Below are 57,671 nucleotides of genomic sequence, written 5' to 3' on the forward strand. Positions count from 1 at the left end.
CTCGGCCGGGTTCGTGGCCCAGTCCGAGCCGGCCGCCGAGTGGCGGGAGACGCTGGCGAAGATGGGGGCCGCCCACTGGGCGCTCACCGGTGAGGAGCTGCTGCCGTGAAGGTGCTGTTGATCGACGCGTACGACAGTTTCGTCCACATCATCGACAGCTACCTCCGCGCCCTCGGCGCCGAGACGACGGTGGTCCGCTCGGGGACCCGGTCCGCGGACGAACTGGCGGCCCTGGGAGCGGACGCGGTGGTCCTGGGACCCGGGCCGGGCCACCCGGCCGACTCCGGCCACGTCGAGCTCGTCCACCGCTTCGCGGGCGCCGTGCCGCTGCTCGGGGTCTGTCTGGGACACCAGGCGATCGCCCTGGCCTACGGGGGCCGGATCGAGGTGGCGGAGCAGGTGATGCACGGCCGCACCAGCATCGTGCGGCACGACGGCGCCGGCCTCTTCGAAGGGCTGGGCAACACGCTGGAGGCGACGCGCTACCACTCCCTGATCGTGACCGACCCCCTGCCGGAGCCGCTGACGACCACCGCCGTCAGCGTCGACCACGGCTATGTGATGGCCCTCGCGCACCGCGAACTCCCCGTCTTCGGAGTGCAGTTCCATCCCGAGAGCATCATGACGACGGGCGGCCCACGGCTTCTGGAGAACTTCCTTGCGTCGGCGGCCCCCACCCGCGCCCTCACCGCCCGTTCGTGACCTCGCCGATCAGGCGGACGGCCTCGGTGACGCCCGAGAGGGGCAGGTGGGCGTGCCCCACCACCAGTGCCGGAGCCGTCGGCCGGGGCGCCGCGGAGAAGGCCGCGCCGCCCCGGAGCAGAACCCCGCGCCGCCGCGCCCCGGCCACCAGCGCGGCCTCGTCCGTGCGCGGCGGCAGGCGCACCCAGGTGTGCAGGCCGGCGGCGGGACCCGTGACGGCCGCGCCCGGCAGCCGGGCCCCCACGGCCTCCCGCAGCGCCTCGGCGCGGTCGGCGCAGCGTCGCGCCAGCCGGCGGACGTGCCGGTCGTAGAGACCACTGCGCAGCAGTTCGGCGAAGGCTCGCTGAGTGAGGGCGTCACCGCCCAGGTCGTGGCGCGCGCGGACCTTCAGCAGGTCGTGCAGCAGCTCCTCGGGGGCGGTGAGCCAGCCGAGCCGGAGCCCGGGGTCGAGAAGCTTGCCCGCCGTGCCCGCGTGGATGACGCGGTCGGGGGCGAGACGCTGGAGCGCGAGCGGGCGGGGTGTCCGCTCGTCGTACCAGAGCCCGCCGTCGTAGTCGTCCTCGATGATCCAGCCGTCGACCGCGCGGGCCCAGCGGACCAGGGCCTCGCGGCGCGCGGCGGAGAGCACGACGCCGGTCGGGAACTGGTGGTTCGGGGTGAGGAGGACGGCCCGGGCACCGGTCGCGCCGAGCGCGTCGACGTCGATGCCCTCCTCGTCCACCGGGACCGGTACCGGCCGGAGGGCGCCGCTGTTCCGGACGAACCGCCGCTGACCGGGATGGGAGGGGTCCTCCACGGCCAGCTGGGTGACCCCCCGGGCCGGCAGGGCGACACACAGCAGTGCCAGCGCCTGGGCGAAGCCGGAGACCACCAGGACCGTGTCCGGAGTGGCGCGCACCCCCCGCAACCGGCCCAGGTGACGGGCGAGTTCGAAGCGCAGCTCCGGCTCTCCGGCAAGCGGCGGATAGGCGGGCGCGGGCGAGCGGGGCGAGGTCAAGGCCCGCTCGTAGGCGGTGAGCCACTCCCGGTGCGGCACCCCGGGGGCGTTGTGGCCGCCCGGGCGCAGGTCCCACCGCACCCGCCCGGTCGGGGCCTCGTCGAGCAGTACGGGGACGACGGTGTCCCGGCAGACGTGACCGGTCACCCGGGTCCCGGCGCCGCGCGCGGCCTCCAGATAGCCCTCGGCGGCGAGTTGGGCGTACGCCTCGACGACGACGCTCCGCGAGACGCCGAGGTCGGCGGCGAGCAGGCGGGAGGCGGGGAGACGGGTGCCGGGATGGAGACCGCCCTGCCGGATCTCCTCCCTGATGAATTCCTGTATCTGGGCCGTCAGTGATTCGCCGGAATCACGGGAGATGTCGATGGAGAGATGCAGTCCCATACTTTCCCAGACCTTTCTACAGGTGCTCTCCCACGGACGTGGAGCACGACTTCCGTTCTCTTCGCGGATTGGACCGCAAGGGTGCCCGGGAATTGGTCTGTCGGCTCCGGATCGCACCCCCGCAAACTGGTCGACGGAACTCATCCGGCGCCCGGGAGGGGAATTCACGTGACCGTACGGCCGACGAACCGAACATGGCCCGCGCTATTGGAGACGCTTCTGGAGGGCGTCGGACTGACGGCCGACGACACCGACTGGGCGATGGAGCGGATCATGGCGGGCGAGGTGGGGCCGGCCGCGCTGTCCGGTCTGCTCGTCGCGCTGCGGGCCAAGGGCGAGAGCGTCGACGAGGTCGAGGGGTTCACCCGGGCCATGCTCCGCGGCGCCCTCCCGCTCGTCGTGGACGGCCCCACCCTGGACATCGTCGGGACCGGTGGGGACGGCTCGCACAGCGTCAACATCTCCACCATGGCCGCACTCGTCGCCGCCGGCGCGGGTGCCAAGGTGGTCAAGCACGGCAACCGCTCGGCGTCGTCCCGGTGCGGCTCCGCCGACGTCCTGGAGGAACTGGGCGTGACGCTCGACCTGCCGCCCGGGACGGTGGCGGAGATCGCCGAGGAGGCGGGTATCACCTTCTGCTTCGCGCCCGTCTTCCACCCGGCGCTGCGGCACGCCGCCGCACCGCGCAAGGAACTGGGCGTGCGCACGGTCCTCAACCTGCTGGGACCGCTGTGCAATCCGGCCGCGCCTGCCGCACAGGCGGTCGGCGTGGCGGCGGCGGAGGCCCTGCCGCTGGTCGCCGGAGTGCTGGCGAGGCGCGGCACCTCGGCGCTGGTGTTCCGCGGCGACGACGGCATGGACGAACTGACGGTGACCACCACCTCCCGGGTGTGGACGGTCCACGAGGGCCGGACGAGGGAGGAGGTCCTCGACCCGCGCGACCTCGGGCTGCGCCGGTACGGACCCGAGGAACTGCGCGGCAGCGACCCGGCGGAGAACGCCCGGGCCGCCCGCCGGCTCCTCGACGGAGCCGAGGGGGCCGTACGGGACGCCGTGCTGTTGTCCGCCGCGGCCGGCCTCGCCGCGGCGAGCCCTTCCCCGGCCCCCCTCCTCGACCGGCTCGCGGACGGCCTGCGGCGCGCGGCCGAGTCGATCGACTCCGGTGCGGCGGCAGGCGTCCTGGAACGCTGGAGCGCCCTGACCGCCAAGCGCGCGGAGCGAGCCTGACCGGACCCGCGGCCCCGGCACCGTCCGCAAGGGGCCGGACGGTGCCGACGGTGGCACGGCCGGGAGGCCGGGGCCCGGCAGGCGGGGGGTCATGCCGCCGGGAGCGGCGGGGTGCGGCGGCCTGCCCCGGTGAGGGCCGCGACCGCGGCGGACGGGTCGCCGTGAGTGACGAGGGTGGTGCCGACCAGGACGGCGTCGGCGCCGAGAGCGGCGCAGCGCGCCGCGTCCCCGGGACCCCGGATGCCCGATTCCGCGACCCTCACCACGTCCGCGGGCAACCCGGGGACGACGCGTGCGAAGGTGTCCCGATCGACCCGCAGGGTGCGCAGGTCGCGGGCGTTGACGCCGACCACCCGGGCACCGGCGGCGACGGCGCGCTCCGCCTCCGCCTCGTCGTGCACCTCGACCAGCGCGGTCAGCCCGGCCTCCGCCGCGACCGCCAGCAGCTCCGCGAGGCGCGGGCCGCCGAGGGCGGCGACGATGAGCAGGACCAGGTCTGCGCCGTGCGCCCGGGCCTCCCACACCTGATACGGGTCGACGACGAAGTCCTTGCGCAGGACGGGCACGCGGACGGCGCTGCGGACGGCGTCGAGGTCGGCGAGGGAGCCGCCGAACCGGCGCCCTTCGGTGAGCACGCTGATCGCCCCGGCCCCGCCGGCCACATAGGCGGCGGCGAGGGCCGCGGGGTCGTCGATCGTCGACAGTGGGCCGAGCGCCGGGCTGATCCGTTTGATCTCGGCGATCACCCGCAGCCCCGCCGGGTCGCGGAGCCACGCGGCGGCGTCCTTCGCCGTGCCGTGGGCCCGCGCCCGGTCCCGTACCGCGTCGAGCGGAAGGGCCCGGCGGCGGTCGGCGGCGTCCTCGGCGGCGCCCCGCACCAGGTCGTCGAGGACGCTCATCGTCCGCTCCGGGGGCCGGAGGGCTCGACGGAGAGGGCGTGTCGGAAGACGTGGTGAGGGTCCCAGCGTCGCTTGACCTCGCTCAGCCGGGGGAGGTTGGAGCCGAAGTAGAGCTCCTGCCAGGGGATGCCCGAGCGGTTGCGGGCGGGGTCCTTGAGGTCGGTGTCGGCGTAGTTGACGTAAGCGCCCCCGGTCGACGCTCCGGGGGCCGGGGCGCCGCCGGTCGCCGCGTAGACGTCCTCGTACAGCTCGCGCAGGAAGCCGGTGTGGCGGGCGTCCTCCGCGGCGGCGGTCCACTCGCTGACGTACATGAGCATCAGCGCGCTGTCCCGGTGGACGAGGGCCGTGTCACCAGGGGCGACCGCGTTGACCTGTCCGCCGTACGGGGCGATCAGCAGACCGCTGCCGGGGTGGTCGTAGTCGGTGCGGCTCAGGTGCCGGTGGAGGGCCGTGACGTGCCGCTCGTCGAAGGCGCGGCGGTGGTAGGCGGACTTCCCCTTGATGCGCTTGCCGGTGGGCCTGTCGGCGAAGCCGGCCCATCGGGTGGACATCAGCCAGGGGAGCCGTGTGCGCTCCACCGTGCGGCCCTGGACGCCGACCCCGCGCCCGAGGGCGGCGAGGAAGGCGTCGAGGCGGCGCTCGGGGTCGCCGTTCCCGGTGGACAGCTGGACGTTGAGGGCGACGGCTCCGCCGGAACGGTGGAAGACGGCGAGGTGGCTGTAGAGGTCGGCCTCGGGGTCGCCGGGTGAGTTGTGTCCGGCGTGCCAGGCGCTGTAGTTGGTGAGCAGCCGGGCGAAGGAGTCCTGGCCCAGGGCGGCCCAGGGCCAGATCACCGTGGAAACGAGGAGTTCCGGCGGCGGGGCGGGCAGGGCGTGCCCGGGGCCGGCCGGCCGGTCCCCGGGGGTGCGGAAGAAGTAGCGGGTGACGATGCCGAAGGTGCCGCCACCGCCGCCGGTGTGGGCCCACCACAGGTCGCGGAGGACACCGCGGTCGTCGCGGGAGGCGACGACCGCGCGGGCGGTGCCGGAGGCGTCGACGACGACCACCTCGACCGCGTACAGGTGGTCGACGGTGAGGCCGAGGGTGCGGTTGAGAGGACCGTAGCCGCCGCCGCTGACGTGGCCGCCCACGCCGACGGTGGGGCAGGAGCCGCCTGGCAGGGCGATGCCCCACCGCTTGAACAGCTGCTCGTTGACCTCGCCGAGCCGGGCGCCCGCCTCGACCGTCACGGCTCTCCGGCGCGTGTCGTACGAGATGGCGTTCATGGCCGAGAGGTCGACGAGCGCGCGCACGGAGGCGTGGTCGACGAAGTCCTCGAAGCAGTGTCCGCCGCCCCGGACGGCGGGGAGGCGGCCCGAGTCGACGGCCCGCTGGACGGCGGCGACGACCTGGGAGGTCGTGCGCGGCAGGGTGATCGTGTCCGGGGTGCCGGTCCAGCGCTGGTTGACGCCCCGGCTGAGGTCGGCGTACGCGGCGTCGCCGGGGCGCACGACGGTGGCGGGATCGGTGGCCGGACCGGCCGGCCCGAGGGCCGGCGCGGCGGTGGCGGTGGCGTGGGCGGCGGTGACGGCCGCGCCCGTCAGGGCGGCGGCTCCGACGAAGCCGCGGCGGGACAGCGTGCTCACTGGTTCCCTTCCCGGGTGTGCGAGGCGGTGGTGGCGGTCCCGGCGGTCAGGCTGCGCAGGAAGACCGCGGGGTCCTCCTGGGGGCCTTCGACGACCGGTCCGTCACCGAAGGCGATGCGGGGCACGGTGGTGATGCCTCGGGCGCGGGCGGCCCGGTCCTCCGCCCGCACCTCGGCGACGCCCTCCCCGGAGGCGAGCAGCCGGGCGGCGTGGGCGCGGGGCAGACCGGCCCGTTCGACGCGGTCGAGCAGGACGCCGTGGTCGGAGATGTCGGCGTTCTCGGTGAAGTAGGCGCCGAAGATCAGCTCCTCGAGCCGGGACTGGAAGGGGCGGCCGTGGCCGTGCCCGGCCCACCGGAGCAGCCGGTGTGCGTCCAGCGTGTTCGCGGCGAAGCCGGTCTCGTTGCGGAAGGCGATCCCGTGGCGGGGCCCGACGGCGGTGACCTCCCGGTTCATCACGGCGGCACGCTCCTCGCCGTACTTGCCGGCGAGCCAGGTGAGCATGGGCATCGGCTCGGCAGGCTGTTCACGGTCGATCAGGAAGGGGTGCAGCACCACTTCCGTGTCGGTCCGCCCGGAGGCGGAGAGGGCGAGGTCGAAGGTCCGCTTGGTGATGTAGCACCAGGGGCAGGACACGTCGGACCAGATGTCGATCCTCATCGGGCACCTCCGGTGACGGTGGGGGCGGCGAGCGACGGACGGGTGTTGACCGTCTCCGGGTCGAATCCGCCGAGCCGGGCGAAGTCCCGTGAGATGTTCTCCAGTTCGCCGTCGGGGAAGATCTCCGCGGGGTCGCCGAAGCCCTCCGGGGCGCGCTCGTGGGCGAGGTCGATGACCACCTCGGGGCCGCGCCGCCGGGCGCTGGCCTGGATCCGGGTGAGCACCGGGAGCCGGTCGGCCTCGTAGGCGGCGAGGGCGTCGGCGGGGGAGTCGTGCCGGGCCAGTTCGCGGGCGAGGACACGGGCGTCGACGATCGCCTGGGTGGCGCCGTTGGAGCCCATCGGGTACATGGCGTGGGCGGCGTCCCCCAGGAGGGTGACCGCGCCGTGGGTCCAGCGCTCCAGCGGGTCCCGGTCGACCATGGGGTAGACGTACGACTCGTGGGCGGCGCGGATCAGCGCGGGCACGTCGAGCCAGTCGAACGTCAGGTCGGCGAAGTGGTGAAGAAACGTTTCAGGCGCGACGGCCCGGTTCCAGTCCGCGTCCTCGAAGACCGCCTCGGGGTCCGCCGCGCGGGCGACGGCCCAGTTCACCAGGACCTCGCCGGAGGGCTCCGCGGGGGCTGACATCGGGTAGACCACGGCCCGCCGTCGGTCGTCCCCCGCGATGATCATCGATCGTCCGTCGAGGAACGGCGGGACGGTGGACGTGCCCCGCCACACCACGAGCCCGTTCCACGGCGGAGGACCCTCCTGCGGTTCGAGGCAGGACCGGACCCGGGAGTGGATGCCGTCCGCGCCGATCAGCGCGTCCGCGGTCGTCACGCTCGCCCGGTCGGCCGCGGGGTGGTGCACCCGGACGTCGACCCGCCCGTCGGGGCGCGACGCGAAGCCCTCCACGCGCGCGTCCGTGACGATCGCGCCGGGACCGAGCCGCCGGCGCACGGCCTCGGCGAGGACGGACTGGAGACGACCGCGATGGATCGACAGCTGTGGCCAGCGATAGCCGGCCGCCAGACCGCGTTCCTCGCGCCAGATGAGCTGCCCGTGCCGGTTGTGGTAGCCGAGGGTGCCGGTGGGCACGGAGACGGCCAGGAGTTCGTCGAGCAGGCCGAGTTCGGCCAGCTCGCGCACGGCGTTGGGCAGGATGTTCAGGCCCACGCCGAGGGGCTTGATCTCCGGCACGGCCTCCAGAAGGCGCACATCGGTGCGGCCGGCGGCGTGCAGGCTCAGCGCGGTGGTCAGCCCGCCGATCCCCGCGCCCGCGATCAGGACGCTCACGCGGTCCTCCGCTCGGCCCGCTCCGTACCCTCCGACGCGTGGGAAGGGCCGGAGGCGCCCGCTGAGGCGTGGGCGGCGTCGGACGCCTGGGCACCGGAATCCCCCGCGGACGTTCCGCGCGCGGCCTCCGGCCGCCGTCCGGTCAGCCGGGCGGTCGCCCGGGTGAGGTCGGTGATCCGGCGCAGCAGGTCGACGCTGGCGCCGCCGCTGCCGACCGGATAGAGCCTGAGGTCGGCGTCGTACGCCTTGCGGGCGATCCCCAGGTGCCGGCCGCGGAAGACGACGATGACGCGCAGCAGCCGGGCGAGGGCCTCGCCGGAGGCCCGCAGGGACGGGGCCCGGCGCTCGGCCTCCTCCGGGTCGTCGCCGAAGGCGGTGACGAGCCGGCTCACCACGGAGGGCACGCCGGTCCAGTGCCCGTACAGCTCCCGCCAGCGAGGCAGGCTGTAGGGCACCGAGTCGCGGAGGAACTCCTCGTAGCCGGGCTCGCTGCGGTCCGAGGCCCAGACGGCCTGGTCGATCAGCCAGAGCGGGACCTGGGCGGCGGCGGGGCCGAGCAGCACACGCCCGTCGACGGTGATCTCCTCGAAGTAGGCGCGCAGCTCCCGGGCGAAGAACACCGGGCTGACGTTGGCCACCACCATGTCGATCGACGAGACCATGGTCTCCACGTGAGCGGTCAGCTCGTCGGTGAGGACACCGAACTTGGGGTCGTCGACGCCGAGATCGCTGAGGATGCCGGCCAGTTCGAGGCCTTCGCGCAGGTGCGGGAAGACCATGCGGACGGACTCCTGGAGGTACGCCTCCTGGACGTCGCCGCAGTACATGCGCTGACGGCCGCCGGTGGGGTTCCACGTCGTGTAGTGGTGCACGGTGTCCCGGGGCACCATGTCGGTGCGGCGGCCGAGTTCGAGCAGGACCGGGGTCACCTCGGGGACGAGCGGCACGGGCTCGGGACCGTGCTTCTTGATCGAGCCGAGCAGCATGCCGAGGTCCCGCATGGCGGCGACGCACTCCTCGGGGGAGTAGCCGGCGACATCGTCGAGGGCGGGCACGAGGGAGCGCAGGGAGGAGACGAGCGCCGGGACGTCGGCGTCCTCGTTCTGCCGGCGCATGTCGAAGCAGGGCTTGTCGGCGGCGAGCGGGTCCAGTTCCCGGATCGCCGCCGAACGTATGGAACTGCCGAGATCGATGCCGAGTGTGCTGGTCAAGGTGACTCTCCGTAAGGACGTGGTCGAGCGCGGACATGGTGGAACGCGCCCGGACGGTGTGAAGGAGGAAGCAGGGCGTCAGCGGCCGGGCCGGAATGCCGGCGCGGCCGGGAAGGCGTGACGGCGCAGCTGCCAGGTCCGGGCGGGGGGCCCCGCGGGGCGGCCTGCGGACGGCCTGGACGCCCGGGGTGCCGGGCCGAGGACGAGGTGCACGTTGGTGCCGGACATCCCCTGGCCGTTGACGGCCGCGAGCGCGGGCAGCCCCGGCGGGGCGGGCAGTGGGCGGAGCGAGGTGGGTACCACCAGCGGCAGCCGCTCCCAGTCGACCCGCGGGTTCGGGTTCTCGAAGTGGAGACTGGGCGGGACCTCGCCGTGTTCCAGACAGAGGACGGTCTTGATGAGGCCGGCGACTCCTGCGGCGGCCTCGCAGTGCCCGATGTTGCTCTTGACCGAGCCGACCAGACAGGACCGGCCGGCGGGACGTCCCTCGGCCAGCACCTCGGTGAGCGCGGCGAGTTCCACGGCGTCGATCCGCGTGCCGGTGCCGTGCGCCTCGACGTACCCGACGTCGCCCGGGCGGGTGCCGGCGTCCTCGTGGGCCCAGCGCACGGCCCTCGCCTGACCGGCCGGCGAGGGGTCGGTGATCCGTTTCTCGTCCGCCCCGTCGTGGCTCATGGCGCTGCCGAGGATCACCGCCCGGACGGGATCGCCGTCCGCCAGGGCCCGGTCGAGTCGCTTGAGCACGACGACACCGACGCCGTCGGAGCGGACGAAGCCGTCAGCGGCGGCGTCCCCGAAGCGGCAGCGGCCTTCCCCGGACAGGACGCCCGCGCCGTCGAACACCTCGGTGACGGCAGTGTCGAGCACCAGGTTGGCCCCGCAGGCCAGGGCGGTCCGGGACTCGCCGGAACGCAGGCTCAGACAGGCCAGGTGCACCGCGGCGAGAGACGAAGCCTGGGCACAGTCGAGGGTGACGCTGGGACCGTGCAGGCCCAGGTGATGGGAGAGGCGTCCGGAGAGCATCGACCGCTGCTGGCCGCCGACCAGGCAGTCCAGGTCGAGCGATCCGGCACGGGCGGCGCGGAGCCGGTCCCAGTGATCGGCGTGCGACTGTCCGGCGAAGACCGCGGTACGGCTGCCGGCCACCGCGCGCGGATCGGCGCCGGAGTCCTGGAGCGCCTCCCAGGCGGTGAGGAGCAGCAGGCGCTGCTGCGGGTCCATGGCGTCGGCCTCCTCGTCCGTGATGCCGAAGAACCCGGCGTCGAAGAGGTCCCAGCCGTCGACGAAGCCGCCGCGCAGGCCGCCGGAGGGCGGTCGGGCGTCCGCCGGGAACCGGTCCTCGGGAGCCGGACCGACGGCGTCCCGGCCGGCCCGGAGCAGCTCCCACAACTGTTCGGGCCCGTGGGCCCCCGGCAGCCGGCAGCCGATCCCGATGACCGCGACTGCGGTGGTGGCGTCTTCTCTTCCGCGCCCACGCGCGTGTTCCGAGGCGAGCTCCTGGTCGAGCTCGCCGGTGTCGTCATGCATCCTTACTCCCCCGTGAACGTGTCGGTGGGCCGAGCCGCCCTGCGGGCCGGCCCACGCCCGCGTCAGCCCTCCGTGCGGGCCCAGATCTCCCAGGGCTGCGCCTCGACCCACTCGGTGACGGGGGTGAGGCGCACGCCGAAGGCGGTCTCGACGCCGGCCGGGGAGGCGGCGAGCAGGTCGGCCGCCCGACCCGTGCCGGCGTAGTGGTAGATGCCTGCGACGCCGGCGGCGGCCTCGGGGCCGATCGCCTGGCCGAGGCCCTTCTCGAAGTCGGCGACGTCCAGGGGCAGATAGGCGACCTCGCGGCCGAGCGCGCGACCGAAGGCGGCGGCCAGCTCGGGGCCGGTGAGGATCTCGGCACCCCCGACGTTCCACACGCGCCCCGCGGGCACGTCCTCGTCGAGGGCGCGGGCCGCGACGCGGGCGAGGTCCGCGTGCGACATCCACGCGACCTTCTGATCGGCGGGCAGCGGGTAGGCGAGGACGCCGTCGTTGACGATGGCCGGGCCGTTCCACGGGCTGAAGAGGTTCTCCAGGTAGACCGGGGGGCGGACGACGACGACCGGCACCGGGCCGTCGAGCAGGATCCGCTCGGCGAGGCGGCGGGTCTCGAAGCCGGCGTACGGGGTGGTCTCGTCCGGGACCGGCGTGTTGACGTTGTAGACCAGGCGGCGCACCCCGGCCGCGTGGGCGGCCCCGGCGATGTTGCGGGCATACCCGGCCACGGTCTCGGAGTCGTACTCCAGCGGCATCACGACCACGGCGTGGGTGACGCCGTCGAAGGCGGCGCGCAGTGCCTCGGGGTCGCCCAGGTCGCCGTAGACCGGGGTGACGCCGGCGGGCAGGCTCGCGGCCTTGGCCCCGTCCCGGACGAGCCCGCGCACGTCGTACCCGTCGGCGGCGAGCAGCCGGGCCACGGCCCCGCCCTGGAAGCCGTTGGCCCCGGTCACCAGGACGTGCTTGCGGTGCTCCTGTGTCATGTCGTGCCTTTCATCGGGTGGTTTTCGGTTGGCGCACCCGGCCCGCCGCGGTGCGGTGGGCCGGATCGGTCAGGAGGCGGTCCGCTGCTGCTCAGGTGCGCCCTGCACGGACGGAGCCGGCAGTCGCAGCCTGAGGACGAGCAGCACGCCGAGGACGGCGGGTACGGCTCCGACCAGCAGGGCGGTGGCGAAACCGTCGGTGAGCGCGGGCCCGCGGGCCCCGGTGGAGGCGCCGGTCACGGCGGCGGCGATGCCGGAGAGCACGGCCAGGCCGATCACCGAGCCGAACTGGAGGCTGGTGTTGAGCAGCCCGGAGGCCAGCCCGGACTCCTCCTCGCGGGTGTCGAGGGTGGCGGCGATGTTGGTGGTGATGGACACGAGGGGCAGGGCGACGCCCAGCAGCAGGCTGGGCGGCAGGACATCGACCACGTACGTGCCGTCGGCGGAGATCAGGGACTGCCACGCCATGCCGGCGGCGACGAGCGCGAAACCGGCGCCCATCACGGCGCGCAGGCCGAAGCGGGCGATCAGCCGGTCGGTACGGCTCGCGACGGCGATGACGACGATGCAGAGCGGCAGCAGCGCGAGCCCGCCGAGCACCGGCTCCTGGCCGAGCACGGCCTGGAGGTACAGGCTGACCAGGAAGAACATCGGGAACAGCGACATCTGCCAGAGCGCGGCGAGGACGTTGGCGAGTCGCAGGGACGGCCGGCCGAGCACGGAGAGCGGCACCAGCGGATGCGCGGACCGGCGTTCCACCAGGACGAACAGGATGAGCAGGACGAGGGCGCAGGCGCCGGTGACGAGGGTGGCCGTGGAGCCCCACCCCGCCTCGCCCGCGTTCACCACCGCGTAGGCGAGCAGGGCGAGTCCGGCGGTGACGGTGGTCGCGCCGGGCACGTCGAAGCCCTGCCCGGTACGGGCGGCGCCGCCGGCCGGCAGCAGACGCCGCACCGGCAGCATCAGCGCGATGCCGGCGAGGACGTTCAGGGCGAAGGTGGACTCCCAGCCGAGCCAGCTGGTGAGAACCCCGCCGAGCACGGTGCCGGCCGCTCCGCCCGCGCCGGCCATCGCGGCGAACACGCCGAGCGCCCGGTGCCGCTCCGGCCCGTCAGGGAAGAGGGTCAGGAGGAGCGCGAAGGCGGCGGCGCCGGCCATCGCGGCCCCGACGCCCTGCGCCGCGCGGGCCGCGATCAGCAGCCCGGCGTCCTGGGCGAGGGCACCGAGCAGCGAGGCCGCCGCCAGAACACCGAGGCCGGCGACGAAGACCCGGCGCTGTCCGAGGAGGTCGGCGGCCCGACCGCTGAGCAGCAGGAGCCCGCCGAAGGAGACCAGGTAGGCGTTGGCCACCCAGGACAGCGCGGCCGGGGAGATCTCCAGGCTCTCCCCGATGGAAGGCGCGGCGACATTGATGATCGACGTGTCGAGCAGCAGGACGAACTGGGTGCCGGCGAGCAGCGCGAGGGCTTTCCCGCGGTCAGCTACCGCCATGGTGTTCCCCTCCCGTACCGGGAACGCGGAAGTCCCCGAGGGGGTCGAGCCCGTAGCCGTCGAGGCAGGACTGGGTGAAGGCGGCCAGGTGGTCCGGGTCGCCGTCCCGGACGATGCCGGGCAGGTAGACGTGGGGCGCGCCGTGGTAGAAGCGCTCGTACTGCTCGTGCCGGGAGGCGAACTCGGAGCCGAGGGCGTCCCAGGCGAGCTTCAGCAGTTTGACCCGCTGCTCCGCGGGAGTGCCGGTGGAGCGCACGTACTTGGCGACGAGCGGACCGAGTTCGGGATGGGTGAGGTCGAACCCGGAGGCGGGGAGCTGGATGAGCCCGCCGCCGGCGAGCAGCTTGATCTCGGCGAGCACCTTGGGGTACAGGTCACCGGCCATGGCCCGGTGCGCGGAGGCGATCGCCCGGTTGATGTGGACGGCGCCGTTCTCGCCGGGCACGCGCTCGTACTCGGCCTCGGCCGCGAGGACCATCGACTTGGCGATGCTGAGCCAGCCCATGATCCGGCCGAGCTGCATCTGCACCGGCGGCAGCTGGTAGGTGTTGTTCGAGCGGGTGATGAGGATGGCGAGCCCGGCGAGGAACTCCAGCTTGGTCCAGAAGCGGGTGGCGGCCTGGTGGACGAAGTTGTTGTAGGCGGGGGTCAGCCACCACATGCCGAAGGTCGTGTCGGTGTTCCGGTAGGTCAGCACCCGCTCCCAGGGGACGAAGACGTCGTCGCAGACGAGGAGGGCGTCGTTCTCGTCGAAGCGGGAGGAGAGCGGGTTGTCGAAGACGCTGCGGGCCTGCGCCTCGTAAGAGGTGCGCGAGATGAACTTCAGACCGGGCGTGGAGAGCGGCACGGAGAAGGTCAGGGCGTACTCGATGTCCTGCCGGGGCAGCGGCTCGATGGTGCCGACGATGATCTCGTCGCCGAACACGGCACCGGTGCCGATCATCTTGGCGCCGCGCACGACGATGCCGTCGTCGCGCTCCTTGACCACGCGGACGAAGAGGTCGTCCTGCTCCTGCTCGCTGCCCGCCCGGGTGCGGTCGATCTGCGGGTTCGTGATGGTGAAGGCGGGGTACAGGTCGCCCTCGGACATGCGCCGGTGGTAGGCGGCGAGGTTGTCGCGCCCGTCGAAGCCGTCCCCGGCGAGGACATCGGGGGCCGAGACGAAGCCGGCGATGCCGGCGGCCATGTAGTCGGGCGAGCGGCCGAGGAAGCCGAAGCTCGCCGCGGACCAGGTCTTGAACGCCTTCCGCCGCTCTATCAGTTCCGCCTGGGTGCGGGGCACGTGGTAGGCGCGCAGGATCGGCTGCTGTTGTCCCTCGGGCGTCACCGTGAGGACGTCACGCCACTCGGGGTCGCCCGCGATGTCGTAGAGCCGGGCGAAGGAGCGGGCGGTGTTGCGGAAGGCCGGGTGTTCCGTGACGTCCTTGACCTGCTCACCGTCGATCCATACGGAACGGCCGTCGCGCAGTGATTCGAGGTACTCCTGGCCGCTGCGGGTCATGGTTCTCCTGCCGGGTGTGTGTCGATCGGATGGGTGATCGCGGGGGACGCCGCACGCGGTCAGGCCGCGGCGTGCGGCCGGTGCGGCGGTTCGTAGGGGGAGGGGGCGTTGGCGGCGTCGGTGTCGGAGCCGGCGGCCCGCGCGTAGTCGCCCGTCACCTGGGCGAGCCGGGCGGCGGGGACGACGTCCTCGACCCGGTGGAATCCGCGCGGGGCACGGGCCTGGACCAGGTCGATGACGCGCTCGGGACCCTTGGCACGATTGAGGAGCTGGAGGTGGTTCATCCGGGGCCGACGCTCCCGGTCGTACGCGGCCAGCGCCTCCACCGGGTCGGGGTGGCGGGCCAGCGCGTGGGCGAGGCTGCGGCCGTCGACGACGGCCTGAGTGGTGGCGTTGGAGCCCATGGGCGCCATGGCGTGGGCGGCGTCCCCGAGCAGGGTGACCGGGCCGAAGGACCAGCGGGGGAGCGGGTCGCGGTCGAGGAGCGGGAAGGAGCCGGCCTGCTCCGCCTCCCCGAGCAGGGCGTCCAGCCGCAGATCGCCCCGGGCCCAGCCGGTGACGGCGGCGGGGAATCGGTCGGCGCGCTCCGCCGCGGTGCGTGAGATCGCCCAGTTCACCGGGACGAGACCGTCGGGCCCGGGGGTGGTGGAGAGCGGGTAGACGACGGCCTTCCAGCGTCCGTCGCCGAGGACGGCCATCGCCCGTCCGCCGTGGAAGGGGGCGGCACGGGTGATGCCACGCCAGATGGTGGTGCCGTCGGAGCTCGGTTCGCCCTCACGCGGGTAGAGCGTCCGGCGGACGGCGGAGCGGATGCCGTCCGCGCCGATCAGCACGGCGGCGTCGATCCGGCGGGGCGCGCCGTCGGGGCCGGGGGCCAGCTCGACGGTGACGCCGCCGGCCTGAGGGGCGAAGCCGGTGACGCGGGCGCCGGTGGTCAGCGCGGCGGCGCCGAGCCGTTGGCGCACGGCCGTGAGGAGGGCCTGCTGGAGGGCGCCGCGGTGCACGGCGAGCTGCGGCCAGCGGCAGCCGTCGGCCCGACCGCGGGGCTCGCGCCAGATGGTCTGGCCGAGATGGTTGTAGTAGCCGAGCTCCGTCAGGTCGGCACCGATGCCGGAGAGGGTTTCGGACAGTCCGAGGGCGGCCAGCTCGCGTACGGCGTTGGGCAGCAGGTTGACCCCGGCACCCATCGGACGGATTTCGGGGACGGTCTCCAGGACTTCGATGTGGCGCAGTCCGGCGGAATGGAGGCTCAGCGCGGCGACCAGACCGCCGATGCCGGCACCGGCAATCACGATGTGCATAGAACGCTTACCCCCGTACTGCAACCCCGTTAACCGGCCAAAGCTCCCGGCTTTCACCCCTCATGGTTCTCGGGCCGCTGACTACGATCAATGAGGCAAGCGCCGAAACGGATTAGGGGGAGTCCATGGGTGACGATGCGCTGACCGCGTTGCTGCGCCCGTTGTGGCTGATCGACATCTTCCACAGCGTCTGGGAGGCGGGCGGGGCATGGGGGGTGAAGGGGCACGAGGACAGCTGCGCGATCATGCACCACATGGTCCGGGGCAGCTGTGTGATCACCTTCGAGGACGACTCCGAGCCCGTGGACCTGTACGAGGGAGACCTGGCGATCTTCCCGCACGGCACGGCCCATTCGTTCTCCGCCGGGCGCGGGGCGCACACCACCCCGCTGTCGGCGCTGGTGCCGAACGTGAGCCCGGGCGAGTCCGGACTCGTCAGGGTCGGGACACCGCCGTACGGGACCCGGATGCTCTGCGCGAGCCTGCGTTACAGCCCGCTGACCGAACCGGGGCTCTACGGCGAGCTGCCCCGGATCATCGTGCTGCGGCGGTCCATGCTGGAGGGCGAGCCGTTGCTGATGTCCACGCTGGGCGCCCTGCCCTCCGAGATCGGACGGACGGCCCCGGGAGCGCGGCTGGTGGCCCTGCGGGCCTTCGAGACGGTCTTCGTGCTGTCCCTGCGGGTCGCCCTGGAACAGCTGACGGAGCAGTCCCCGGCCCTGCGGGTGCTGCGCCACCAGGGCATCAGCAAGGCGCTGATGGCGATCCACGGTTCGTACGCCGAGCCGTGGACAGTGGAGACGCTGGCGAGGAAGGCGGGCATGTCGCGGTCGGCCTTCTCCCACCAGTTCAAGGACCTGGTGGGAGAGACACCGATGCGACATCTCACGGCCCGTCGGCTCCAGGAGGCGAAGCGGCTGCTCTCGGACACCCCGATGGCGCAGCATGAAATCGCGCAGCGCGTGGGCTATCGCAGCCAGGTCGGTTTCCACCAGGCGTTCCGCAAGGAATTCGACACGACCCCGGGCACATTCCGATCCGAGCGGGAAGTCGAGCGAGTCGATGAAAGCCCGTAGGCATTACCGAGATGAACTCGTGGTGTCGTAAGGGCGGCGAACTCCTCCGACCCACGGATGCCGCCGCATCCCTCTCCGGCCCGCTTCGCCGCAGGTCGGAGAGGGTTCGGCGGCATTCTTACGTCAGATGTCCCGGAAGATCTCGATCTGCGCGCCGATCGAGTTCAGTCGCTCGGCCAGGTCCTCGTAACCGCGGTTGATGACGTAGACGTTGCGGAGGACGGAGGTGCCCTCGGCGGCCATCATCGCGAGGAGGACGACCACGGCCGGGCGGAGGGCGGGCGGGCACATCATCTCGGCGGCGCGCCAGCGGGTGGGGCCCTCGACCAGGACGCGGTGGGGGTCGAGGAGCTGGAGGCGGCCGCCGAGGCGGTTGAGGTCCGTCAGGTAGATGGCGCGGTTGTCGTAGACCCAGTCGTGGATGAGGGTCTGGCCCTGGGCGGTGGCCGCGATCGCCGCGAAGAAGGGGACGTTGTCGATGTTGAGGCCCGGGAAGGGCATCGGGTGGATCTTGTCGATCGGCGCCTCCAGCTTGGAGGGGCGGACCGTCAGGTCGACCAGGCGGGTGCGGCCGTTGTCGGCGGCGTACTCGGCGGAGCGGTCGTGGTCGAGGCCCATCTCCTCCAGGACCGCCAGCTCGATCTCCAGGAACTCGATCGGGACGCGGCGGATGGTGAGCTCGGACTCGGTGACGACGGCGGCGGCGAGGAGGCTCATCGCCTCGACCGGGTCCTCGGAGGGGGAGTAGTCGACGTCGACGTCGATCTCCGGGACGCCGTGGACGGTGAGGGTGGTGGTGCCGACGCCGTCGACCCGCACGCCGAGGGCCTCCAGGAAGAAGCAGAGGTCCTGGACCATGTAGTTGGAGGAGGCGTTGCGGATGACCGTCACGCCGTCGTGGCGGGCGGCGGCGAGCAGCGCGTTCTCGGTCACGGTGTCGCCGCGCTCGGTCAGCACGATCGGACGGTCCGGGGCCACCGCCTTCTCCACCTGCGCGTGGTACAGGCCCTCGGTGGCGGTGATGTCCAGGCCGAAGCGGCGCAGCGCGATCATGTGCGGCTCGATCGTGCGCGTGCCGAGGTCGCAGCCGCCGGCGTACGGCAGCCGGAAGCGGTCCAGGCGGTGCAGCAGCGGGCCGAGGAACATGATGATGGAGCGGGTGCGGATGGCGGCCTCGGCGTCGATGGCCTCCATGTCCAGCTCGGCCGGCGGCACGATCTCCAGGTCCACGCCGTCGTTGATCCAGCGGGTGCGGACGCCGATGGAGTTCAGCACCTCGAGGAGGCGGAAGACCTCCTCGATCCGCGCGACCCGGCGCAGCACGGTGCGGCCCTTGTTGAGCAGGGTGGCGCAGAGCAGGGCGACGCAGGCGTTCTTGCTGGTCTTGACGTCGATGGAGCCGGAGAGCCGGCGGCGGCCGACGACGCGGAGGTGCATGGGTCCGGCGTAGCCCAGGGACACGATCTCGCTGTCGAGCGCCTCGCCGATGCGGGCGATCATCTCAAGGCTGATGTTCTGGTTGCCGCGCTCGATGCGGTTGACCGCGCTCTGGCTGGTGGCCAGGGCTTCGGCGAGCTGCGTCTGGGTCCAGCCGCGATGCTGCCGCGCGTCACGGATGAGCTTGCCGATGCGTACGAGGTAGTCGTCTGCCATGGCGTCACGTTATCTCAGATATGAGATGAGTCGATCACTGGGGTACGGCAAACGGGTGACGTGTCGTTACGTATGCGACCTTACTCCCGGTTCGGGGCTATTTCGGGAGATCCAGTGCCGTGGGGTGGCGCGGCTCGTACAGCGGCAGCTCCGTACCGCTCGGCAGCCGTACCGCCGCCAGCAGCCCCCAGCCCTGGTCGCTGATGGCGCGTGAGATCGCGGCGCCCTTGTCCTCCAGGGCGGTGAGCGTGGCGGTGAGGTCCTCGCACATGAGGTAGAGCTCGTGCTTCGGCTCGCCCTCCGTCGGGTGGACCGCGACCTCGGCCGGCGGCAGCCGGAACACCAGCCAGCCCCGCCCCGCGTCCACGTGCGGAAAGCCGACGACGTCCCGGAGGAAGGCGCGGTCGGCCTCCGCGTCCCGGGTGTACAGGATGACGTGCGCGCCACTGAACATGCACCGATCCTCGGCCCGCCCCCCGGCCCCGGCAACGTGTGCGCCGCCGGACGGGTGGGTCGCCCGGCGCGGGGTACGCGAGCACGCGCGCGCCCGTGTAGGCGGCGCCACACCAGATCGCGGGGCGCCCAGGCATGACCGATCGGCGGGGATGCACTAGAGTTATCTCGACATCGAGATAACTGCTTACGGCGCACCGTGGCCGCCTGAACGGTAAGGGTTACCTAACTTAGCCTTACCTTAGCGGATCGGCGAGGAGCCGTGGCGGCAGCATGACGGTAGTACGCGCACATTGATGAAGGAGACTGTCGTGTCGGCGAACAGCTTCGACGCCCGCAGCACGCTGCGCGTGGGCGACGAGTCGTACGAGATCTTCAAGCTGGACAAGGTCGAGGGCTCCGCGCGCCTCCCTTACAGCCTGAAGGTCCTCCTGGAGAACCTGCTCCGCACCGAGGACGGCGCGAACATCACCGCCGACCACATCCGGGCGCTCGGCAACTGGGACTCGCAGGCCCAGCCGAGCCAGGAGATCCAGTTCACGCCGGCGCGCGTGATCATGCAGGACTTCACCGGTGTCCCCTGTGTCGTCGACCTCGCCACCATGCGCGAGGCCGTCGCGGCGCTCGGCGGCGACCCGGCGAAGATCAACCCGCTCTCCCCGGCCGAGATGGTCATCGACCACTCCGTCATCGCCGACAAGTTCGGCACCAACGACGCGTTCGCGCAGAACGTGGAGCTGGAGTACGGCCGCAACAAGGAGCGCTACCAGTTCCTGCGCTGGGGCCAGACCGCCTTCGACGACTTCAAGGTCGTCCCCCCGGGCACCGGCATCGTCCACCAGGTGAACATCGAGCACCTGGCCCGCACGGTCATGGTCCGCAACGGCCAGGCCTACCCCGACACCCTCGTCGGCACCGACTCCCACACCACCATGGTCAACGGCCTCGGTGTGCTCGGCTGGGGCGTCGGCGGCATCGAGGCCGAGGCCGCCATGCTCGGCCAGCCGGTCTCCATGCTGATCCCGCGCGTCGTCGGCTTCAAGCTGACCGGCGAGCTGCCCACCGGCACCACCGCCACCGACCTCGTGCTGACCATCACCGAGATGCTGCGCAAGCACGGTGTCGTCGGCAAGTTCGTCGAGTTCTACGGCGAGGGCGTCGCCGCCACCTCGCTGGCGAACCGCGCCACCATCGGCAACATGTCGCCGGAGTTCGGCTCCACCGCCGCGGTCTTCCCGATCGACGACGAGACCCTGAACTACCTCAAGCTCACCGGCCGCTCCGCGCAGCAGGTCGCGCTCGTCGAGGCGTACGCCAAGGAGCAGGGCCTCTGGCTGGACCCGAAGGCCGAGCCCGACTTCTCCGAGAAGCTGGAGCTCGACCTCTCCACGGTCGTCCCGTCCATCGCCGGCCCGAAGCGCCCGCAGGACCGCATCATCCTCGCGAACGCCGCCCAGCAGTTCGCCCAGGACGTGCGCAACTACGTCGCCACCGCCGACGAGGCCGGCGAGGAGTCCTTCCCGGCCTCCGACGCCCCGGCCGTCTCGAACGGCGTCCCGTCGAACCCGGTCGTGGTCACCGCCCCCGACGGCTCGACCTACACCCTCGACCACGGTGCGGTGACGGTCGCGGCCATCACCTCCTGCACCAACACGTCGAACCCGTACGTCATGGTCGCCGCCGCGCTCGTCGCGAAGAAGGCCGTGGAGAAGGGCCTGACCCGCAAGCCGTGGGTCAAGACCACCCTCGCCCCGGGCTCGAAGGTCGTCACCGACTACTTCGACAAGGCGGGCCTCACCCCGTACCTCGACAAGGTCGGCTTCAACCTCGTCGGCTACGGCTGCACCACCTGCATCGGCAACTCCGGCCCGCTGCCGGAGGAGGTCTCCAAGGCGGTCAACGACCACGACCTCGCCGTGACCTCGGTCCTCTCGGGCAACCGCAACTTCGAGGGCCGCATCAACCCCGACGTCAAGATGAACTACCTGGCCTCCCCGCCGCTGGTCGTCGCGTACGCCATCGCGGGCTCCATGAAGGTGGACATCACCAAGGACGCGCTGGGCACCGACACCGAGGGCAACCCGGTCTTCCTCAAGGACATCTGGCCCTCCGAGGCCGAGGTGAACGACGTCGTCGCCAACGCCATCGGCGAGGACATGTTCGCCAAGTCCTACCAGGACGTCTTCGCCGGCGACGCCCAGTGGCAGGCGCTGTCGATCCCGACCGGCAACACCTTCGAGTGGGACACCGAGTCGACCTACGTCCGCAAGCCCCCGTACTTCGAGGGCATGACGATGGAGACCACCCCGGTCACCGACATCACGGGCGCCCGCGTGCTCGCGAAGCTCGGCGACTCGGTCACCACCGACCACATCTCCCCGGCCGGTGCCATCAAGGCCGACACCCCGGCCGGCAAGTACCTCACCGAGCACGGTGTGGAGCGTCGTGACTTCAACTCCTACGGCTCGCGCCGAGGCAACCACGAGGTCATGATCCGCGGCACCTTCGCCAACATCCGCCTGCGCAACCAGATCGCGCCGGGCACCGAGGGCGGCTACACCCGCGACTTCACCCAGGCCGACGGTCCGGTGTCGTTCATCTACGACGCCTCGCAGAACTACCAGGCCGCCGGCACCCCGCTGGTCATCCTGGGCGGCAAGGAGTACGGCTCCGGCTCGTCCCGCGACTGGGCGGCCAAGGGCACCGCGCTCCTCGGCGTCAAGGCCGTCATCACCGAGTCGTACGAGCGCATCCACCGCTCGAACCTCATCGGCATGGGCGTCCTCCCGCTCCAGTTCCCGGCCGGCCAGTCGGCCGACTCGCTCGGCCTGACCGGCGAGGAGACCTTCTCCATCGCGGGCATCACCGAGCTGAACGAGGGCACCACCCCCAGCACGGTGAAGGTCACCACCGACACCGGTGTCGAGTTCGACGCGGTCGTCCGCATCGACACCCCCGGCGAGGCGGACTACTACCGCAACGGCGGCATCATGCAGTACGTGCTCCGCAACCTGATCCGCGGCTGAACACCCCGCTGATCCGGTAGCAAGCGGGAAGGGCCCCGCTCCTCGTCACGAGGAGCGGGGCCCTTCCGTGTCACCGGGGTGATCAGAACATCATGCGGAAGCCGTTCCAGCCCGACGTGCCGATCTTCACGGGGGCGGTGTACGGCGAGGACGCGCTGCCCTTGCCCTTGTACAGGAACAGCGCGCCGGCGCCGTTGCGGGCGACGAGGTCCGCGCGGCCGTCGCCGGTCAGGTCACCGGGGGAGAACAGGAGGTTGTACGTGTTCCACCCGCCGCCGACGCGGATACGGGTCGAGAAGGGCGCGCGGTAGTTGCCGGTGCCCTTGTACAGCCACAGGGTCCCGCTGCCGTCACGGGCCACGATGTCGGCGCGGCCGTCGCCGGTCACGTCGCCCTTGCCCGCGATCTGGTTGTACGCGTTCCAGCCGGAGCCGACGCGGTAGCGCTGCGTCAGGGAGGCGTTGCCGTTGCCCAGGTAGTGCCAGAGCACACCGGCGCTGTCACGGGCCAGGACGTCGTCCGGGGCGCCGCCGCCGGTGTTGCCGGCCGAGACGACCTTGTTGTAGATGTTCCAGCCGCCGCCGAGGTCGCGGACCGGGCCGTTGCTCGCGTAGTGCAGACGGCCGCCGGTGGTGACGGCGTACCAGCCGTCGGCGTGGTACCAGTCGCCCTCCAGGCGGCCGTCCGTGTCCGCCTGGTTCATGTGCTTGTAGTTCACCCAGCCCTTGCCGGACAGGCCGGCGATGCGCTGGATGGCGGGGCCGGGGACGGGCGTGTAACCGATGACGTCACCGTTGCTGTGGACGCCGTACAGGTTGTTGAGCGCCGCCGGAGCGGCCGCGGCGGCCGCGGAGGCGGCCGAGGCGGCACCCGCGGAGGGCGCGAGGCCCGCCTGCTGCGCCGGCTTGAACGTCGGGCCGACCGGCTCCGCCGCGACCGCGGCCGTCGTGGTGCCCACCAGGGCGGCGGTCACCGCGGCGACCGTGACACGGGCGAGGACACCCGTGCGGTTCAGGCCAGAAGTCTTGGCCACGTAAATCTCCAGATCCATATCGAGAGCGGGACAGTACGGACAGCCGCCCAACTCGGTCCGGTTCGGCGGGATTTCCCCCGTTTCCACCCACCCGGCGGCGAGTCCGTACATGACAGGAAGACGGTGCCGCCGCCCGCGCGGTTCCAGCCATCCGGAACTCCTCTCGCAAGGCGTCCCGTTCGCCGGATTTCGAATGGACCATTCACTTTGTGAAGGCAGGCCGGAGGGATGCGCTCCGGCATGGCCGGGCAGGCTTCCGCGGGAAGCTCCCGGGAAATCCCCGAGGTCTCAACTCGGGAAAGATGCCTGACGAATGCTGCTTTCGATCTTGCTCCGGTCGAGGGAAGTGGACTATACCTGTCGGCGTCCAGCCTGTCGGATGCTTCCGGCGACGGCCCGACGCCTGCACGACCCAGCTGCACCTGCTGCAAATGACCGCGGTGGCGGGGCCCTTCGCCGGTGGCGAGACGAAGTACGGGCGACCGGTACACCGCCTGAGTCCTGAATGAAGGCGAGGACTTGAGCATGGGATCCACCTCCGCCCACTCGAACGAGGGCGGCCTCGGCCGTCGTGATCTGATCAAGCGTTCCGCCGCTCTCGGTCTGGTCTCCGTCCCGGCCATGGGCTTTCTCTCGGCCTGCGCCAGCGGTGGCGGCGAGAGCAACGACAAGGTCGAGAAGGGCGTCAAGTCCGACAAGAACCCGCTCGCGGTGAACGAGTCGGCCGAGCTCGATTTCGTACTCTTCGACGGCGGTTTCGGCCAGCAGTACGCGAAGGACGCGATCAAGCTCTACGAGCAGGCCTATCCGAAGGCCAAGGTCAAGTTCACCCCGACCCAGAAGATCACCACCGCGCTCCAGCCCCGCTTCAACGGCGGCACCCCGCCGGACCTGATCGACAACTCCGGCGCCGAGCAGATGGACATGGGCGTCCTCGTCGGACAGAAGCAGCTGACCGACCTGACCCCGCTCCTGGACGCGCCCTCCGTCGACGACCCGAGCAAGAAGGTCCGCGACACCCTGCGCCCCGGCATCGTCGAGATGGGCCAGTTCGACGGTGAGCCCTGCTGGATGATCAACTACGCCTACACGGTCTACGGCGTGTGGTACTCGCAGAAGCTGCTCGACTCGCTCGACGCCGAGTACCCCGAGACCTGGGACCAGATGCTGGCCGTCTGCGAGAAGGCCAAGAAGAAGAACATCGCGCCCTGGACGTACGCGGGCAAGCACCCGTACTACCTCCCCTTCTCGCTCTACCCGATGATCGGCAAGGTCGGCGGCCGCGAGGTCCTCGACGCCATCGACAACCTGGAGCCGAAGGCCTGGGAGCACCCCGCGGTCAAGGCGTGTTTCGAGGCGTACTTCGAGCTCTACAAGAAGGGCTACATCCTCCAGGGCACCACCGGCCTCGACCACATCCAGTCGCAGACCGCCTGGACCGAGGGCAAGGCGCTCTTCCTCCCCAACGGCTCCTGGGTCGAGAACGAGGCCGCGCCGACGATGCCGGACGACTTCGGCCTCGCCGTCTCCGCCCCGACCGGCCTCGACGCCTCCGACAAGATGCCGTTCGGCACCCTCTGGGCGGCCGGCGGCGAGCCCTTCATCGTCCCGGCGAAGGCGAAGAACCCCGAGGGCGCCATGGAGCAGCTGCGCATCATGCTCAGCGAGGCGTCCTCCAAGAACTTCACCCAGTCCGTGAAGTCGCTCAGCGCGCTCAACGGCGGCACCGACGGCATCGAGCTCTCCCCGGGCCTCAAGTCCGGTGTCGCGGCCCTGGAGAAGGCCGGCGCCAACGTGGTCAACCCGCGGCTCCAGGACTGGTACGTGGCCCTCCAGAAGGAGAAGATCGGCGTCGCCGGCATCGGCGAGATGATGGCCGGCCGCGCCACCCCGGCCGAGACGATCAAGAAGATCCAGAAGTTCGCCGACGAGGCGGCCCAGGACCCGAACATCAAGCACTACAAGCACCAGTGAGCAGTGCCGGGGCCCCTTCCCGCCGACCGGGAGCGGGCCCCGGCCCCTCGGCGCGCGGTGCCGCGGCGCGCGTCCTTCGCCGGAGATCGGGGTCGGTTCGGAATGCAGCACGGCAAGTACCGTTTCATCGTGGGGTTCCTGGCCGCACCCCTGGCGCTGTACGCGCTCTTCGTCATCTGGCCGTTCATCCAGTCCATCTATTACTCGCTCACGGACTGGACGGGACTGAGTCCCGAATTCGGGTTCGTCGGCTTCGCCAACTACACCCGGCTGTTCGAGGACGAGATCTTCTGGAAGTCGCTCCAGCACAGCCTGACCTTCGCCGTCGTGCTTCCGCTGGTGACGGTCGGATTCGCCCTCTTCCTGGCGTTCATGCTGAATGTGGGCGGGAAACGGCGGAAGGGAGCGGCGATCGCGGGTGTCCGCGGCTCCTCGTTCTACAAGATCGTCTATTTCTTCCCGCAGGTGCTGTCGATCGTCATCGTCGCGCTTCTCTTCCAGTTCGCGTACAACCCGAACAGCGGCGCGATCAATTCGTTCCTGAAGGCGATCGGACTCGGCAGCATCCAGCCGGACTGGCTCGGTGACCCGAACCTCGCCCTCATCTGCGTGATGGTGGTCCTCGTCTGGTCCACGGTCGGATTCTTCGTGGTGCTCTTCTCGGCCGGCATGGCGTCCATTCCGCGCGATTTCTACGAGGCGGCGCTGCTCGACGGCGCCAGCCGCTTCACCACCTTCTTCAAGATCACCCTGCCGCTGCTCTGGGACACCGTGCAGTCGGGCTGGATCTACATGGGGATCCTCGCGCTCGGCGCGGAGTCCTTCGCGGTCGTGCAGATCATGACCGTCGGCCCCAGCGGCGGCGGGCCCGACTACTCGACCATCGTCATGCCGCTGTACGTGTACCAGAAGGCGTTCCGGGACGGTCAGGCCGCCTACGCCACGACCATCGGCGTCGCGCTCCTCCTCGTCACCCTCGCCTTCGCCGCGGTCGTGATGAAGCTGGGCCGGCGCGAGCGGCTGGAGTTCTGATGAAGACCACCGACACCCCGCCCACCGGGGACGCGCGGATCCCCGCGCCCCGTACCGGCCAGGCCCCCGAGATCCGGAAGACCACGGCCCCCGCGAAGGAGAAGCGCGAGGGCGGGGTCCTCAACGTCTTCTCGCACGGCGTCCTGATCATCTGGGCGATCATGGTGGTGATGCCGCTGCTCTGGGCGGTGATGACCTCCTTCAAGACCGACCGGGCGATCTTCACCTCGCCCTGGTCGCTGCCGGACGCGCTGCACTTCGAGAACTGGTCGCGCGCCTGGACCCAGGCGCACATGAGCGAGTACTTCCTGAACACGCTCGTGGTGGTCGGCGGCTCGCTCGTCGGCACCCTGCTGTTCGGCTCGATGGCGGCGTACGTGCTGGCCCGCTTCGAGTTCCCCGGGAACCGCTTCCTCTACTTCCTCTTCATCGGAGGGATGAGCTTCCCGATCATCCTGGCGCTGGTGCCGCTCTTCTACGTGATGCAGAACATGGCCCTGCTCAACACCCTGCACGGCCTGATCCTCGTCTACATCGCGTACTCCCTGCCCTTCACCGTCTTCTTCCTGACCGCCTTCTTCCGGACGCTGCCGACCTCGGTGGCGGAGGCGGCCTTCATCGACGGCGCCTCGCACACCCGCACCTTCTTCCAGGTGATGCTGCCGATGGCCCGCCCGGGCCTGATCAGCGTCGGCATCTTCAACTTCCTGGGGCAGTGGAACCAGTACCTGCTGCCGACGGTGCTCAACACCGACCCCGACAACAAGGTGCTCTCCCAGGGCCTGGTGCAGCTCGCCGTCAGCCAGGGGTACAAGGGCGACTGGTCCGGGCTCTTCGCCGGCCTCGTGATGGCGATGCTGCCGGTGCTCGCCGCGTACATCGTCTTCCAGCGGCAGGTGGTGGCCGGTCTCACCGCCGGAGCCGTGAAATAGCCTGAAAGCGCTCCCAAGCCCCCGCACGCCCGCGTGCGGGGGCTTTCGCGTGCCCACCGCGCATCCCCCGCCCCCGCTCCGGGTCTTGACGGGAGCGAAGCCGAAAGCGTCCCCTTAGAGTTCACATGTTGGAGAAAACGGTGGGAGTGAAAGAGTCGATGGAGACTCCGGGGTCGCAGACGTCTCTGCACAGGGCCAATCTCGAGCGGGTCGTCCGGGCGGTCCGGATGGCCGGTTCGCTGACCCAGGCCGAGATCGCCCGGTCGACGGGGCTGTCCGCCGCGACGGTCTCCAACATCGTTCGGGAACTGAAGGACGGCGGCACGGTCGAGGTCACCCCCACCTCCGCGGGCGGACGGCGGGCCCGCAGCGTCTCGCTCTCCGGCGACGCCGGGATCGTCATCGGCGTCGACTTCGGCCACACCCACCTGCGGGTCGCGGTCGGCAACCTCGCCCATCAGGTCCTCGCCGAGGAGGCCGAGCCGCTCGACGTGGACGCCTCCGCCGCGGAGGGCTTCGACCGGGCGGAACAGCTGGTCAACCGGCTGATCGAGGCCACCGGCATCGGCCGCGACAAGGTGATCGGCGTCGGCCTCGGCGTCCCCGGCCCCATCGACGTCTCCTCGGGGACGCTCGGCTCGACGTCGATCCTGCCGGGCTGGAGCGGCATCAACCCGGCCGAGGAGCTGTCGGCCCGCCTCGGGGTCCCCGTCCACGTCGACAACGACGCCAACCTCGGCGCGCTCGGCGAGCTGGTGTGGGGGAGCGGCCGGGGCGTGAAGGACCTGGCGTACATCAAGGTGGCGAGCGGTGTGGGCGCCGGACTCGTGATCGACGGGCGGGTCTACCGGGGGCCGGGCGGCACGGCCGGCGAGATCGGCCACATCACCCTCGACGAGTCGGGACCGGTCTGCCGCTGCGGCAACCGCGGCTGCCTGGAGACCTTCACCGCCGCCCGGTACGTGCTGCCGCTGCTCCAGCCGAGCCACGGGGCCGACCTCACCATGGAGCGGGTCGTGCAGCTGGCCCGCGAGGGCGACCCGGGCTGCCGGCGCGTCATCGCCGACGTCGGGCGCCACATCGGCAGCGGTATCGCCAACCTTTGCAATCTCTTGAACCCGAGCCGGGTCGTGCTCGGCGGCGATCTCGCGGAGGCGGGCGAGCTGGTGCTCGCACCCATCCGGGACTCGGTCGGCCGGTACGCCATCCCGAGCGCCGCGCGCCAGCTCTCCCTTGTGCAGGGGGCCCTCGGGGGCCGTGCGGAGGTGCTGGGGGCGCTCGCCCTGGTGCTCAGCGAGATGGGCGACTCCACGCTGTTGAACGGGACAGAGAGCGCATTTCCGGCGGCTGCTCCGGCCTCCGTGCCTGCCTTCACTTAGAGAACGCTAACCACCGTTGTCATCTCGTTAAGTTTTCACTTCTTGACGACGGTGTTGCGGCCGAGTTGACTTCGTGGCACCTCGGCCGCACCGTCGCGGCCTCGTCAGGGAGGCACCTCACATGAACGCAATGACCCGTCGCGTCGTCATAGGCACGGCCGCGGTCTCGATGGCCCTCACCCTCTCCGCCTGCGGTCAGGCCGGCGGCGACGACAGCGGTGACAAGGGCAGCTCGACCAAGATCGGTCTCCTCCTGCCGGAGAACAAGACCGCGCGGTACGAGGCGCTGGACAAGCCGCAGTTCGAGAAGGCCGTCAAGGCCGCCTGCGGCGACTGCGAGGTCGTGTACAACAACGCCGTCGCCGACGTCGTGAAGCAGAAGCAGCAGTTCGACCAGCTCATCGCCGACGGCGTCAAGGTCATCGCGCTCGGCTCGGTCGACGCGGCCAAGTCCGCGGGCTGGGTCAAGGAGGCGCAGGGCAAGGGCGTCAAGGTCATCGCGTACGACCGCGCGATCGAGGGCGCGGACGCCTACGTCAGCCACGACAACAACAAGGTCGGCGAGCTCCAGGGCCAGGCCCTCCTCGCCGCGCTCGGCGGCAAGGCCGCCTCCGCCCAGATCGTCATGATCAACGGCGACGAGAAGGACCCGAACGCCGGTCTCTTCAAGAAGGGCGCCCACGCCGCCCTCGACGGCAAGGTCGGCAAGATCGCCTACGAGGCGTCCGGCGAGTGGGACCCGAAGGTCGCGGGCGAGAAGATGGCCGCCGCCATCTCCTCCGTCGGCAAGGACAAGATCGGCGCCGTCTACTCCGCCAACGACGGCATGGCGGGCGGCATCATCACCTCCCTGGAGAACGCCGGCATCAAGAACATCCCGGTCGGCGGCCAGGACGCCGAGGTCGCGGGCATCCAGCGGATCGTCGCCGGCACCCAGACCTTCACCATCTACAAGTCGCCGCTCCAGCTGGCCCCCGAGGCCGCCAAGTTCGCGGTCAACCTGCTCCAGGGCAAGGACCTCGGCGCCCAGGGCGAGACCGACGGCGTCAAGTCCACCCTCTTCGCCCCGGTGGTCGTCGACAAGGCGAACATCCAGTCCACGGTGATCAAGGACGGCATCTACGCCGCCGCCGACATCTGCTCCGCGGACCTCGCCGCCAAGTGCGCCGAGCTGGGCATCAAGTAAGCCCCCCGGGGCCGACTCCTCGGCCCCGCCCTCCCTGCCGGACCGTCAGCCCCGGCAGGCAGCGGAACGCGCCGCCCCCCGTGCCGCGGCTCCGCCCCCTCGCCGTCCGGCCCCGGCCGACCCAGACCCCGCTGTCGGTCCGGGGCCGGACGAGCACAGCCCCCCTCGAACTCGGCGCCGCACGGCGCGACATGCCGCCGTCCCCCGCACGGGCGGCGAAGGAGTTGGTTCACGTGTCCCAGACGCCTGTCCTGGCGTTGCGCGGGATCTTCAAGCGATTCGGAGCGGTCCAGGTCCTCTCCGGTGTCGACCTCGAAGTCCACGCCGGCGAAGTCGTCGCCCTGGTCGGCGACAACGGCGCCGGAAAGTCCACCCTGGTCAAGACGATCGCCGGCGTCCACCCGATCGACGAGGGCACCATCGAGTGGGAGGGCCGCCCGGTCGGCATCTCCCGCCCGCAGGACTCGCAGGCCCTCGGCGTGGCCACCGTCTACCAGGACCTCGCCCTCTGCGACAACCTCGACGTCGTCGCCAACCTCTTCCTCGGCCGCGAGCTCAAGAAGGGCGGCGTCCTCGACGAGGTCGCCATGGAGAAGCGGGCCAAGGACCTCCTCTCCACGCTCTCCATCCGCATCCCCAGCGTCCGCATCCCCGTCGCCGCCCTCTCCGGCGGCCAGCGGCAGGTCGTCGCGATCGCCCGCGCCCTGGTCGGCGACCCCAAGATCGTGATCCTGGACGAGCCCACCGCCGCCCTCGGCGTCGAGCAGACCGCCCAGGTCCTCGACCTGGTCGAGCGGCTCCGCGAGCAGGGCCTCGGCGTCATCCTCATCAGCCACAACATGGCCGACGTCAAGGCCGTCGCCGACACCGTCGCCGTGCTCCGCCTCGGCCGCAACAACGGCACCTTCCCGGTCGCCACCACCACGCACGAAGAGATCATCGCCGCGATCACCGGTGCCACGGACAACGCCGTGACCCGCCGGCAGGCCCGCACCGCGGAGGTAGCCCAGTGAGCACGACCCCCAAGGCGACCGACGAGGCGCCCGTGCCCGAGCCCCGCACCGCCGAGGACGCCGCCGCCGAGACGCCGGCCGCCGCAGCGGTCCCCGCCGTCGACCCCCGCCTCCTCGTCCGCGAGCAGGGCTTCAAGGGCTACGTCGAGGAGTTCAAGCGCAAGATCCGCTCCGGCGAGATCGGCTCCCTGCCCGTCGTCATCGGCCTGATCGTCATCGGCATCGTCTTCCAGGCGCTGACCGGCAACTTCATCACCTCGTACAACCTCGACCAGATCACCCTGTACGCGGCCGGCCCCGGCATCATGGCCGTCGGCATCGTCTTCGTGCTGCTCCTCGGCGAGATCGACCTCGCCGTCGGCTCCGTCGCCGGCCTCGCGGGCTCCGTCTGGGGCGTCCTCGCCACCGACATGCCGGACTCCCTCGCGATCCTCCTCGGCATCCTCTCCGGCACCCTCCTCGGCGCCTTCCACGGCCTGGTCTTCGCCAAGATCGGCGTCCCCGCCTTCGTCGTCACCCTCGCCGGCTTCCTCGGCTGGGCCGGCCTCCAGACCTGGGTGATGGGCGAGCGGTCCACCATTCCCACCCCCATCGGCAGTTTCGTCGGCGACCTCACCAAGTTCTACTTCTCCGACGTCGCCGCCGCCTACGGCCTCGCCGCCGTCGTGATCGCCGCCTTCTACCTCGCCCAGCTGCGCGACTCCCGCCGCCGCAAGGCCGCCGAGCTGCCGAGCCGCCCGCACAGCGAGATCCTGCTGCGCACCGGCGTCCTCGCGGTCCTCGTGCTGGTCGCCGCGTACGGCTTCAACCAGGAGAAGGGCCTGCCCCTCTCCCTGGTGATCTTCCTGGTGATCCTGCTCGTCACCGACTTCGTGCTGCGCCGCACCACCTACGGCCGCCAGGTCTTCGCGGTCGGCGGCGGCATCGAGGCGGCCCGCCGCGCCGGCATCAACGTGGCCTGGATCCGCACCTCGGTCTTCATGATCTCCGGCACCCTGGGCGCCGTCGGCGGCCTCTTCCTGGCCTCCGCCACCGGCGGTGCCGACCGCTCGCTCGGCGGCGGCAACCAGCTCATGATGTGCATCGCCGCGGCGGTCATCGGCGGCACGAGCCTCTTCGGCGGCCGCGGCAAGGTCTGGTCGGCGCTCCTGGGCATCCTGGTACTCCAGTCCATCGTCCAGGGCCTCAACCAGCTCAACCTGGAGTCCAACGCCATCCAGTACATGATCACCGGCGCGGTGCTCCTCATCGCCGTGATCATCGACTCCGTCTCCCGCAAGACGCAGAAGTCCGCGGGACGGGCGTGACACGCGCGACGCGTGTGACGCCCTTCGGGTAAGACGCGCCACATTCGCCCGGCACCGGAGAACCGGTGCCGGGCACCGTCGCGTCCGGAGCAGTGTCCGGAGCGGTACATCCCCCGTCCGGGTGATGCCACTCCGCCTGGCCCGATGCCCACGATCCAAGACGGAACATTAGACTCGGCAAAATCGGCAAGCTCGACCAGCTCAGAACGCAAGGAGGCACGGGTGGCCCTGCTGACCCGTATCAGGACACCGCGCGACCTGGACCGGCTCTCCCCGGAACAGCTGGAGCAGCTGGCCGCGGAGGTCCGGACCTTCCTCGTCGAAGCCGTCTCCAAGACCGGTGGCCACCTCGGCCCCAACCTCGGCGTGGTCGAACTGACCATCGCCCTGCACCGCGTCTTCGACTCCCCGAAGGACAAGGTCCTCTGGGACACCGGCCACCAGAGCTACGTCCACAAGCTCCTCACCGGCCGCCAGGACTTCTCCAAGCTGAAGATGAAGGGCGGCCTCTCCGGCTACCCCTCGCAGGCGGAGTCCGAGCACGACGTGATCGAGAACTCGCACGCCTCGACCGTCCTCGGCTGGGCCGACGGCCTCGCCAAGGCCAACCAGATCCTGAAGAAGGACGACCACGTCGTCGCCGTCATCGGCGACGGGGCCCTCACCGGCGGCATGGCCTGGGAGGCGCTCAACAACATCGCCACGGCCAAGGACCGCCCGCTCGTCATCGTCGTCAACGACAACGAGCGCTCCTACGCGCCCACCATCGGCGGCCTCGCCAACCACCTGGCGACCCTGCGCACCACCGACGGCTACGAGCGCTTCCTCGCCCGCGGCAAGGACATCCTGGAGCGCACCCCGGTCGTCGGGAAGCCGCTCTACGAGACCCTCCACGGCGCCAAGAAGGGCCTCAAGGACTTCATCGCCCCCCAGGGCATGTTCGAGGACCTCGGCCTCAAGTACGTCGGCCCCATCGACGGGCACGACATCGAGGCCCTGGAGTCCGCCCTCACCCGCGCCAAGCGCTTCGGCGGCCCGGTGATCGTCCACTGCCTCACCGAGAAGGGCCGCGGCTACCAGCCCGCCCTCCAGGACGAGGCCGACCGCTTCCACGCCGTCGGCAAGATCCACCCCGACACCGGACTCCCGATCGCCACCTCCGGCGCCGACTGGACCGGCGTCTTCGCCGACGAGATGGTCGCGCTCGGCAAGGAGCGCGCCGACATCGTCGCGATCACCGCGGCCATGCTCCAGCCGGTCGGCCTGGACAAGTTCGCCAAGGAGTTCCCGGAGCGCGTCTTCGACGTCGGCATCGCCGAGCAGCACGGCGCCGTCTCCGCCGCCGGCCTCGCCACCGGCGGCCTCCACCCGGTCTTCGCCGTCTACGCGACCTTCCTCAACCGCGCCTTCGACCAGGTCCTGATGGACGTGGCCCTGCACAAGTGCGGCGTCACCTTCGTCCTCGACCGGGCCGGCGTCACCGGCACCGACGGCGCCTCCCACAACGGCATGTGGGACATGTCGATCCTCCAGGTCGTGCCCGGCCTGCGGCTCGCCGCCCCGCGCGACGCCGACCAGGTCCGCGCCCAGCTCCGCGAGGCCGTCGAGGTCACCGACGCGCCCACCGTGGTCCGCTTCTCCAAGGGCGCGGTCGGCCCCGCCGTCCCCGCCGTGGGCCGGATCGGCGGCATGGACGTGCTCCGCGAGCCCGGTACGGACCGGCCGGACGTCCTCCTGGTCTCCGTGGGCGCCCTGGCGCCCATGTGCCTGGAGATCGCCGACCTCCTCGACAACCAGGGCATCTCCACCACCGTGGTCGACCCCCGCTGGGTCAAGCCGGTCGACGAGGCCCTCGCACCGCTCGCCGCCGACCACCGGGCCGTCGTCACCGTCGAGGACAACAGCCGCGTCGGCGGCGTCGGCTCGGCCGTCGCCCAGGCGCTGCGCGACGCCGGCGTCGACGTGCCGCTGCGCGACTTCGGCATCCCGCCGGTCTTCCTCGACCACGCCTCCCGCGGCGAGGTCATGGCCGAGATCGGTCTGACCGCCCCCGACATCGCCCGCCAGGTCACCGGCCTGGTCTCGCGCCTGGACGGACGGTTCGAGGCGTCGGCGCGTCCGGCCGTGGAGCCCGTCCGCGACTGACACCCCGAGGACCGGCCCGCCCGCGGGCCGGTCACTCCTCGTCACCATTGGGCCGGTCGGCTCACCCTCCCGGGTGCCGTCCGGCCCTTTCGCGTGCATTCTGGGCTCACTGCGGGCAGCCGTCCCCCGGGGCCTTCCGGCCGGGGGCCCGAGACCCGACGTCACGGACGACGCGGAGGTACCACGGTGAGTACGGATCAGCGCCCCCCACGGGACAACTCCGGGATGTTCCGGACCAAATCGGTCGAGCAGTCGATCCGGGACACCGAGGAACCGGAGCACGCGCTCCGGAAATCCCTCTCCGCCTGGGACCTCACCGTCTTCGGAGTGGGTGTCATCATCGGCACCGGCATCTTCGTCCTGACCGGCAAGGTCGCGAAGGAGAACGCGGGCCCCGCCACCGCCCTCGCCTTCGTCGCGGCCGGCATCGTCTGCGCCCTGGCCGCCCTCTGCTACGCCGAGTTCGCCTCGACGGTGCCGGTGGCCGGGTCGGCGTACACCTTCGCGTACGCCTCCATCGGCGAGCTGCCGGCCTGGATCATCGGCTGGGACCTCGTCCTGGAGTTCGCGCTCGGCACGGCGGTGGTGGCCGTCGGCTGGTCCGGGTACGTGCGCTCGCTGATGGACAACATCGACTGGCATCTGCCCGCGGCGCTCGAAGGACCTGACGCACCGGGCGGCACCTTCGACATCCTGGCCTTCCTGCTGGTCCTGGTGCTCACCGTGATCCTCGTCGTCGGCATGAAGCTGTCCGCCCGGATCACCGCCGTCGTCGTGGCCATCAAGGTCACGGTCGTCATGATCGTGATCGTCGCGGGCCTCTTCTTCATCGTCGGCGACAACTACTCGCCCTTCATCCCGCCGGCGGTGACGCCGGAGGGCGGCGGCTCCAACTGGGACTCGCCGCTCGTCCAGCTCCTCTTCGGGTACGAGCCCACCAACTTCGGCGTCATGGGCATCTTCACCGCCGCCTCCATCGTCTTCTTCGCCTTCATCGGCTTCGACGTGGTCGCCACCGCCGCCGAGGAGACCAAGCTGCCGCAGCGGGACATGCCCCGCGGCATCCTCGGCTCGCTGCTGATCTGCACCGTGCTGTACGTGGCGGTCGCCCTGGTCGTCACCGGCATGCAGCACTACACCGAACTGTCCGTCAGCGCCCCGCTCGCCGACGCCTTCAAGTCCGTCGGCCATCCCTTCTACGCCGGCGTGATCAGCTTCGGCGCGGCCGTCGGCCTCACCACCGTCTGCCTCATCCTGCTGCTCGGCCAGACCCGCGTCTTCTTCGCGATGAGCCGGGACGGCCTGCTGCCCCGCTTCTTCTCGGTCACGCACCCGCGCTTCAAGACCCCGTACCGGCCGACCATCCTGCTCGGCGTGATCATCGCGATCGTGGCCGGCTTCACCAGCATCAACGAGCTGGCGACCCTGGTGAACATCGGCACCCTCTTCGCCTTCGTGATGGTCGCCGCCGGCGTCATCGTCCTCCGCCGCACCCGCCCCGACCTGCACCGCGCCTTCCGCACCCCGTGGGTCCCGGTGCTGCCGATCGTCTCGATCGCCGCCTCCTTCTGGCTGATGCTCAACCTGCCGGGCGAGACCTGGTTCCGCTTCGCGGTCTGGATGGCGCTCGGCGTCATCGTGTACTTCCTGTACGGTCGCGGGCACAGCCGGCTGGGCAAGGAGGGCCGGGACGCCCAGTACTAGACGGGTACGCGCCCCCCGCGCGGCCGACTAGCAGCGGGCGCGGGGAAGGCGGCCGGGCCGGGCGGATACAGTCGGTGGGAACCGACCCCCACTCGACCCGGAGCGCTGGATCCCCCCATGGTGAACCGACCGTCCCAGGCCCCCGCCGCCCCCTCCCACGGCTCCCCGAGCGCCCCCACGATGCACGGCGGCTGGCTGGCCCGGGGAGCCGAAGGACGCTTCAGCGTCTACGTCCCCCGGGACGGCGAGGTGGTCCGCTGGACCGAGGGCCCCGAGGGCCGGTTCACCGGACCCGAACCGCTCGGCGGCGGCGGTCTGCTGCCCTTCCTGGCGGCCGCTCAGGGCCCCGACCGCTACGTCCACCTGGTCGGCCTGCGCCCCACCGCGACCGGCGCCGAGGCGGGCGAGGACCACGTCGAGCTCGTGCACAGCGTCCAGTTCCAGACCGGCCGGCCCAACGTGGAGTGGAAGGCCATCGGCCACGCCAACGGCAAGGGCGAGTGGTGCGGCAACCCGGCCCTCGCCGTCGACGGCAAGGGCCGCGCCCACGTCTTCGTCCGCAACCGCGGCGGCGGAGTCAGCGCCCGCGTCCAGAAGGACGCCGGCGGCTGGCACCCCTGGTGGGACCTGAAGGGCGGCCGCACCGACCAGAACCCGGTGGCCGCGGTCAACGGCGACGGCCTCGTCGAGCTGTACACCGCCACCGACCGCGGACTGCTCCGCTACGTGCAGAAGGAGCCGGGCGCCCGCCCGGTCGTCGAGCCGCTGCTGACCACCCCGGTCGTCCAGGGCACCCTCGCCGCGGTGACCGGCACCTCCGGGCACGTGACCCTCTTCTACGCCGACGGCGAGGGCCGGATCCGGGCCTGGTCCCCGGGCCGGGGCCTGGAGCCCACCCCGTTCGCCGACGCCGTCGGCCCCGGCCCGCTGACCGCCGGCCGCTGCGTCATCGACGGCTACGACTGCACCCTGCTCGCCCAGTGCGACGACAAGGGCGGTGCCACCCTCGCGGCCTACCTCACGGAGCGCGAGGACACCGGCCTGCACTGGACCCCGTCCGGCCCGCCGGTGCTCGGCCCGCCGGCCCTGACGGCCGACACCGAGGGCGCCGCGGCGGTCGCCGCGCTGACCTCCGACGGCGGCGTGGTCGTCACCCGGCAGAAGGACGAGTCCGGCCTCGCCCTGGCCGCCTGGACGCGCCTCTGAGGCCGTCCGGGCCCCCGCCGCGCGGCGGGGGCCCGGGAGAACGCCGAAGGCGCTGCCCGGCCCCTGGAGAGGGGGCCGGGCAGCGCCTTTCGTACGGGGTGCGTTACGCCGGGACGCTCGCGACGCCCTGCGCCAGGAAACGCTTGCCGTTGACGCGCTCGGAGACGCCCTCGCGGTCCAGGTACGGCGTGATGCCGCCCAGGTGGAAGGGCCAGCCGGCACCGGTGATCAGGCAGAGGTCGATGTCCTGCGCCTCGGCGACGACACCCTCCTCCAGCATGAGGCCGATCTCCTGCGCCACCGCGTCGAGGACGCGGTCGCGGACCTGCTGCTCGGTGAGGACGGTGTCGCCCTGCTTGAGCAGCGCGGCGACCTCGGGGTCGAGCTCCGGCTTGAAGCCGTTCTCCGGCTTGTAGACGTAGAAGCCGCGCTTGCCGGCCTCGACGACGGCCTTCAGGTTGGGGGAGACGGTGAAGCGCTCCGGGAAGGCGCGGTTCAGGGTCTCGGAGACGTGCAGGCCGATGGCCGGGCCCACGAGCTCCAGGAGGACCAGCGGGGACATCGGCAGGCCCAGGGGCTCGATGGCCTTCTCGGCCGTCTCGACCGAGGTGCCCTCGTCGATGACGTTCTGGATCTCGCCCATGAAGCGGGTGAGGATGCGGTTCACGACGAACGCCGGGGCGTCCTTGGTGAGGACCGCGGTCTTCTTCAGCTTCTTCGCCACGCCGAAGGCGGTGGCGAGCGAGGCGTCGTCCGTCTTCTCGCCGCGGACGATCTCCAGGAGCGGGAGGATCGCGACCGGGTTGAAGAAGTGGAAGCCGACCACGCGCTCCGGGTGCCGGAGCTTGGAGGCCATCTCGGAGACCGACAGCGAGGAGGTGTTGGTGGCGAGGATCGCGTGCGCCGGGGCGACCGCCTCGACCTCCGCGAACACCTTCTGCTTGACGGACATCTCCTCGAACACGGCCTCGATGATGAAGTCCGCGTCCGCGAAGCCCTCGGCCTTGTCGAGGACACCGGAGACCAGGCCCTTGAGGCGGTTGGCCTTGTCCTGGTTGATGCGGCCCTTGCCGAGCAGCTTCTCGATCTCGCCGTGGACGTAGCCGACGCCCTTGTCCACGCGCTCCTGGTCGATGTCGGTCAGGACGACCGGCACCTCCAGGCGGCGCAGGAAGAGCAGGGCCAGCTGGGAGGCCATCAGACCGGCGCCGACGACGCCCACCTTGGTGACCGGGCGGGCCAGGGACTTGTCCGGGGCGCCGGCGGGGCGCTTGCCGCGCTTCTGCACCAGGTTGAAGGCGTAGATGCCGGAGCGGAGCTCGCCGCCCATGATCAGGTCCGCGAGGGCCTGGTCCTCGGCGTCGAAGCCCTTCTGGAGGTCGCCGTCCTTGGCGGCCTCGATGATGTCGAGGGCGCGGTAGGCGGCGGGGGCGGCGCCGTGCACCTTGGAGTCGGCGATCGCGCGGCCCTTGGCGACGGCGGCGTCCCAGCCCTCGCCGCGGTCGATCTCCGGGCGCTCGACGGCGACGGAGCCGTTCAGCACGCCGGCGGTCCAGATGAGCGACTGCTCCAGGAAGTCGGCGCCCTCGAAGAGCGCGTCGGCGATGCCGAGCTCGAAGACCTGCTTGCCCTTGAGCTGACGGTTCTGGTTCAGCGAGTTCTCGATGATGACCTGGACGGCCTTCTCGGCGCCGATCAGGTTCGGGAGGATCGCGCAGCCGCCCCAGCCGGGCACCAGGCCGAGGAAGACCTCGGGGAGCGAGAAGGCCGGCAGGGCCTTCGACACGGTGCGGTAGGTGCAGTGCAGACCGACCTCGACGCCGCCGCCCATGGCCGCGCCGTTGTAATACGCGAAGGTCGGCACGGCGAGCGCGGAGAGGCGCTTGAAGACGTCGTGGCCGCCCTTGCCGATGGCGAGGGCCTCGTCGTGCTTCTTCAGCAGCTCGACGCCCTTGAGGTCGGCGCCGACCGCGAAGATGAACGGCTTGCCGGTGAGGCCGGCGGCGACGATCTCGCCGTTGGCGGCCTCGGCCTCGACCTGGTCGATCGCCGTGTTCAGGTTGGCCAGCGACTGCGGACCGAAGGTGGTCGGCTTGGTGTGGTCGAAGCCGTTGTCCAGCGTGATCAGCGCGAACCGGCCGGCCCCGAAGGGCAGCTCGAAGTGGCGTACGTGGGCCGAGGTGACGACCTCGTCCGGGAAGAGCTCGGCGGCGCCCTTCAGAAGCTCGGCGGTGGTGCTCACTTGCCCTCCCAGTGGGGGTTCTCCCAGATGACCGTCGCGCCCATGCCGAAGCCGACGCACATGGTGTTGAGGCCGTAACGGACCTGCGGGTTCTCCTCGAACTGGCGCGCCAGCTGCGTCATCAGACGGACGCCGGAGGAGGCCAGCGGGTGACCGTAGGCGATGGCGCCGCCGTACTGGTTGACGCGCGCGTCGTCGTCGGCGATGCCGTAGTGCTCCAGGAACGCGAGGACCTGCACGGCGAAGGCCTCGTTGATCTCGAAGAGACCGATGTCGTCGATCGAGAGGCCGGCCTGGGCCAGGGCCTTCTCGGTCGCCGGGATCGGGCCGTAGCCCATGACCTCGGGCTCGACGCCGGCGAAGGCGTACGAGACGAGGCGCATCTTGACCGGGAGGTCGTTCTCCCGGGCGAAGTCCTCGGAGGCGATGATCGAGGCGGTGGCGCCGTCGTTCAGGCCGGCCGCGTTGCCCGCGGTGACGTTGCCGTGGACGCGGAAGGGCGTCTTCAGGCCGGCCAGCGACTCCAGGGTGGTGCCCGGGCGCATCGGCTCGTCGGCGGTGACCAGGCCCCAGCCGGTCTCGCCGGCCTCGGCGTTGGTGCGGCGGACGGAGATCGGCACCAGGTCAGGCTGGATCTTGTTGTCCGCGTAGGCCTTGGCGGCCTTCTCCTGCGAGCGCACGGCGTACTCGTCGGCGCGCTGCTTGGTGATGCTCGGGTAGCGGTCGTGCAGGTTCTCGGCGGTCATGCCCATGAAGAGGGCGGACTCGTCGACCAGCTTCTCGCTGACGAAGCGCGGGTTCGGGTCCACGCCCTCGCCCATGGGGTGGCGGCCCATGTGCTCGACACCGCCGGCGATGACGGCGTCGTAGGCGCCGAAGGCGATGGAGCCGGCGACCGAGGTGACGGCGGTGAGGGCACCGGCGCACATGCGGTCGATGGAGTAGCCGGGCACGGACTGCGGCAGACCGGCGAGGATGCCGGCGGTGCGGCCGAGGGTGAGGCCCTGGTCGCCGATCTGGGTCGTCGCGGCGATCGCGACCTCGTCGATCTTCGCCGGGTCGAGGGCCGGGTTGCGGCGCAGCAGCTCCCGGATGGCCTTCACGACGAGGTCGTCGGCGCGGGTCTCGTGGTAGATGCCCTTCGGGCCCGCCTTGCCGAACGGGGTGCGGACGCCGTCGACGAAGACGACGTCCCTGACGGTACGAGGCACGATGGCTCTCCTCCAGGTGCGGGACGGCACTGCTGCGGCGCACCACTAAGCGTGCGCTTGCTTCCCCCATGCTACTTGTGGGTAACCAAGCTGCCCACCCCCTGAGGGCCAAGCGACGGAGGTCACACCCTCACGGACGCGCCGAAGCCCCCGGCGCCGGGGCGCGGGGGGCTTCGGTACGCGGTCGGCCGGCGGTCTCAGGCACGGGCGGCCAGGGCCTCCGTGAGGAGCGGGGCGACCAGCCCGATCTGCCAGGACCGGGCCCCGTGGGCGCCCAGCGCGGCGGCGACGGCGTCCCGGTCGGCGGCGGCCGGGGGTTCCCAGCAGATCCGGCGGACGGTGTCCGGGGTGATCAGGTTCTCCTGCGGGAGGTTCAGTTCCTCGGCGAGCGCCGAGACGCCGGCCCGGGCGGCCGAGAGGCGGGCGGCGGCCGCCGGGTCCTTGTCCGCCCAGGCGCGCGGCGGGGGAGGGCCGGCCACCTGCGCGCCCGGCTGGGGCAGCTCGTTCTCGGGGAGGGCGCGGGCGCGGTCCACGGCCGCCTGCCACTGCTCCAGCTGGCGCCGGCCCATCCGGTGGCCGAAACCGGGCAGGGCGGTGAGGGCGGCGACGTTCACCGGGACGGCGAGGGCCGCCTCGACGATCGCCGCGTCGCTCAGCACCTTGCCGGGGGAGACGTCCCGCCGCTGGGCGACCCGGTCGCGGGCCGTCCAGAGCTCGCGTACGACCGCCATCTGGCGGCGGCGGCGCACCTTGTGCATGCCGGAGGTGCGGCGCCAGGGGTCCTTGCGCGGCGGGGCGGGCGGGGCGAGGGCGATGGACTCGAACTCCTCGTGGGCCCACTCCAGCTTCCCCTGCCGGTCCAGCTCCTTCTCCAGCGCGTCGCGCAGGTCGACGAGGAGCTCGACGTCGAGGGCCGCGTACCGCAGCCAGGGCTCGGGGAGCGGACGGGTGGACCAGTCGACCGCGGAGTGGCCCTTCTCCAGGGCGAAGCCGAGGACGGACTCGACCATCGCGCCGAGGCCGACGCGCGGGAAGCCGGCGAGCCGGCCGGCCAGCTCGGTGTCGAAGAGCGAGGAGGGGCGCATGCCTATGTCGCGGAGGCAGGGGAGGTCCTGGGTGGCCGCGTGCAGGATCCACTCGGTGCCGTCGAGGGCCTCGCCGAGGCCGGAGAGGTCGGGGCAGCCGACCGGGTCGATCAGCGCGGTGCCCGCGCCCTCGCGGCGGAGCTGGACGAGGTAGGCGCGCTGGCCGTAGCGGTAGCCGGAGGCGCGCTCGGCGTCGACGGCGACGGGGCCGCGTCCGGCGGCGAAGGCGGCGATCACCCCGGCGAGCTCGGAATCGCTCGCGACGACCGGCGGGACGCCCTCGCGGGGCTCCAGCAACGGGGTCGGAAGCCCATTCGCAGGGACGTTCTCGTCCGGGGGGCCGCCCCCGGTGGTGCGCAGTGCGGTGTCTGCTGCGGTCTCTTGGGCGTCGGTCACCTGTCAAGGGTATCCGCCGACGGCAAGCGCCTGTCGACGGAACGTTCCGTCGACAGGCGCCGCGTTTCCGTCAAGGCCGCGTCAGTGGATGATCCCGGTCCGCAGCGCGACGGCGACCATGCCGGCCCGGTCGCCGGTGCCCAGCTTGCGGGCGATCCGGGCGAGGTGGCTCTTCACGGTGAGCGCCGAGAGCCCCATCGAGACGCCGATGGCCTTGTTGGACTGGCCTTCGGCGACCAGGCGGAGCACCTCGACCTCACGGCCGGAGAGCTCGCGGTAGCCGCCCGGGTGGCTCGGGGCACCCGGGGGGCGGCGGTGGCCGAGCCGGGCGGCCGCGGCGCCGATGGGCGCGGCGCCGGGGCGCGTCGGGTGGCCGATATTGGTCCGCGTGCCGGTGACGACGTAGCCCTTCACGCCGCCGGCGAGCGCGTTGCGCACCGCGCCGATGTCGTCGGCGGCCGAGAGGGCGAGGCCGTTGGGCCAGCCGGCGGCGCGGGTCTCGGACAGCAGGGTGAGGCCGCTGCCGTCGGGAAGGTGGACGTCGGCCACGCAGATGTCGCGCGGGTTGCCGACGCGGGGACGGGCCTCCGCGATGGACGACGCCTCGATCACGTCCCGTACGCCGAGCGCCCACAGGTGGCGGGTGACGGTGGAGCGGACGCGCGGGTCGGCCACGACGACCATGGCCGTCGGCTTGTTCGGGCGGTAGGCGACCAGGCTAGCGGGCTGCTCGAGCAGAACGGACACTCGGCCTCCTGGGGGGAAGGGTGCGGGACGGAGCCGGCTCGGGGAAGAAGCCGGGGGCGAACCCGTGCTCTGAAGGGGTCAATGACTCCTTCGGCAATCTGGCCGCCCGCCTTTAGGGAAAGATCACGATTTAGTGAGTAACAATTGGGGCAATTCGGACGAGCGATCGATCATCCTACGAGCGGACCCCGTTCCCTCACCCCCACGGGGGACCCCCGTACGAACGCGAGAAGGGGCCCCGAAGGGCCCCTCACGAACAGGTGACCGGACCGCTCAGGCGCCCTGCGGCCCCCGGCGCTGCGGCAGCGAGACGACCCCCGCGCCCGACACCGTCCCCGTCCCGCCCGGCTCCCCGGCCGGACCCGTCGCCCCGGAGGGCTCCGCCGGCGCCGGCGGCAGCCCCGCGATCTGGCACAGCAGGTCCGACCAGGCCGCCAGGTGCGCCGCCGTGTCCGGCACCCCGCCGACGCCCTCCCGGGGCGTCCACGACGCCCGGATCTCGATCTGGGTGGCCGGACGGCGCTCCGCGAGCCCCCCGAAGTAGTGCGAGCCCGCCATCGTCACCGTCCCGCTCGCCTCCCCGTACGCGAGCCCGCGCGCCTCCAGCGCGCCGGTCAGCCAGGACCAGCACACCTCCGGCAGCAGCGGATCCGCCGCCATCTCCGGCTCCAGCTCCGCCCGCACCAGCGTCACCAGCCGGAAGGACCCCTTCCAGGCGTCGTGCCCCGCCGGATCGTGCAGCAGCACCAGACGCCCGTCCGCGAGGTCCTCCTCGCCGTCGACGACCGCCGCCTCCACCGCGTACGCGAACGGCGCGAGCCGCTGCGGCGGCCGGGTCGGCTCGATCTCCATCTCCGGCCGCAGCCGTGCCGTCCGCAGGGCGTCCACCGCCCGCCGGAACGCCGTCGGCACCGGGGTCCCCGCCGTACTGTCCGCCTTGTCGCCCGTCCCTCGAATGCCGTCGGAATGATCGGAAAAATGTCCCTGAGCCGCAGCCATGCGGGGAAGAGTAGGCGGAACGGGGCCGCCATGCGGGGAGGGACACCCGCCCGGCACGGGCGGCTTCCGGTCACATGCGAAGATTTGGGCGTGAGCGCCATGAACAGCCCGACGGGCCAGCAGACGAAGCAGCAGTCGCGGACGTACGACTCCGCGTTCCTCAAGGCGTGCCGGCGTGAGCCCGTGCCCCACACCCCCGTCTGGTTCATGCGCCAGGCCGGGCGCTCCCTGCCCGAGTACCTGAAGGTCCGCGAGGGCATCCCCATGCTGGAGTCCTGCATGCGGCCCGAGCTGGTCAAGGAGATCACGCTCCAGCCCGTCCGCCGCCACGAGGTCGACGCCGCGATCTTCTTCAGCGACATCGTCGTCCCGCTCAAGGCCATCGGCGTCGACCTCGACATCAAGCCCGGCGTCGGCCCCGTCGTCGCCCAGCCGATCCGCACCCGCGCCGACCTCGACCGGCTCCGCGACCTCACCCCCGACGACGTCCGGTACGTCACCGAGGCCATCGGCATGCTCACCGAGGAGCTCGGCGACACCCCGCTGATCGGCTTCGCCGGCGCGCCCTTCACCCTCGCGAGCTACCTCGTCGAGGGCGGCCCGTCCCGCAACCACGAGCACACCAAGGCGCTCATGTACGGCGACCCGCAGCTCTGGGCCGACCTGCTCGACCGCCTCTCCGAGATCACCTCCGCCTTCCTCAAGGTGCAGATCGAGGCCGGCGCCTCCGCGATCCAGCTCTTCGACTCCTGGGTCGGCGCCCTCGCCCCCGCCGACTACCGCCGCTCGATCCTCCCCGCCTCCGCGAAGGTCTTCGACGCGGTCGCCGGCTACGGCGTCCCCCGCATCCACTTCGGCGTCGGCACCGGCGAGCTCCTCGGCCTCATGGGCGAGGCCGGCGCGGACGTCGTCGGCGTCGACTGGCGCGTCCCGCTCGACGAGGCCGCCCGCCGCGTCGGCCCCGGCAAGGCGCTCCAGGGCAACCTCGACCCCGCCGTCCTCTTCGCCGCCACCGAGGTCGTGGAGGCCAAGACCGACGAGGTCCTGGCCGCCGCCAAGGGCCTGGAGGGCCACGTCTTCAACCTGGGCCACGGCGTCATGCCCTCGATGGACCCCGACGCCCTCACCCGCCTCGTCGCCTACGTCCACGAGCGCACCGCCGTCTGACGCCACCGGCCGGCGGTACGGGCGGCGGGCTCAGCCCTCCGCCCGTACCGCCGCCACCGCCTTGCGCGCCGCGACCAGCACCGGGTCCCACACCGGCGAGAACGGCGGCGCGTACCCCAGGTCCAGCGCCGTCACCTGCTCCACCGTCATCCGGGCCGTCAGCGCCACCGCCGCGACGTCCACCCGCTTCGCCGCGCCCTCCCGGCCCACGATCTGCACCCCGAGCAGCCGCCCGGTCCGCTTCTCGGCCAGCATCTTCACCGTCATCGGCGCCGCCCCCGGGTAGTAGCCCGCCCGGCTCGTCGACTCCACGGTCACCGTCACGAACCGCAGCCCGACCTCCCGCGCGTCCTTCTCGCGCAGCCCCGTCCTGGCGATCTCCAGGTCGCACACCTTCGACACCGCCGTCCCCACCACGCCGGGGAAGGTCGCGTAGCCGCCGCCCACGTTCGAGCCGATGACCTGCCCCTGCTTGTTGGCGTGGGTGCCCAGCGGCACGTGCCGCTCCCGGCCCGACACCAGGTCCAGGACCTCCACGCAGTCCCCGCCCGCCCACACGTTCTCCTGCCCCCGCACCCGCATCGACAGGTCCGTGAGCAGTCCGCCGTGCGCCCCGAGCGGCAGCCCGGCCGCCCCCGCGAGCGAGGTCTCCGGCACCACGCCCGTCCCGAGGACCACCACGTCCGCCGGGTACTCCCCGTCGTCCGTCGCCACCGCCCGGACCCGCCCGTCGTCACCCGTGAGGATCTCCCGCACCGCGGCCGAGCCGACCGTACGGATCCCCAGCCCGTCCATCGCCGCGTGCACGAGCCGGCCCATGTCCGGGTCGAGCGTGGACATCGGCTGCTCGCCCCGGTTGAGGACCGTCACCTCGTAGCCCCGGTTCAGCAGCGCCTCCGCCATCTCCACGCCGATGTACCCGGCGCCCACGACCACCGCCCGCCGCCCCGCCGTCCCGGCCAGCGAGTCCAGGAGCGCCTGCCCGTCCTCCAGGGTCTGCACCCCGTGCACGCCCCGCGCGTCGATCCCCGGCAGCGGCGGGCGGTCCGGGCGCGCCCCGGTCGCGATCACCAGCTTGTCGAAGCCCGTCCACGCCTCCGTGCCGGCCGTCAGGTCCCTGGCGAGAACCCTCTGCCCCGCGAGGTCGATCTCCGTCACCTCGGTCCGGGTCCGCAGCCCGATCCCGCGCGCCCGGTGCTCCTCGGGGGAGCGGGCGATCAGCTCCTCCCGCCCGCCCACGTCCCCGCCCACCCAGTACGGGATGCCGCAGGCCGAGTACGAGGAGAACCGGCCCCGCTCGAAGGCCGTGATCTCCAGCTCCCCCGGCCCCTTGAGCCTGCGCGCCTGCGACGCGGCGGACATGCCCGCCGCGTCGCCCCCGATGACCACCAGTCGTTCGCTCATGCGCCCACGCTACGGCGCCGGGGCCTCCCCGTCCGGCTCCTCGTCGGCCACCGGCCGCCCGGCCGCGTCCGTCCGCTCCCGCTGCGCCGGCACGGCGGCCGGGGCGGGGTCGGGGTCTGCCACGACGGCCGCGCGGACGCGGCGGCGCGGACGCACCACCCACCGCCACACCGCGTACGCGCCCAGCGCCACCGCCAGCCACGGGGCGAGCGCCGCGAGGACCACCAGGGCCCAGGAGACGACGGCGGCCAGCGCGCCCCAGCCGCCCGACAGCGCCTCCAGGAGGCCCGGCCGGCTGTCGTCCGACCGCTCGTCCTCGACGGCGGGCCGCTCCTTCTCGCTCAGGCTCAGCGTGATCGTCGCCAGCGAGGTCCGGTCCTTCAGCGACGACTGCTGGGCCAGCAGCGCCTCCAGGTCCGCCTGCCGCCGGCTCAGCTCCCCCTCCAGCGTCACCACGTCGGCCAGCCGCTCCGCCCGGTCCATCAGCGCCCGCACCCGCGCCACGCTCGCCCGCTGCGTGGCGATGCGGCTCTCCACGTCCACCACCTGATCGGTGACGTCCTGAGCCTCCGCCTTGCGCGCGAGCAGCTTCCCGGCGCCGGCCAGCTCGGAGAGGACCCGGTCGTAACGGTCCTGCGGCACCCGCAGCACCATCGTCGAGTGGCCGTACCGGTCGTCGACGCGCTCGGTCGTCTCCGACTCCACCCGGCCGCCCGCGGACGACACCACGGCCCGCACCCGGTCGGCGGTCTCCGGCACCCGGTCGACCTCCACCGACAGCGAGGCCGTACGGATGACGTGCTGCGCGGCCGGAGCCTTCGCCCCGCCCGGCCGCGCCGCGTCCCCCTTCGCGTCCCCCTTCGCTCCCGCCGTGCCCGCCGTGCCCGAGCCCCCCGTCGTCCCGTCCTGCCGCGCCGCCTCGTCGGCGGCCGCGCCCGCCGCGGGAGCGGCGGCCTTGGACCCCGCGTCGTCGGACGCGCCGCCTGCGCACCCCGCCGTCAGCGCCAGCGAGGCGGCGAGCAGCAGCGCCGCCCCCGCCCTCCGCCCGACGGCCGCCCTGCCCGCCCCGCCCGTTCTGCTCGTCCTGACCGTTCCGCTCGACATGCGCACCGAACCCCCCAGGGTCGCCGGAAGTGTTGCCCCTAGGACGTACGCCACCCGCCACGGGTTTGCGTCTCCCGGTAGCGATGCGGTCACGTTCCGGCCTCGGAACGGGGGCGCGAGGGCGATTTGAGAGAGTGGTGCCATGAACGCGGACACCACGGGACCCCACGCCGGACCCCACGCCGTCGTCGTCGGCGGCGGCATCACCGGCCTCGCCGCCGCCCGTCGGCTGCTCGCCGCCGGCGCGCGCGTCACCCTCCTGGAAGCCGGCGGCCGGCTCGGCGGGAAGCTGCGCGCCGGGGAGATCGCCGGAGCCCCCGTGGACCTCGGGGCCGAGTCCCTGCTGGCCCGCCGCCCCGAGGCCGTCGCGCTCGCCGAGGCCGTCGGCCTCGGCGACCGGCTCCAGGCCCCCGGCACCACCACCGCCTCCGTCTGGTCCCGCGGCCGGCTCGTCCCGATGCCCAAGGGCCACGTCATGGGCGTCCCCGGCGACGCCGCGGCCGTCGCCGGCCTCCTCTCCGGGGAAGGGCTGCGCCGGATCGGCCGGGACGCGGAACTGCCGCCCACCGAGATCGGCGACGACACCGCCATCGGCGCGTACGTGGCCGAGCGCATGGGCCGCGAGGTCGTCGACCGGCTCGTCGAACCCCTCCTCGGCGGCGTCTACGCCGGCGACGCCTACCGCATCTCGATGAGAGCCGCCGTCCCCGCCCTCTTCGAGGCAGCCCGCCGCCATCCCACCCTCACCGCCGCCGTCCGTGCCGTCCAGGCCGCCGGCGCCGCCGTCCCCGCCGACGCGGCGGGCGCCGCCACCGGCCTCGGCGGAGCCGCCTTCGCCGGCATCTCCGGCGGCATCGGCACCCTCCCCGGCGCCGTCGCCGACGCCGTCCGCGCCGCGGGCGGCACGATCCTCAACCACACCCCCGCGACCGCGCTGCTGCGCGCCGGGACCGGCTGGCGGGTCGTCACCCCGGAGCGGACCCTCGACGCGGACGCCGTCGTCCTCGCCGCCCCCGCCCCCGTCGCCGCCCGCCTCCTCGGCGACCACGCCCCCGAGGCCGCCGCCCTCCTCGGCGAGATCGCCTACGCCTCCATGGCCCTGGTGACGCTCGCCTTCCGCCGCGCCGACCTGCCCGCACTGCCCGGCTCCGGCTTCCTCGTCCCGCCCGTCGACGGGCACACCATCAAGGCGTCCACCTTCTCCAGCCAGAAGTGGCGCTGGGTCGGCGAGGAGGCCCCGGACCTCTTCGTGCTCCGCACCTCCGTCGGCCGGCACGGCGAGGAGACCTGGCTCCACCGCGAGGACGAGGACCTCGTCGCCGCCTCCCTCAAGGACCTCGGCGCCGCCACCGGCCTCGCCGCCCGCCCCGTCGCCACCACCGTCACCCGCTGGACCGACGGCCTCCCCCAGTACCCCGTCGGGCACCTGGACCGCGTCGCCCGGGCCCGTACCGCCCTCGCCGGCCTGCCCGGACTGCGCCTCGCCGGGGCCGCGTACGACGGCGTCGGCATCCCCGCGTGCGTCGCCTCGGCGCACCGCGCGGCCGACGCCGTCGCGGACGAGATGATCGCCACGCCGGAAACGGGGCACCCCGGTGCGGGGCACTCCTCGTGACGGGCGAGAATAGGCGTATGAGTGCGCCCGAAAAGATCCCGAACGCCGGTAAGAAGGCGAAGGACCTCAACGAGGTCATCCGCTACACCCTGTGGTCCGTCTTCAAGCTGCGCGACGTCCTGCCCGCCGACCGAGCCGGCTACGCCGAAGAGGTCCAGGAGCTGTTCGACAAGCTGGCGGCGGAGGACGTCACCGTCCGCGGCACGTACGACCTGTCCGGTCTGCGCGCCGACGCCGACGTCATGATCTGGTGGCACGCCGAGACGAGCGACGAGCTCCAGACGGCGTACAACCTCTTCCGCCGTACGAAGCTGGGCCGCGCCCTGGAGCCGGTCTGGTCGAACATGGCGCTGCACCGCCCCGCCGAGTTCAACAAGTCGCACATCCCGGCCTTCCTCGCCGACGAGAACCCCCGCGACTACGTCTCGGTCTACCCCTTCGTCCGCTCCTACGACTGGTACCTGCTGCCGGACGAGGACCGCCGCCGGATGCTCGCCGACCACGGCAAGATGGCCCGCGGCTACCCCGACGTCCGCGCCAACACCGTGGCCTCCTTCTCGCTCGGCGACTACGAGTGGCTGCTCGCCTTCGAGGCCGACGAGCTGCACCGCATCGTGGACCTCATGCGCCACCTGCGCGCCTCCGAGGCGCGGATGCACGTCCGCGAAGAGGTCCCCTTCTACACCGGCCGCCGCAAGAGCGTCGCGGAGCTGGTGGCGGGCCTGGCCTGACGGCCGCCCCCTTGCCCGGCGGCTCCCCGGCTCCCCGCCGGGGCGTCCGCCCCCTCGACCCGGAAGATCAGACGGCGGCCACGCCATGGCCCGCCGCTCCAGCGACACCGGGTCCGGCACCGGGTGCGGCGCGCGCGAGCGCGCCGCACCGGCGTCCCTCCCCTCACCCCCGCGGCCTTCCCAGCGCCGCCCGCAGCTCCGGTTCCAGGACCGCGGTCCCCCGGGTGGCGAGCGCGGTGAGCGGATCCTCCGCGGAAAGCCCCGCGAGCAGCCGCTGACCGGCGTGCGAGGCCCACCGGCCGCGCGGGAACAGCCCCATCGCCAGACAGAGCCCCGAGGCCGTCAGCGGCAGCGCGAACCCGGCGACCGTCCGCGTCCACTCGGCTTCCGGCACCAGCGGCACCGCGACCGCCCCCAGCGCCAGCGTCAGCAGGAACGCGCCCCGCACCGCCCGCACCCCGGCCGCGACCTCCCGCCGCCCCGCCCCCGGCACCGCGAGCCCCCGCGCCACCAGACCCTCCTCGATCCGGCGTACGCACGCGGCGGCGGCGACCACCGGACGCAGCAGCGGCACCGGCGCCTGCCCGCCCGGACCGATCGCGCCCAGCACCGCCCGCTCCAGCTCGTCCCCGGCGCCGGAGGCGTCGACGACCGTCGCCCAGCCCGTGTGCGCGAGCAGAAGCCGCCGCGCCCGGTGCATCGAGACCAGCGTCAGATCGGTCACCCGCCCCGGCCCGCCCGCGAGGAACGCGGCCTCGCCCAGGGTGAGTTCGCCCTCCCCGGACGCCGCGCCGCCGTGCCCGCCGGCGGCGATCGCGGCCCGGCAGAGCCGGGCGCAGGCGACGGCGGTCACGACGCACGCGACGAGCAGGAGCGGGAACCAGACCATGATCGAGTTGTACGACAGGACCGGCGGTCCCGCCACCCGAACGGCTCAGCCGCCGCCCCCACCGCAGCCACCGCCACCGCCGCCGCCGCACGACGAGGACGACGACGAGCCGCACGAGGACGAGCCGCACGAGGACGAGGACGAGCAGGACGAGCCGCCCGATCCACAGCTCGACCCCGACCCCGACCCGGAGTCCGGGACCCAGCCGTCGCCGCCGCCGGGCGCCGCTCCCGCGCACCACACCACCACGGCCGCGAACGCCGTCGTGTGGCTCGGGTCGGAGGAGTGGTGCGAGGAGGAGGCGCGCCGGCCGCCGCCCGACGGGGACGAGCCCTGGAGCCGGGACGCGTTCCGCAGCCGCTCGCGCAGCTCGGGGTCGGGGAGCGCGCGGATCCCGCCGAGTGCCACGGCGTGCGCCGTGCCGCTGCTGCCGAGCCCGTACGAGCGGCGGAACGCGGCCAGCGCCGTCTGCCCCGCGGAGCCCAGCTGCCGCCCGTAGGCGCTGCCGCAGATGATCGCCGTCAGGAGGCAGGCGAAGAAGAGCGGCAGGACCAGCACGACGAACGGGATCATCGCGCCTTCCGGGTCGGTGAACTGCACGACGGTGACCACCACGGCGACCGGCACCATCAGGACGGCGGCCAGGGCCGTCCCGACGCACCAGCGCCGCACCGCTCTGCGCCGCTCCGGCAGGACCAGCAGACCGCGCGCGGCGAGCCCGTCGCCGATCTCCTGCACCGCCGGGTGGGTCATCACCCCGAGGCGCAGGTGGTGCAGGGCCCCGCTGGGGGCGGCGGCGTGGACGTCGAGCACCGCCCGCTCCACCGGGTCGTGGGCGACCGCGCGGACGACGGCGACCACACCGGGCCCGCCGATCGCGAGCCGCCCGTCGACGTGCATGGTGGCGAGCGCCGTGTCGGCGACCCTGCCGGGCCCGCCGCTCAGGAACGCGGCCTCGTAGACGTCCTGGAGGGGACCGGTCCGGCCGACGCGACCCCGGCGGCCGAGCATGACGGTCCGCGCGATCGCGGCGGCGCCGGCGGCGTAGAAGAGGACGAGCAGGAGGTTCATGCGGGTCACCGCCCTTGGAAGAGGTCTCGTGCGGCCCGCACCACGCGGCCCGCGAGGGTCGTCGGACGGCTGTCGGACCGTTCCCGCCACCAGCGGGTCAGCTCCCGCTGCTCGGGCCGCCCGTCCAGCAGCAGGCCCTCGACGAAGTCGAGCGCGTCCCGCCGGTAGCTGCCCGGCATCGGCCGCCGGCGCGCGTACGCCAGGAACGCGGGCCGGAACTCCGCGCCGAGGATCTTCGGCAGCTCGGGCGCGATCCGCGCCACCACGGAGGCCCGCTTGGCGGCCAGGGCACGGCTCTGCACCCCGATCCGCCGCACGTCGAACCCCTCCGGCACCGGAGTCCCCGCCACCAGTGCCGACAGCAGCGCCGCCTGTCCCACCCCGACGCGCTGCCGCACGGAGGCCGAGACGGCGGGCTCCGCGGCCGCGGGTGCCGCGGGTGCCTCGGTGGCGGTCTCCGGCCGGGCCAGGACCGCCACCTGGCCGGCGGGCGCGGGTGCGCCGTGAGCGGCCGTCGCGGGCGCCTGCCCGGGCTCCGGCGCCGAGGACGCCGGGGGCGCCGGGGGCGCCGGCCGGGCGGCCGGCATCGGGCCGCCCGAGACGCGGGCTCCGGCGCCGATGTGCAGCGGGTCGCCGCCCGTGAGGGCGCGGCCCGCCCGCAGCGTGGCGGCACCGACGCCGTGGCGCGCGGCGAGCGGGCCGGCGGGGTCCGCGCCGGCGGCCGTCGGGGCCGGGCGCGGGGCCCTGCGGGCCGTCGTCAGGGTGGCGCGGATCGTGGCGAGTTCGGCGGCGAGCTCGGTCGCCGCGGGGAAGCGGTCGTCGCGCTCCAGGAGGACGCCCGGTGGGGCGACCCGGCCGGCGAGGTCGGCCAGGATGTCGAGGACGGGCTCCGGGACCGGGTGGGCGTGGGTGTCGTGCCAGACGCCGTCGCGCTCGACGCCGCCCGCCACGTGCACGTACGCGATGGCCTCCACCGGCAGCTCGGCCAGGGCCTTCGCCGGGTCCTCGCCCCGGTTGCGGTGGTTGGTGTGCAGGTTGGCGACGTCGATCAGGAGCCGTACCCCCGTACGCTCCACCAGCTCCGCCAGGAACCGCCCCTCGGACAGCTCCTCGTCCGGCCAGGAGAACAGCGCGGCGATGTTCTCCAGCGCCAGCGGCACCGGCAGCGCCTCCTGCGCGATGCGCACGTTCTCGCAGAGCACGTCGAGGGCGTCCCGGGTGCGCGGGACGGGCAGCAGGTGCGCGGCCTCCAGGCGCGGGGTCGCCGTCAGCGGCCCGCCGGCCCGGACGAACGCGATGTGCTCGGTGACGAGCGGCGCGCCGAGCGCCTCCGCCTTGGCCGCGAGCGACGCCAGCCGCTCCGGGTCCGGCCGGTCCGCCCCGCCGAGCCCCAGCGACACCCCGTGCGGCACCACCGTGACGCCCCGCGCCCGCAGCCGGGTCAGCGATTCGGGCAGATGGCCGACGCACACGTTCTCCGCGACGACCTCCACCCAGTCGACGGGCAGTTCCTCGACCGCGTCCGCGATCTCGGGACGCCAGCCGATGCCGATGCCGAGTTCCGTCATGTCCCCCTCCTTCGGTCCTCAGTCATCCACGTGATGACCCCGGCGATACCGGTCGAACCCCTGAAGGGGGAGGTTCAGAGCTTCATTTGAGGTTCCCGGCCACAGGCGCCCCCGGCACCCCCAGGACCCCGGGGAACGCCGACACCACCGTCGCGCTGCCCGGCGCGATCTCCGTGAAGCCCGCGTCCCGGACGACCGGGAGGCCGCTCGCGGCCAGCGCCGGCCACTCGGCCTCGGCCGCCGTGCGGACCGCGAGCGGGAAGCCCGCCTCCCGCCAGGCCGCGCGGGCGGCCCCGTCGAGCGCCCACCACAGCAGCTGGGCGCCGTGCCCGGCCTGCGCCATCGCCTTCCCGGCCGACATCTCCAGGCCCGGGTTGAACCAGAGCACGGCGGCCCCGTCGGGAATCGGCCCGGGCGCCGCCGGATCGTCGAGGTCGGTGCCCGAGACCTGGAGCTTGGCCAGCTCCTTGGGCCAGCCGTCGAGCGGCACGGGCGGGAAGACTCGCACCTCCGCCTCCGCGCCGGTCACGGTGAGGCCGGGCAGCGCCCCGGCGCGCCGCCACTCCGCGCCGCGGGCCCGCCGGACCACCTTGCGGATGCGGGCGTCCTCCCAGTCGGCGACGGCCCGCGCCCATTCCCCCTCGCCGAGCGCGCGCTCGTCGGTCAGGAGCCGGAGCACGGCCCGGGCCGCGGTCTCCAGGGCGTCGGTACGGGCCGGGGGCGCGTCGCGCTCGATGCGCACCACCAGGGGCAGGACGTACTGCGGCTTCTCGTCGCGGGGATCGGTGTCGTTGCTGCTCACCCGGCAAGTCTGCCACCGCCTCCGGCGGGCCGGATCTTGTGGCCGGGTCGGCGGCCGGGCGAGGATCGGCGTCATGACGACGACGGTGGGGGCGCGGGAGCGCGGGCCGGTGCGGCTCGCGGGGGTCGGACGCCGGTACGGGCCGCGCGGCCCGTGGGTGCTGCGCGGTGTCGACCTGGACCTGCCCGCCGGGCGGCTGGTGCGGGCCACCGGCGCCAACGGCACCGGCAAGTCGACGCTGCTGCGGCTGGTCGCCGGGGTCGACGCCCCCGCCGAGGGCCGGATCACCGGCCGCCCGGCCCGGACCGCGTACGTCCCCGAGCGCTTCCCGCCCGCCCTGCCGTTCACGGCCCTCGACTACCTCGTCCACCTCGGCCGCCTCCAGGGCCTCGGCACCGGCGCGGCGCGGGCGAGGGCGGGGGAGTGGCTGGAGCGGTTCGGGGCGGCCGGGTACGCCGGGGCGGCCCTCGCGGGCCTCTCCAAGGGCAGCGCCCAGAAGGTGGCCGTCGCCCAGGCCCTCCTCGCCGAGCCGGAGCTGCTGGTCCTCGACGAGGCGTGGACGGGCCTCGACGCCGGGGCCCGCGCCGAGCTCGACCGGGCGGTGGGGGAGCAGGTCGCCGCCGGCGCCACGGTCCTCTTCGTCGACCACGACCCGCACCGCCTCGCGGGCGAACCGGTCACGACCGTGTCGGTGGACAACGGCCGACTCCGAACGGAACCGCGAGCGGCGGCGCCGGGTGCCTCTTCGGCTCAGGTCTCCGCCTCGGCTCACGTCTCCGTCTCGGCCCATGGCGGCGCCTCGACGCTCAGTGCCGCCCAGGCCCACGGTGCTGTCCCGGCCCCCGGCGCCGCCTCGCCCGGGACCGTCACCGTGCGGATCGTCGCCTCGGGGGACCGGCCGTTGCCGGGCGGTCTGCCCGGTGGGGCGGCCGGGGTGCCGCTCGCGGGCGGTGGCGGTGAGGTGTTCCGGGTCGGGGACGCGGACTCCGACGACCTCCTGCGGGTGCTGCTCGGTGCCGGCTGGCACGTCCACCGGGTCGAGAGCGAAGGGGAGCGGGTGTGACGGCGCTCCTGCGGTACCACTCCGCGCTCTTCCTCCGGTCCCAGCGGTGGCTCGCCCCGCTGCTCCTGTACGCGGCCGTCGTCGCCGTCGGCGTCCGCCCGGGCGATCCGGTGCTCGGCTCGCTCGGCATCGCGGCGGCCGGGCTGCTTCCGGTCTCCGCCTGGGCGGCGCGGATCTGCCTGACGCAGGAGCCGGCCGCCGCCCGGGCCGTGACCGCCGCCGCCGGCGGCCGAGCCCGCGCGCACCTGGCCGCCCTCCTCACCGGCGCCGGCTGGCCCGTGCTCGCGGGCGCGGTGGCGACCGGCGCGGTGACGGCCACCGGCGACCTCGCGGGCACGAGCGGCCCGGCCGCCCTGCTCGCCGGAGTCCTGGCCGGCACCGCCTGCGCGCTCACCGGCGCGGCGGTGGGCGCGCTCGTCTCCCGGCCGTTCGTGAGGGCGCCGGGCTGGTCGGTGGCCGCGCTGCTGCTGGGCTCGCTGCTCGCCCTGGTGACCACCGGCTCGCCCGCGAAGCACGCGGTCACCGCCCTGGTCGCCGCCGAGGGCGCGGCCCGCCCGCCCTGGGCCGCCTGCGCCGCCGCCGTCGCCCTCGCCGCCGCGACGGCCGCCGCGTCCTGCCGGGCCGCCGCCCGCCTGGAATGAGGCCCCGGGGGGGGCGACCCCGTACGGGAGTGGCCCTGAGGGGTGACCTCGTACGGGAGCAGCCCCGGGGGCGACCCCCGTACCGGAGTGGCCCCGGGGGCGCGCCCGTACCGGAGTAGCCTCGGTGTCATGACCACGGAATCCGGGGCTCTCTGCGCCCCCGACCCCGCGCCCCGGCCGCCCAAGGCGGCCGAGGGTCCGTACGCGCGCTGCGTCCTGTGCCTGGAGCCGACCGAGTACGCGGAGTCGGCCAAGGGCGTCGTGCTCTGCCCGGTCTGCGAGTGGCAGGAGGCCCAGCGCAACTCCTGCTCCGGCTGAGGGCGGCGAGGCAGGAACGGCGGACGCCGGAAAGCCTCCCCCCGGTAGTCAAATTTGATTACCCTGACGGTATGGCCGAACGAACGATCCCGATCCTGCCCTGCCGGACCCTCCAGCCCGTCCTGGACTTCTACACCGCCCTCGGCTTCGAGGTCACCTTCCAGCAGAAGAGCCCCAACCCGTACGCCTCCGTCGAACGCGGCTCCCTGGAGCTCCAGTTCTTCGGTGTGAAGCACCATGATCCCGCCGCCTCGATGAGCACCTGCTACGTCGTCACCGACGACGTCGACGGGCTGTACGCGGCCTTCCGCGCGGGCCTCAAGGAGGCGTACGGCCGGATCCCGACCCGGGGGCTGCCGCGCCTCGGGGCGCTCCGGGACACCACCTACGGGATGCGGCAGTTCCTCCTGACCGACCCCGGCGGCAACTGCGTCCGCGTCGGGCAGCGGATCCGCGAGGACCTGCGCCACGACCCCGCCCCCGCCGGCACCTTCGCCCGAGCCCTCCATCACGCCGCTCTCCTCGCCGACTCGCGCGAGGACCCGGCCGCCGCCGCCAAGGTGATCGACCACGCCCTCGCGCCGCGGGAGGAGCGCCCCGCCCCGGTCGAGCGCCTGCGCCTCCTGGTCCTGCGCGCCGACGTCGCCGGACGCCTCGGCGACGAGGCCACCGTCACGACGGCCCTCGCCGAGGCCGCCGCCGTCCCGCTCGACCCCGAGGAGCGCGAGGCGGTCCGGGACGACCTCGTGCGGCTGGAGGAGCTTCAGGCCGGCCGCATCAGCTCGGACACCTTCACGAAGCGGTAGCCGCGGGCACGGAGTTCGGGGACGATCCGGCGGATCGCGCGCTCCGTGGCGGGGGCGGCGCTGCGGGTGCAGTGGAGGACGACGAGGGAGCCGGGACGGACGCCGGAGAGGACCTGCTCCGCCACCGCGTCGGGGTCCTTCGCGAAGGCGTCGCCGCCGACCACGTCCCACTGCACGGCGGTGACCCGCGCCGGGGCGAGGGCGTGCAGCGCGGTGTCGTCGTAACAGCCGCCGGGGAAGCGGAAGTAGGGCACGACGTTGACCGCCCCGGCGTCACGGAAGGAGTCGAAGGCGCGCCCCACGTCGGAGGCCATGTCCGGCGGGGCGACCTTCGGCAGGCCGTAGCAGGGCTCGGCGAAGGCGTAGTGGCTGTAGGAGTGGTTGGCGATCTCGAAGCGGGGGTCGCCGCCGATCGAGCGGACCTGGTCGGGGTACTCCTCCGCCCAGCGGCCGGTCATGAAGATCGTCGCGTCCACCTCCAGCCGGCGCAGCGTCGCGATGAGCTCGGGATTGTCGAAGCGCTCGCCGCGCGCGGCGCGGGGCCCCTGGTCGGCCGTCATGTCGGCGTCGAAGGTGAGCGCGACGACCTTCTCGGTGCTCCGGCCGGTCCGCCGCTCGTAGACGGGTGTGCGGCCCTGGGGCCCGGCCGCCATCGTGGGCGGCGCGGCGGGCGCGGGCTTCGCGCCCGGGGCGGCGGTCGGGGCGGCGGTGGGCTTCGCCGCCGGCGCGGGAGGAGGCGAAGCGGTGTCGGCGCCCCCGCCGCAGCCGACGAGAACGGCGCCCAGCAGACCGAGCGCCGCCACTTTACGTACAGAAATGGTCACGAACGGAAATTATCCGATCGAATGTGAAGCATTGTGGTCGTACCCCGGGGTGCGGCGCGCCGCGTCACCCGTCAGGGCTCAGGTC

Annotated in this window: 49 protein-coding genes (2 of these 49 only partly in view); 22 read left to right on the forward strand and 27 right to left on the reverse strand. The window is 72.9% G+C overall.

Annotated elements, in window-relative coordinates:
- Together ACFYT9_RS13335 and ACFYT9_RS13340 are read left to right on the forward strand one after the other, a co-directional pair.
- Positions 1-109: the 3' portion of an anthranilate synthase component I family protein gene (locus ACFYT9_RS13335; protein WP_389163115.1), read on the forward strand. Its footprint begins 1,445 nt before the window's first position; 109 of the gene's 1,554 nt are visible here — the last part of the coding sequence; the start codon falls outside the window, past its left edge; the stop codon is at positions 107-109.
- On the forward strand, positions 106-702 hold the full coding sequence (locus tag ACFYT9_RS13340) for an anthranilate synthase component II (protein WP_389163118.1): 597 nt from the start codon (positions 106-108) through the stop codon (positions 700-702). The genes ACFYT9_RS13335 and ACFYT9_RS13340 overlap by 4 nt, the downstream gene beginning before the upstream one ends.
- On the opposite strand, the gene ACFYT9_RS13345 is transcribed toward ACFYT9_RS13340, so the two are convergent.
- Complete coding sequence (locus ACFYT9_RS13345) at positions 686-2,083, reverse strand: PLP-dependent aminotransferase family protein (protein WP_389163121.1); 1,398 nt, start codon at positions 2,081-2,083, stop codon at positions 686-688. The two genes, ACFYT9_RS13340 and ACFYT9_RS13345, sit on opposite strands and share 17 nt — an antisense overlap.
- 168 nt (positions 2,084-2,251) lie before the next feature.
- Between ACFYT9_RS13345 and trpD the strand changes: the two genes are divergently transcribed.
- Positions 2,252-3,310, forward strand: a complete 1,059-nt coding sequence (gene trpD, locus ACFYT9_RS13350) for an anthranilate phosphoribosyltransferase (RefSeq protein ID WP_389163124.1) — start codon at positions 2,252-2,254, stop codon at positions 3,308-3,310.
- Between the two features lie 89 nt (positions 3,311-3,399).
- Here the strand turns inward: trpD and trpC are convergent, their stop codons facing one another.
- The 10 genes from trpC to ACFYT9_RS13400 all read right to left on the reverse strand — a co-directional run bounded on the left by trpC (position 3,400) and on the right by ACFYT9_RS13400 (position 15,784).
- Positions 3,400-4,209: an indole-3-glycerol phosphate synthase TrpC gene (gene trpC, locus ACFYT9_RS13355; protein WP_389163127.1), complete on the reverse strand. Its 810-nt coding sequence runs from the start codon at positions 4,207-4,209 to the stop codon at positions 3,400-3,402.
- The gene (locus ACFYT9_RS13360; protein ID WP_389163130.1) at positions 4,206-5,834 is read right to left on the reverse strand and encodes an FAD-binding oxidoreductase; all 1,629 of its coding nucleotides are present in this window, start codon (positions 5,832-5,834) and stop codon (positions 4,206-4,208) included. Before ACFYT9_RS13360 ends, trpC begins: the two co-directional genes overlap by 4 nt.
- On the reverse strand, positions 5,831-6,493 hold the full coding sequence (locus ACFYT9_RS13365; RefSeq protein WP_389163132.1) for a DsbA family oxidoreductase: 663 nt from the start codon (positions 6,491-6,493) through the stop codon (positions 5,831-5,833). The genes ACFYT9_RS13360 and ACFYT9_RS13365 overlap by 4 nt, the downstream gene beginning before the upstream one ends.
- On the reverse strand, positions 6,490-7,773 hold the full coding sequence (locus ACFYT9_RS13370; protein WP_387270030.1) for a flavin-dependent oxidoreductase: 1,284 nt from the start codon (positions 7,771-7,773) through the stop codon (positions 6,490-6,492). Before ACFYT9_RS13370 ends, ACFYT9_RS13365 begins: the two co-directional genes overlap by 4 nt.
- On the reverse strand, positions 7,770-8,984 hold the full coding sequence (locus ACFYT9_RS13375) for a monodechloroaminopyrrolnitrin synthase PrnB family protein (protein WP_389163134.1): 1,215 nt from the start codon (positions 8,982-8,984) through the stop codon (positions 7,770-7,772). Before ACFYT9_RS13375 ends, ACFYT9_RS13370 begins: the two co-directional genes overlap by 4 nt.
- A 78-nt stretch (positions 8,985-9,062) precedes the next feature.
- Positions 9,063-10,511, reverse strand: a complete 1,449-nt coding sequence (locus ACFYT9_RS13380; RefSeq protein ID WP_389163137.1) for a polyketide synthase — start codon at positions 10,509-10,511, stop codon at positions 9,063-9,065.
- 62 nt (positions 10,512-10,573) lie between these two features.
- A complete protein-coding gene (locus ACFYT9_RS13385) occupies positions 10,574-11,491 on the reverse strand; it encodes an SDR family oxidoreductase (protein WP_389163139.1) in 918 nt (305 codons plus the stop codon).
- Between the two features lie 69 nt (positions 11,492-11,560).
- Complete coding sequence (locus ACFYT9_RS13390; protein ID WP_389163141.1) at positions 11,561-12,982, reverse strand: MFS transporter; 1,422 nt, start codon at positions 12,980-12,982, stop codon at positions 11,561-11,563.
- Positions 12,969-14,483 carry a 4-hydroxyphenylacetate 3-hydroxylase family protein gene (locus tag ACFYT9_RS13395; RefSeq protein WP_387270036.1) on the reverse strand — a complete coding sequence of 505 codons (1,515 nt, stop codon included), beginning with the start codon at positions 14,481-14,483 and terminating at the stop codon, positions 12,969-12,971. The genes ACFYT9_RS13390 and ACFYT9_RS13395 overlap by 14 nt, the downstream gene beginning before the upstream one ends.
- Positions 14,484-14,542: 59 nt before the next feature.
- The gene (locus ACFYT9_RS13400) at positions 14,543-15,784 is read right to left on the reverse strand and encodes an FAD-dependent monooxygenase (protein ID WP_389163144.1); all 1,242 of its coding nucleotides are present in this window, start codon (positions 15,782-15,784) and stop codon (positions 14,543-14,545) included.
- A 125-nt stretch (positions 15,785-15,909) separates the two neighbouring features.
- On the opposite strand from ACFYT9_RS13400, the gene ACFYT9_RS13405 reads away from it, so the two are divergent.
- Positions 15,910-16,860 (forward strand): AraC family transcriptional regulator, encoded by a 951-nt coding sequence (locus tag ACFYT9_RS13405; RefSeq protein ID WP_389163146.1) that lies wholly within the window; start codon positions 15,910-15,912, stop codon positions 16,858-16,860.
- A gap of 123 nt (positions 16,861-16,983) precedes the next feature.
- On the opposite strand, the gene ACFYT9_RS13410 is transcribed toward ACFYT9_RS13405, so the two are convergent.
- Positions 16,984-18,513, reverse strand: a complete 1,530-nt coding sequence (locus tag ACFYT9_RS13410) for a helix-turn-helix domain-containing protein (protein WP_376598986.1) — start codon at positions 18,511-18,513, stop codon at positions 16,984-16,986.
- Between the two features lie 97 nt (positions 18,514-18,610).
- On the reverse strand, positions 18,611-18,967 hold the full coding sequence (locus tag ACFYT9_RS13415; RefSeq protein WP_389163149.1) for a VOC family protein: 357 nt from the start codon (positions 18,965-18,967) through the stop codon (positions 18,611-18,613).
- A 310-nt stretch (positions 18,968-19,277) separates the two neighbouring features.
- On the opposite strand from ACFYT9_RS13415, the gene acnA reads away from it, so the two are divergent.
- Complete coding sequence (gene acnA / locus ACFYT9_RS13420) at positions 19,278-21,992, forward strand: aconitate hydratase AcnA (protein WP_387270040.1); 2,715 nt, start codon at positions 19,278-19,280, stop codon at positions 21,990-21,992.
- A gap of 82 nt (positions 21,993-22,074) precedes the next feature.
- Here acnA and ACFYT9_RS13425 read toward each other — a convergent pair whose 3' ends face one another.
- Positions 22,075-23,025 (reverse strand): FG-GAP repeat domain-containing protein, encoded by a 951-nt coding sequence (locus ACFYT9_RS13425; RefSeq protein ID WP_389163152.1) that lies wholly within the window; start codon positions 23,023-23,025, stop codon positions 22,075-22,077.
- Between the two features lie 525 nt (positions 23,026-23,550).
- Here ACFYT9_RS13425 and ngcE point away from each other — a divergent pair.
- The 10 genes from ngcE (at position 23,551) to ACFYT9_RS13475 (ending at position 36,903) form a co-directional block, all read left to right on the forward strand.
- Complete coding sequence (gene ngcE, locus ACFYT9_RS13430; protein ID WP_387270042.1) at positions 23,551-24,999, forward strand: N-acetylglucosamine/diacetylchitobiose ABC transporter substrate-binding protein; 1,449 nt, start codon at positions 23,551-23,553, stop codon at positions 24,997-24,999.
- A gap of 102 nt (positions 25,000-25,101) precedes the next feature.
- Positions 25,102-26,031, forward strand: a complete 930-nt coding sequence (locus ACFYT9_RS13435) for a carbohydrate ABC transporter permease (RefSeq protein WP_376603314.1) — start codon at positions 25,102-25,104, stop codon at positions 26,029-26,031.
- Complete coding sequence (locus ACFYT9_RS13440; protein ID WP_389163156.1) at positions 26,031-26,963, forward strand: carbohydrate ABC transporter permease; 933 nt, start codon at positions 26,031-26,033, stop codon at positions 26,961-26,963. The genes ACFYT9_RS13435 and ACFYT9_RS13440 overlap by 1 nt, the downstream gene beginning before the upstream one ends.
- A 158-nt stretch (positions 26,964-27,121) precedes the next feature.
- Complete coding sequence (locus tag ACFYT9_RS13445) at positions 27,122-28,342, forward strand: ROK family protein (RefSeq protein ID WP_376603316.1); 1,221 nt, start codon at positions 27,122-27,124, stop codon at positions 28,340-28,342.
- 121 nt (positions 28,343-28,463) lie between these two features.
- Entirely contained in the window at positions 28,464-29,528 is a 1,065-nt protein-coding gene (locus ACFYT9_RS13450) for a sugar ABC transporter substrate-binding protein (RefSeq protein WP_376603317.1), read from the forward strand.
- Positions 29,529-29,761: 233 nt separating this feature from the next.
- A complete protein-coding gene (locus ACFYT9_RS13455) occupies positions 29,762-30,541 on the forward strand; it encodes an ATP-binding cassette domain-containing protein (RefSeq protein ID WP_376603146.1) in 780 nt (259 codons plus the stop codon).
- Positions 30,538-31,848: a sugar ABC transporter permease gene (locus ACFYT9_RS13460; RefSeq protein ID WP_376603145.1), complete on the forward strand. Its 1,311-nt coding sequence runs from the start codon at positions 30,538-30,540 to the stop codon at positions 31,846-31,848. Before ACFYT9_RS13455 ends, ACFYT9_RS13460 begins: the two co-directional genes overlap by 4 nt.
- Positions 31,849-32,070: 222 nt before the next feature.
- A complete protein-coding gene (gene dxs / locus ACFYT9_RS13465) occupies positions 32,071-33,993 on the forward strand; it encodes a 1-deoxy-D-xylulose-5-phosphate synthase (protein ID WP_387270044.1) in 1,923 nt (640 codons plus the stop codon).
- A 225-nt stretch (positions 33,994-34,218) separates the two neighbouring features.
- On the forward strand, positions 34,219-35,697 hold the full coding sequence (locus tag ACFYT9_RS13470; protein WP_389163162.1) for an amino acid permease: 1,479 nt from the start codon (positions 34,219-34,221) through the stop codon (positions 35,695-35,697).
- A 117-nt stretch (positions 35,698-35,814) separates the two neighbouring features.
- Positions 35,815-36,903 carry a hypothetical protein gene (locus ACFYT9_RS13475; protein WP_376603142.1) on the forward strand — a complete coding sequence of 363 codons (1,089 nt, stop codon included), beginning with the start codon at positions 35,815-35,817 and terminating at the stop codon, positions 36,901-36,903.
- Between the two features lie 103 nt (positions 36,904-37,006).
- Here the strand turns inward: ACFYT9_RS13475 and ACFYT9_RS13480 are convergent, their stop codons facing one another.
- From ACFYT9_RS13480 to ACFYT9_RS13500, 5 genes are all read right to left on the reverse strand, one after another.
- A complete protein-coding gene (locus tag ACFYT9_RS13480; protein WP_376602891.1) occupies positions 37,007-39,145 on the reverse strand; it encodes a 3-hydroxyacyl-CoA dehydrogenase NAD-binding domain-containing protein in 2,139 nt (712 codons plus the stop codon).
- Positions 39,142-40,356, reverse strand: coding sequence for an acetyl-CoA C-acyltransferase (locus ACFYT9_RS13485; protein ID WP_364944522.1), 1,215 nt, complete (start codon positions 40,354-40,356; stop codon positions 39,142-39,144). Before ACFYT9_RS13485 ends, ACFYT9_RS13480 begins: the two co-directional genes overlap by 4 nt.
- Before the next feature lie 197 nt (positions 40,357-40,553).
- Positions 40,554-41,837, reverse strand: a complete 1,284-nt coding sequence (locus ACFYT9_RS13490) for an HRDC domain-containing protein (protein WP_376602889.1) — start codon at positions 41,835-41,837, stop codon at positions 40,554-40,556.
- Positions 41,838-41,918: 81 nt separating this feature from the next.
- Entirely contained in the window at positions 41,919-42,584 is a 666-nt protein-coding gene (locus ACFYT9_RS13495; RefSeq protein ID WP_015037008.1) for a response regulator transcription factor, read from the reverse strand.
- A gap of 273 nt (positions 42,585-42,857) precedes the next feature.
- Complete coding sequence (locus ACFYT9_RS13500) at positions 42,858-43,583, reverse strand: DUF3000 domain-containing protein (RefSeq protein ID WP_387280182.1); 726 nt, start codon at positions 43,581-43,583, stop codon at positions 42,858-42,860.
- A 90-nt stretch (positions 43,584-43,673) separates the two neighbouring features.
- Between ACFYT9_RS13500 and hemE the strand changes: the two genes are divergently transcribed.
- Complete coding sequence (gene hemE, locus ACFYT9_RS13505; RefSeq protein WP_389163165.1) at positions 43,674-44,750, forward strand: uroporphyrinogen decarboxylase; 1,077 nt, start codon at positions 43,674-43,676, stop codon at positions 44,748-44,750.
- A gap of 30 nt (positions 44,751-44,780) precedes the next feature.
- On the opposite strand, the gene ACFYT9_RS13510 is transcribed toward hemE, so the two are convergent.
- Positions 44,781-46,154 carry an FAD-dependent oxidoreductase gene (locus tag ACFYT9_RS13510; RefSeq protein WP_389163167.1) on the reverse strand — a complete coding sequence of 458 codons (1,374 nt, stop codon included), beginning with the start codon at positions 46,152-46,154 and terminating at the stop codon, positions 44,781-44,783.
- Positions 46,155-46,163: 9 nt separating this feature from the next.
- On the reverse strand, positions 46,164-47,258 hold the full coding sequence (locus tag ACFYT9_RS13515; RefSeq protein WP_389163170.1) for a DUF4349 domain-containing protein: 1,095 nt from the start codon (positions 47,256-47,258) through the stop codon (positions 46,164-46,166).
- 142 nt (positions 47,259-47,400) lie between these two features.
- On the opposite strand from ACFYT9_RS13515, the gene hemG reads away from it, so the two are divergent.
- Positions 47,401-48,873, forward strand: coding sequence for a protoporphyrinogen oxidase (gene hemG, locus ACFYT9_RS13520; RefSeq protein WP_387280174.1), 1,473 nt, complete (start codon positions 47,401-47,403; stop codon positions 48,871-48,873).
- A 17-nt stretch (positions 48,874-48,890) separates the two neighbouring features.
- Entirely contained in the window at positions 48,891-49,604 is a 714-nt protein-coding gene (gene hemQ / locus ACFYT9_RS13525) for a hydrogen peroxide-dependent heme synthase (protein ID WP_387280172.1), read from the forward strand.
- 163 nt (positions 49,605-49,767) lie between these two features.
- Here the strand turns inward: hemQ and ACFYT9_RS13530 are convergent, their stop codons facing one another.
- From ACFYT9_RS13530 to ACFYT9_RS13545, 4 genes are all read right to left on the reverse strand, one after another.
- Positions 49,768-50,529 (reverse strand): TIGR04222 domain-containing membrane protein, encoded by a 762-nt coding sequence (locus tag ACFYT9_RS13530; protein WP_389163172.1) that lies wholly within the window; start codon positions 50,527-50,529, stop codon positions 49,768-49,770.
- 9 nt (positions 50,530-50,538) lie between these two features.
- Positions 50,539-51,564, reverse strand: a complete 1,026-nt coding sequence (locus tag ACFYT9_RS13535; protein WP_389163175.1) for a TIGR04222 domain-containing membrane protein — start codon at positions 51,562-51,564, stop codon at positions 50,539-50,541.
- Positions 51,565-51,569: 5 nt separating this feature from the next.
- Positions 51,570-53,132: a DUF692 domain-containing protein gene (locus tag ACFYT9_RS13540; RefSeq protein ID WP_389163178.1), complete on the reverse strand. Its 1,563-nt coding sequence runs from the start codon at positions 53,130-53,132 to the stop codon at positions 51,570-51,572.
- Positions 53,133-53,214: 82 nt separating this feature from the next.
- Entirely contained in the window at positions 53,215-53,934 is a 720-nt protein-coding gene (locus tag ACFYT9_RS13545; RefSeq protein ID WP_389163180.1) for a peptidyl-tRNA hydrolase, read from the reverse strand.
- Positions 53,935-54,007: 73 nt separating this feature from the next.
- Between ACFYT9_RS13545 and ACFYT9_RS13550 the strand changes: the two genes are divergently transcribed.
- From ACFYT9_RS13550 to ACFYT9_RS13565, 4 genes are all read left to right on the forward strand, one after another.
- Positions 54,008-54,997: an ATP-binding cassette domain-containing protein gene (locus ACFYT9_RS13550; protein ID WP_389163183.1), complete on the forward strand. Its 990-nt coding sequence runs from the start codon at positions 54,008-54,010 to the stop codon at positions 54,995-54,997.
- Positions 54,994-55,638 carry an ABC transporter gene (locus ACFYT9_RS13555; RefSeq protein ID WP_389163185.1) on the forward strand — a complete coding sequence of 215 codons (645 nt, stop codon included), beginning with the start codon at positions 54,994-54,996 and terminating at the stop codon, positions 55,636-55,638. Before ACFYT9_RS13550 ends, ACFYT9_RS13555 begins: the two co-directional genes overlap by 4 nt.
- A gap of 129 nt (positions 55,639-55,767) precedes the next feature.
- Positions 55,768-55,956, forward strand: coding sequence for a hypothetical protein (locus ACFYT9_RS13560; protein ID WP_389163188.1), 189 nt, complete (start codon positions 55,768-55,770; stop codon positions 55,954-55,956).
- A gap of 71 nt (positions 55,957-56,027) precedes the next feature.
- Complete coding sequence (locus ACFYT9_RS13565) at positions 56,028-56,762, forward strand: bleomycin resistance protein (protein WP_389163191.1); 735 nt, start codon at positions 56,028-56,030, stop codon at positions 56,760-56,762.
- Here the strand turns inward: ACFYT9_RS13565 and ACFYT9_RS13570 are convergent.
- Both ACFYT9_RS13570 and ACFYT9_RS13575 read right to left on the reverse strand, forming a co-directional pair.
- Positions 56,720-57,565, reverse strand: coding sequence for a polysaccharide deacetylase family protein (locus tag ACFYT9_RS13570; protein ID WP_376600647.1), 846 nt, complete (start codon positions 57,563-57,565; stop codon positions 56,720-56,722). The genes ACFYT9_RS13565 and ACFYT9_RS13570 overlap by 43 nt on opposite strands.
- A gap of 99 nt (positions 57,566-57,664) precedes the next feature.
- Positions 57,665-57,671 carry the 3' portion of a PPK2 family polyphosphate kinase gene (locus ACFYT9_RS13575; RefSeq protein WP_389163194.1) on the reverse strand. 938 nt of this gene lie beyond the right edge of the window, so the window shows 7 of its 945 coding nt (coding positions 939-945); the start codon falls outside the window, past its right edge; it ends in the stop codon at positions 57,665-57,667.

The organism is Streptomyces sp. NPDC004435, assembly GCF_042873895.1.
In the GTDB taxonomy this organism is placed as follows: Bacteria; Actinomycetota; Actinomycetes; order Streptomycetales; family Streptomycetaceae; genus Streptomyces.

Coding starts and splice junctions, on each gene's coding strand:
- ACFYT9_RS13440 (WP_389163156.1), top strand. CDS start 26,031: ATGAAGACCACCGACACCCCGCCCACCGGGGACGCGCGGATCCCCGCG.
- ACFYT9_RS13450 (WP_376603317.1), top strand. CDS start 28,464: ATGAACGCAATGACCCGTCGCGTCGTCATAGGCACGGCCGCGGTCTCG.
- ACFYT9_RS13435 (WP_376603314.1), top strand. CDS start 25,102: ATGCAGCACGGCAAGTACCGTTTCATCGTGGGGTTCCTGGCCGCACCC.
- trpC (WP_389163127.1), bottom strand. CDS start 4,209: ATGAGCGTCCTCGACGACCTGGTGCGGGGCGCCGCCGAGGACGCCGCC.
- ACFYT9_RS13410 (WP_376598986.1), bottom strand. CDS start 18,513: ATGGCAGACGACTACCTCGTACGCATCGGCAAGCTCATCCGTGACGCG.
- ACFYT9_RS13470 (WP_389163162.1), top strand. CDS start 34,219: ATGTTCCGGACCAAATCGGTCGAGCAGTCGATCCGGGACACCGAGGAA.
- hemQ (WP_387280172.1), top strand. CDS start 48,891: ATGAGTGCGCCCGAAAAGATCCCGAACGCCGGTAAGAAGGCGAAGGAC.
- ACFYT9_RS13515 (WP_389163170.1), bottom strand. CDS start 47,258: ATGTCGAGCGGAACGGTCAGGACGAGCAGAACGGGCGGGGCGGGCAGG.
- ACFYT9_RS13405 (WP_389163146.1), top strand. CDS start 15,910: ATGGGTGACGATGCGCTGACCGCGTTGCTGCGCCCGTTGTGGCTGATC.
- ngcE (WP_387270042.1), top strand. CDS start 23,551: ATGGGATCCACCTCCGCCCACTCGAACGAGGGCGGCCTCGGCCGTCGT.
- ACFYT9_RS13500 (WP_387280182.1), bottom strand. CDS start 43,583: ATGGCTGCGGCTCAGGGACATTTTTCCGATCATTCCGACGGCATTCGA.
- ACFYT9_RS13400 (WP_389163144.1), bottom strand. CDS start 15,784: ATGCACATCGTGATTGCCGGTGCCGGCATCGGCGGTCTGGTCGCCGCG.
- hemG (WP_387280174.1), top strand. CDS start 47,401: ATGAACGCGGACACCACGGGACCCCACGCCGGACCCCACGCCGTCGTC.
- ACFYT9_RS13565 (WP_389163191.1), top strand. CDS start 56,028: ATGGCCGAACGAACGATCCCGATCCTGCCCTGCCGGACCCTCCAGCCC.
- ACFYT9_RS13395 (WP_387270036.1), bottom strand. CDS start 14,483: ATGACCCGCAGCGGCCAGGAGTACCTCGAATCACTGCGCGACGGCCGT.
- ACFYT9_RS13390 (WP_389163141.1), bottom strand. CDS start 12,982: ATGGCGGTAGCTGACCGCGGGAAAGCCCTCGCGCTGCTCGCCGGCACC.
- ACFYT9_RS13345 (WP_389163121.1), bottom strand. CDS start 2,083: ATGGGACTGCATCTCTCCATCGACATCTCCCGTGATTCCGGCGAATCA.
- ACFYT9_RS13540 (WP_389163178.1), bottom strand. CDS start 53,132: ATGACGGAACTCGGCATCGGCATCGGCTGGCGTCCCGAGATCGCGGAC.
- ACFYT9_RS13380 (WP_389163137.1), bottom strand. CDS start 10,511: ATGCATGACGACACCGGCGAGCTCGACCAGGAGCTCGCCTCGGAACAC.
- ACFYT9_RS13550 (WP_389163183.1), top strand. CDS start 54,008: ATGACGACGACGGTGGGGGCGCGGGAGCGCGGGCCGGTGCGGCTCGCG.
- ACFYT9_RS13365 (WP_389163132.1), bottom strand. CDS start 6,493: ATGAGGATCGACATCTGGTCCGACGTGTCCTGCCCCTGGTGCTACATC.
- ACFYT9_RS13475 (WP_376603142.1), top strand. CDS start 35,815: ATGGTGAACCGACCGTCCCAGGCCCCCGCCGCCCCCTCCCACGGCTCC.
- ACFYT9_RS13385 (WP_389163139.1), bottom strand. CDS start 11,491: ATGACACAGGAGCACCGCAAGCACGTCCTGGTGACCGGGGCCAACGGC.
- ACFYT9_RS13560 (WP_389163188.1), top strand. CDS start 55,768: ATGACCACGGAATCCGGGGCTCTCTGCGCCCCCGACCCCGCGCCCCGG.
- ACFYT9_RS13445 (WP_376603316.1), top strand. CDS start 27,122: ATGGAGACTCCGGGGTCGCAGACGTCTCTGCACAGGGCCAATCTCGAG.
- ACFYT9_RS13510 (WP_389163167.1), bottom strand. CDS start 46,154: ATGAGCGAACGACTGGTGGTCATCGGGGGCGACGCGGCGGGCATGTCC.
- ACFYT9_RS13535 (WP_389163175.1), bottom strand. CDS start 51,564: ATGAACCTCCTGCTCGTCCTCTTCTACGCCGCCGGCGCCGCCGCGATC.
- ACFYT9_RS13415 (WP_389163149.1), bottom strand. CDS start 18,967: ATGTTCAGTGGCGCGCACGTCATCCTGTACACCCGGGACGCGGAGGCC.